The following is a 55,789-nucleotide window of genomic DNA, read 5'->3' as shown; positions in this document are numbered from 1 at the left end:
TGATGCCATTATTTCTTGTGGTCAATTAGGTCGTCGAGTATTCACTCGAACCCTACCTGATAATCCAAAACGTGATTACTATTACATGCATCGAGATACAGGATCTGTAGATACGACTATTGTTGAATATGGATTTATCGATAATGCTGAAGATGTTGTACAGGTACAAAAGAATTGGCAAGTTTATGCTGAATCAGTCGTTAAAGCATTTTGTGAATATACGGGCGTTAAATATACTCCACCGATCTCAACTGGTGAAAATGAATTACAAAATGCATTAAAAGTTATTCAAGAACAAGGTGCAATTAATACTCCTGACTACTGGATAAAAAATGCAGTAAAAAATGGTCAAGTTAATGGTGAGTACGCTGCTCTACTGATTCAAAATGTCGCTAAAGTTATCAATCAATTGCAGACTGAGATTATTACACTTAAAAACAATCAAGGGTCAAATCCCCCTCTCACGCCTAAGCCAGAACCTAAGCCTGATCCTACAACGCCTACTGAACCAAAACCAATTGAACAGCCAAAGACATGGGATCAAGTTCTTAAATTAGCAACTGACACCTCAGTTTATTTTCAAGTTGGCGGTAAAAATGGGACAGGTGTGTTGTTGAAAGATGGATACATTCTCACAGCGAAACACGTCATCCATCCTGATGTCAATATGAAAGTTCAAACCTATGATCGCACTTGGTATGATATTACCTTCATTAGCCAACATCCTGATTATGACATTGCACTATGTAAAATCACTGATTATAAACCAACTACGCCATTTGTTGAATTGTCTAACAGAGGTATTAAAACCAATCAGAAATTGATTGGTGTTGGTCATGGATTGAATGTGAAATGGAGAAGTAAAGAAGGTGTAGTTTGTAATGACTCATTACCAACTGAAAAGTGGAAGTTTGATTGCTCTCTCCCCTTCGACAGTGATGATAGTGGCACTGCAACTTTAGACGAATACGGACAAGTTACAGGAATTGCAGTTCAACGTGTATCTGTAGGAATTAAAGTTGGTAGCGTCTCTCAAGTAACTCAGGATTCAGCCATTATTAATATCAAAGATCAGAAAGTTCAAAGTTGGCTCAAAGAAAATAAAATTATCAAGTAAACCTAATAAAATATTCCTTTTATCGGAAATTAGAGTGTCAAAAACCCTTATGTATCAAGGGTTCTGTGATTTACGAAAATCATAAATTGGAGGTATTTATACATGGAATTGATTTTGAAAGATATCTTGGAGAATCTGCTACTATCCATAAGTATTTTACTTGCTTCTGGTGTATCGTATTGGATTAAACAAAAAGTGGGCAAAAGTAAAATTGATAAATTTATGGCGACATTAGATCAGAAGAAAGAACTTGTATCAATTGCTATAAAATTTGTTGAGGTAGCTTACAAAGACCTTGACGGTGAAGTTAAATACAGTAAAGCTGTTGAGTGGGTCAAAATGGAGTTGGATAAATTAGGTTTGAAATATACAAATGATGAGTTAAAAGCTCTGATTGAATCAACTTTGAAGTCCTTTAAAGACGAAGCATCAAAACAGCGGTAATGCATAACATGCACCCCCTAGAGATTATTCTAGGGGGTATTTTTTTCTCTTCGTCAAACCCTGAAAATTTGTTGCTCAGCTAGTTGCACTAATCGTTTAGTCATCTCACCGCCTACAGAGCCATTCTGACGTGCTGAAGTGTCTGCATGAAGGTTGACACCAAATTCTGCCGCAATCTCGTATTTAAGCTGATCTAGGGCCGCACGAGCCTGTCCATTAAGCAATCGATTAGAACGTGCCATATTTACCACCTCTGGATATGATTTAACTTAAAGGTAGTATGTGCACTATTTAATCCCAAATACCAAATTAGAACCATATTTTTGACATAATTTCTTCTGCATCTGCTCTCCTTTGTTCTTTGGCAGATTGTTTTCTACAAGCATTGCAAAATGGGTCTTTGCAAAAATGTCTTAAACGCTGAAAAGTGTTACTCAACGGTTCTCCACATTTGCAATTGTATTCAAGGAGTTGTCTTTGGTTTCTATAGTCCTCTGTAATCAATGTGCAGTTCCATTCCTTAAACCAACGTTGAACTTCTTCAAGCGTGAATTTTTGATTCTTACCTGTGCATACGTTACACCGATCTCCCCTCTTAAAATTGTTAAAGGTAATATTGTATTTATGCCCATTAGGGCATTCTGTTTCTAATTTTTGTTTTTGATTTCTATAGTTCTCAGTTAGCAATTTGTACCCATTTTCACCCAAAAATTGTCGTATATATTCTATTTCTGTTCGCTTATACAACTTTTACACCTTCTTGCCATAGTTTGACCACACGTATCATTTTATTATAATGTGATGTGGGGTATAAAACGAGCATCGAAAGGATGAAGAACAATGAAACGCATTTTATTGACTGTAAGTTCGGTTCTACTTTCAATAAGCCTACTTGTGGGATGTAGCAATACAGCCGCACCTGAATCTCCTGAAGCACAACCAACTCAACCACAAAAACCTAAAGACACAACACCAGCACATCCAGCGCCCCCTGGAAAATATTCTGCATACCCTGCTATGACAATTGATCAAAGCAAGAAATACGAAGCTACAATCAGCACTAACATGGGCGATATAAAAGTTGAATTGTTTGCTAAAGATGCCCCTAAAGCAGTAAACAATTTTGTATTTCTTGCAAAGGACAAGTTCTATGACGACATTAAATTCCACAGGATTATCAAGGATTTCATGATCCAAACTGGTGATCCATCTAGTAAGGGCAGTGACACAACCATGGCTTCTGGGATTGGTGGCCCTGGCTATACCTTTGAAGATGAGCTGAATAACGGTCATAAGTATGAAACCGGAGTCGTTGCGATGGCCAATGCAGGTAAAAACACCAACGGCAGCCAGTTCTTCATCGGATCTGGTAAGGATGTAGAAGGGTTGGAAAACTCTCCGAACTATACGATCTTCGGAAAAGTAACGGGAGGCTTGGACATCGTACAAAAAATTGCGGGTACGAAAGTGAAAGCTAATCCGCAAACAGGTGAGCAAAGCGTTCCAGAGCAAACGATTAAAATCAACACGGTAACCATTACAGAGAAGTAAACAAGTGTTTGCTTTCTCAAAAGAACGCCACGGGATTCTCTTTTTCCGTGGTGTTTTTTCTGTTCTCATTCTCCGCCTTACTCTGCCTTTACTCCTTGTAAATAGTTCGATGGAACCAATTCCCTATTGAACCATTCCGATAATCCCGATAGACTTGTCGATGACCCGATTCGCTTCCGCAAATAAACATGCAAAAAGCGAAAAGGAGTGGTTCCCGTCGTGATGACACGTGAAGCGCGATTGCGCTTTTTCTTCTTTATGAACAGTTTTGGTTTGCTGCTATTATGCCTCTTAGTGACTCCAACAAGCGCCACAGCACCTCACTTCAGCCAAGCGTTACCAACTGCCCTCGGCCCCACCATGCCTAAGGATCAAGCAGCAAAGAAAAAAGCAAAACCAGCAACCCCTGTCTCTACCGAAAAACGCGATTCTATCTCCGTAAGTCGTGACAACCGACCAAAAGTGATTCGCAATGGAAAAGTGAAGGTTTCAGAGAGGGATATGGAACTGCTCGCCCGGCTTGTGTACGCGGAAGGCCGGGGAGAACCGTACGAAGGACAAGTAGCGATTGCTGCTGTTGTATTGAATCGGGTAGCTTCATCAGGGTTTCCTAATACGGTACGGGAGGTTATCTACGCTCCCAATGCATTCTCGCCTCTAAATGATGGCCATCTCTCGCGCGAATCTAACGACAGTACGCGAAAAGCTGTTCAGGAGGCTGTAGATGGCAAGGACCCAACGAAAGGTTCCTTGTACTTTTTCAATCCAAATACAGCAACCTCCCGTTGGATTTGGTCGAGGGAACAAACTGTCGTCATTGGCAATCACAGATTTGCTCGTTAACGCAAAAATTTAACAATACTTTATTTTTATTTTATCCGCAATTTACTTTTAGGTGGTAATTTAATAGCGTAAGCACTTTTTTTCAACGCATTGAGAAAACGATCGATATTCAACATGAATGAATTCTTAAACGTATTCATCGATTGATGTATGCGTTGCTAGTTTTTTGGCTCGCGTTATTGTTTTGGGTGAGAGCAAAACAACAATGCAATTGGCCGATCGATATTTTTCTCAATCGCCCCCAAATAATTAGGCATCCCTTTATGGGATGCCCTTTTTTTGTCACCGATTAAAATCCGTAAACAGACATGCCTCCATCGACTGCAATCGTTTGACCTGATATGTAGGCTGCAGCATCAGATGCCAAGAAGATAGCTGGCCCAACCAAGTCCTCCACATCACCAATCCGCCCGCTAGGCGTGCGCGAGAGAACCTCTTGCAAAAAAGCTTCGTTTGACAGGAGCTCTTCTGTCAAGGGAGTGCGGAAATACCATGGAGCAATCGCGTTTACGTTGACCCCAAATTTGCTCCACTCCAAAGCAAGTACACGAGTCATTTGGATAACGCCCGCCTTGCTGGAGCCATAAGCCACACCCGTACGCAAAGCCACCAGTCCAGCTACGGAAGCCACATTGACAATCCGTCCGTAGCGCTGCTCGCACATGACCCGTCCGGCAGCTTGGCTGAGAAAGAACGTGGCTTTCAGGTTCAGGTCAACGACACGATCCCACTCCTCTTCGCTCACCTCATGTGCTTTTTTACGTATATTCATGCCTGCGTTGTTCACAAGGATATGTAGACCACCCAAAGCCTCTACCGTTTGCGCGACGACCTCGTCAGCTGCTCCAGCTGCCGTCAGATCAGCCTGGATGGGATGCGCAGTGCCACCCTTATCTTGTATTTCTTGTACGACCTCGTGCAAATCTGCCTCCGTACGAGCAACGACTGCGATTTCCGCACCGGCTTCTGCGAGTCCGATCGCCAAAGCTTTACCGATGCCCCTTCCTGCTCCTGTTACCATTGCTTTTTTTCCTGTCAAATCAAAACGACTCATTTATGCCTTCTCCCCTTTCACTACTCTCTAAAGATTCTATATCCATCGCGTTTTCCCTTGTCTTTTGCTACAATGGACCTGTATGGAAAGGAGGCATTCCCGTGCGCTTGTACAGTCAGATGACGTTAGCTGAGCTGCAGGAAGAAATGGAACGTTTACGGCAGGAAGCCGAAGACAAAAAGAAGCTTAGCGACCATTCGCAGTTTGGCATTATTCAGCAAAAATACTTTATGGCTAAATCATATTACCTTGGAACAGATGAGTTCCGTATTGGTGGAAAGTACAGTGTCCCTGATTATGATCAGCCATTTACCATCGATTATTTCAATGGCGTTTTTGCCTGGGGCCGTTTTCCCGATTCGGATGAACAAACCGGTTTTCCAGTAGGGATGCTAGAACTCTGGTTGTAGGGAAAAAAGAGACAGAGCTTATAGAGCCCAGTCTCTTTTTTCGATTCTCTTACCCCCAACGCTCTTTTAACACCAAGCCATACGCTACAATTTGCTGAGGAGACACGAGTCGAAATCCCTGTTGTGGTCGAAAATCGACGGTCAGTCTATCCGCTCCGATATATTCAATCGTCGCTTTGTCCATTAAAAATGTGAGGTCCTCTACATGGTGCTCGAGATCATCAACACCTCTCTCATCCCACCACAAAGCATACTCCACGGTCATTCCACACCCGCCAACCAACTCACCATTGATTCGTATAAACCTATTCTTATCTTTTGCTTGATTCATAGCCTGCAATTGCCCCAATGCTTCCTTAGTTACTGTAATTTCCACGCTATTCCATCCTTTCTACGCGAGATTTTCCGCGAATGGTATGCATCATCTTGATCATGATAGCATACAATGCTTGAAAGGCATCAGAAAGGACGATCTTCTATGAACATATACGAACAGGATGGTATTTTCATCGCAGAAACAGAGTTTCAATCCGAGCATGTGGTCATTTTTGCAAATACGTGGGAAGAGGCCAAAGAAAAATTGATGGTCCGTCTACTTGTTTTAGAAATGATTGGATGAATCAAGAGCGGGTCATCCTAAGGGCCTGCTTTTTTGGCGCAATCCATTAGCTTTTGTATCGAAATCCAAGGAGCGACAGCATGACTAATGAGCCATTGACCCTTCATAAACAAGATTTACTTGCACATATTCGTCATCAGACAGCCCTCGCCAACCGTAATAATATTTCACGTACCCAGGCATATCTGGAATTTTATCAGCAGCATAAGGAAATCCACTGGGCTTTGCTCGCGCATCTTGTCTCACGCAATGGTGGCTGGAATATGACAGACTTGAAAGGGGAATGGCTCCCGCTGCTGATGGACGAGCATGCGATCCAGCCATTTTTTTGGTTTTTGGAGCGGAGCAACTGGCTCATTTTTCATGATGCCTACCCACAGCTGCTTCTGTACAAAGAAATGAAACGGACAGGTGCCGATCTGACTTCATTACTTGGTTCACTAGGAGTATCGATTTTCATGCACAACTACTGGAAGGAATTTTTGATGAATCCAGACAGTGCCCGTTTGACTCGCGCACTAATCGTAAATGAACAGCAATATATTGAACAACGGGTGGTCCAAAAGCCCTTTACCTTAAATCGTATTTTCTCTACCTATGCTTTTATGACCCAATCTGTCCTGTCTCTGTCCCAAGTCCTCTTCCCCTACAAGGCACACCCGACAGACCGGCGAATCAGTGTAACCGGCCTAGGTGTTGAGCATTTTCCTAAAGTCACTGAGCGGATCATGCTTGGTAAAACACTCTACAAGCTGCTGTTTGAAGATCGTTTTCGCCTGGAAAAAATTCATGCTTTTACCACGCGAATTCCACACACGGGCTCGCGAGCGGATTACTGGCCACATCTCTTCAGTCCGCGAAAAAGCATGCAGTCCGCCGATCAGTCCTACCACATGAGGGTGGATGGGCAAAATCTGCACGAAGGCATGTCCAAGCTTTACAGTCCCGCCTTGCTTGCTGTATGGGAGAATATCGATCACGCTCCTGCAGATGGCGTCGACTGGTATCGCGATGAAAAATGGCATACGATGGTGAATGAAGAGGTTACTGATCTTTCCCCGATCGACAATGAGTCGTACGCCCGTACCCTCCACTGGATGGAATACGGAGTCAAGTGGGTAACAACCTTAACGTAAGGAAGGTTGTGATGCAGGATGACGGATGAGAAATTGGCATTGGTAGAGCAGGAAAAAGGATATCTTCTTTCGTGCTGGCTTCCAAGCGGCACGTTTCGTTTGGCACCTTTACGTAACCAAATCAACCCTTACTTCACCAATTTGGCTTTACTTGCTCTCATCCCGTTAAAAGAGTGGGAACCGATACATAGCCATGTCGAGTGGTATTTTCAGCATATCAATTCGCACGGTTATGTGAATGACTATCGCTTGGAGGGCCAGACCGAAATCGACACAGGCTCTGCCGATAGTGAAGATAGCTATCATGCGACTTTATTCAGCCTGGTCGCAGAATGGATACGGGCTACAGGAAATACGAACTGGCTGGCTACCAGGCATGCGGAATTTGTTTTGCTTCTGCAAGGAATCGCAAGTCTCCAGCAAAAAGATGGCTTGACCTGGGCGAAGCATTCCTATCGCGTCAAATATTTGATGGATAATTGTGAGGTCATGCGCGGCTTGGAGGACGCTGCGTATTTATTTGCCTGTCTGGGAGATGAGAAAAATGCAGTAGAAGCCCGGATTCGTGCCAATGCCTGCAAGCTGGGGATCATGAAAATGTACAGCAGAATTCGCAAATCATACGCAATGTATGATTCCACGCATCCAGGCTGGCGAAAATGGTACCCAGATGTAACCTCACAAGCATTCCCGATCCTCTACGAGATTACAGAGCCCATGGTAGCAAAGATGCTCTATCAACGAATAACAAGCGCATTTCCTCATTTCGACTCCTTCCAAACCGGTGATATGTACCCGTGGATGGCCATAGGCGAATGTGCTCGCTTGATGGGAGATCAAGAACGAGTAACGAATATGATTTCGACGGCAACAGAAGTATACATACACGGCCCTCGTTTGCCGTACTGGCTCATTCATGAGGCGGGCAGATTTTTGCAGTTGCTACTCCACCCTACGACACACGTACAGGAAGCTCCCCCGAGGTTCTAGCACAGGCGACTTATGTCCCCGTCATCGTTCCACCATTTACATGGAGTACTTGGCCTGTCACATAACTGGAATCATCTGATGCTAAATAAACATACGTTGGGGCCAGTTCAAACGGTTGACCCGCACGCTTCATCGGCGTATCCGTCCCAAGAGTAGTGATGTACTCAGCCGTATAGCTGGAGACTTGCAACGGAGTCCAGATCGGTCCTGGCGCAACAGCGTTGACACGAATTCCGCTATCTACTAACTGCAGAGACAAAGAGCGTGTAAATGAAACAATAGCGCCTTTCGTTGCTGAATAATCAACGAGAAGAGGATGTCCAGCGTAAGCGGTTACCGAAGCTGTACTGATGATCGTGCTACCTGACTGCAAGTGAGGTAATGCCTCCTGGGTCAATAAGAAATGCGGAAAGATATTCGTTCGAAAAGTGTCCTCCAGCTGCTGACGACTAATCTGCCGAATGCTCGTTTGTGGAAACTGAACCCCTTGATTGATTACCAGTATATTCAGCTTTCCATAATAGGCAATGGTTCTTTGGATGACCTCTCGACACCACTGATCATCCCGTAAATCACCTGGAAGAAGCAAACAGCGACGACCATAGCTCTCGATTACTTGCTTCGTTTCTTCTGCGTCGATATGCTCATCAAGATACGGGATTGCCATATCTGCCCCTTCCTTGGCAAATGCAACGGCTACAGCACGCCCGATGCCACTGTCCCCTCCTGTAATAATGGCTACCTTATCCCGCAGCTTTCCGCTACCAATATACTGTGGGTTATCAAAAATCGGACGAGGTACCATCAAATATTCCATTCCAGGCTGTCGATCCTGATGCTGTGCTGGAAATGATATGGGCTTTTCCTCACACACCATTTTATAACCATAATAAGGGTATCTCGGGTACAAAATTATCCCTCCATCAATCAGTCGATATCGACATGGTATTCGCCCAGCCCAGATGTGGTTCCCCAAAACGAACATCCCTCATCCTTACTTCGATGAGGGGGTATTCGCATTGCTGTATGAATCAATCAGCTTTCTTTCACGACCACTTTCTTATTCGCTGCAAATTGGTTTACCGGGATGGGGATGCCGAGATTTCCACGTAGTGTATCTGCTTCGTACTCCTCTCGGAAAAGCCCGCGCTTCTGCAGGATAGGAACCACCTCATCGATGAACGCCTCCAACCCTCGAGGAACTGCCGATCCAACGATGAAGCCGTCTGCTGCTCCTGCCTCAAACCACTCCTGAAGTGTATCCGCGATTTTCTCCGGCGTTCCGAGCAGTGTAGGCTTCGGGGTCGCGACGCGCAAAGCCACTTGCCGCAGTGTAAGTCCTTCGTCCTTTGCCCATGCCTTCATCCTGTCCGTTGAGCTTTGGAAGCTGTTCCGCCCGAGATTTCCCAAGTCCGGGAAAGGCTCATCAAGCGGATATTGCGTGAAATCATGATGCTCATAAAAGCGACCTAAAAAGTCCAGAGCACGATCAATCGACACCAGGCCTGCTATTTCTGTGTATTTACGCTCAGCCTCTTCTTGTGTGCTGCCAATGATCGGACCGATCCCTGGCAAAATACTGATTTCATCAGGGGTGCGACCTAATGCCTTCGCACGTCCTTTGACATCATCATAATAGGCTTTCGCTTCTTCAAGGGTCTCTTGCCCCGTAAAAATCGCATTCGCTACCTTCGCAGCAAAGCTTTTCCCATCCTCAGACGCCCCCGCTTGAAACACAACCGGCTGACCTTGCTTGGACCTCGCGATATTTAGTGGCCCCTTCACAGAAAAATACGTTCCTTTATGATTGAGTGTATGCATTTTTGCTGGATCAAAAAAGACACCCGTCTCCTTATCACGAACAAAAGCATCATCCTCCCAGGAATCCCAAAGACCGCCAGTCACTTCCAGATACTCATTTGCGATTTTGTAGCGTTCAGGATGGGACGGATGCTCCTGTTCTGTTTTCCCATAATTCAAGGCCGAACCTTCAAGCGGTGAGGTTACTACATTCCATCCGGCTCTACCTCCACTGATCATATCCAGGGAAGCAAATTGTCGGGCAATCGTAAACGGTTCACTGTAGGAGGTGGACACTGTACCTACCAAACCAATTTTAGAGCTAATCGCTGCCAGTGCACTCAAAATCGTAAGTGGTTCAAAACGATTTAAAAAGTGTGGAATTGACTTTTCCGTAATATACAAGCCATCTGCGATGAAAACAAAATCAAATTTTCCCTCTTCTGCTTTTTGCGTCCATTTTTTATACAGCTCAAAATTCACACTTGCATCTGCAAACGCATCGGGATGTCTCCAGCCGGAAATATTGCCTCCAACCCCATGCAGCATGGCACCTAGCTTGAGTTGTTTTTTTGTACCCAAGGTTTCTCCTCCTCATGATCTATTTTTCACAATCGTATTTGCCTGGTCACGTTTGGTGTCCATGAGCCCTTTTTCTATATTCGGATGCCATCAAACCGTGAAATCGAAAACTCGTCCAGGTCCGCATCCGGCCTTCTCTTTTCAATCAAGTCGGCCAGTATCACACCAACTGCACTGGAAAACTTAAAGCCGTGTCCTGAAAAACCAGCTGCGACCAGAACATTCGGATGATTCGGATGCCGGTCGATGATGAAATCTTCGTCAGGAGTCAGCTCGTATTTGCAGACTCCACCTCGTAATAGCCCCCCGGCTGCACGCGGCATATAACTCTCAAGTGCACGGCGAAGATCAGCTTCGTCGTCAGCAAACGCACCAAATGGTTCGAGCTTCTCTCCTGGTCTCCATATTTTTCCGCCATCATGTCTACCAATTTTCAGTCCGGAGCCATGAATATCCGGGACCTCCATACTCCGTTTCAAGTGTAAAGCCCAGGAAAACATCCTGATGAAACGAATGTGGTGCTGTTTGAAACCAGCCTACCGTTTTACGAACGAAGCGCACAGGCAAAGCTAGAAACCGTTCAAGTGTTTGAAGCCAGGCTCCCACACTGATAATCAATTGACTAGCATAATGAAAGCCGTAATGGGTTTGTACACGAACTCCATCCTCCTCCACTAAAATCCTCTCAACTGGCGTATGAACCAATAATTCTGCCCCTTCAGCAAGAGCCAGTGAACGGTACGCTGCGATGCATCTTTCACTAAACAGGAACCCAGCCTCTGGCTCGTACATGCCCTCAGAGGTTTCCGGCAGTCGGAATCCTGGCCAGCGTCTGCTGATTTCTTCCGCCTGGAGATGCTCAACCTTTACTCCAAGTCGTGTAGCATCCGCGATTCGCTCGGCAAACGAGATCCGTTTCGTATCTGTCACATTCATTACACCTGATCGTACAAGCAGCTGTGTCTGGGTCAACTCCTCCAGTTCCTGCCATAACTGGTCTGCTTGCAGAGCGAGCTTTATATACGCGGAACCACCGCTGTATGCATGGCGTATCAAGCGCGTATCCCCATGATGATTACCCTGCTGATGAGGGGGATCAAATAAATCAATCAACAGGATGCGCAGTCCCCTCTTGGCTAGTTGATATCCCGCACTGATTCCTATGGAACCAGCCCCTACTACAATGACGTCATAGATTTGGCTCATGTACGATTCATCAGCCCCTGTCTTTCCTCTTTTTCCACTGCAAACCGCTCCAGCTCAGAAACGGCCAACTCGGCGAAAAAAGATGCGCTGATCGGCAACGCACGTTCGTCGATATCAAAACCGGGATGATGCCACTCTCTTGCGCCTGCCGTTCCGATGAAGGCGAAGAAACCAGGGATTTGTTTCTGATAAAAAGCGAAATCCTCTCCTGCGGGTGACGGTTGTGGTTCAACAACCACGAGTCCTAGATTTTCGGCGGTCTTTCCAGCTGCTCTGGCCAGATTAGCATCGTTATTGACTGGTGGTGGTCCTTGTATCCAGCTCAATGTTGCTTTTGTTCCGAAAGCAGCGGCAACACCATTCACGATCTCTGTAAAGCGACCGATAACCTTGCTCCGAATCCCTTCATCAAAGGTCCGCAACGTTCCATCCAGTACAGCTTTTTCGGGTATGACATTCCAAGAGGTCCCACTTTGAATTTTCGTCACACTAATCACTGCACTCTCCAAAGAACTAATGTTGCGGCTGACGATGGATTGCAGTGCTGTTACCAGATGCGATGCGGCTACAATCGGATCGATGCTTGCCTCGGGTACAGCAGCATGGGAAGCGATCCCTTCCAGCTCAATGACGAAGCCATCTGCTGCAGCCATGAGTGCCCCAGCCTTGATCCCGATTGTGCCAACGGGTAGCTCTGGCTTGTTATGAAATCCATAAATGGCGCGAACTCTATCTAGAGCACCGGTTTGAAGCACCTGTGCTGCGCCAATGGCCTTTTCCTCGGCAGGCTGGAAAACCAATCGCACCGTTCCTGTTAGCTCCTGCTCCCGCTCTTTTAGCAAAAAGGCGGCTCCAAGTATGGCGGCGGTATGAAAGTCATGACCGCAAGCATGCATTTTGCCTGGAATGGTAGAGGCATATGACAGTCCGGTCTGTTCCTGGATCGGCAAAGCATCGATGTCAGCTCGCAGCGCAATGATTGGACTCGTGGCGTCTTTGGGTTCGCCGATCTCGGCAATTAATCCGGTTTGCAAGGGAAAATCCGTAGCAATTCGAATTCCTGCTTGCTCTAGCTGCTCACGAATGAAAGCAGTTGTTTGGTATTCCTCATTTGATAGCTCTGGATATTGATGCAAGTATCGGCGAATGTCTATCAGCCGCTGTTTGATATCTGCGCTTTGACCGATCACCCCGTGACTGTTTGCTCCCATTCAAGCTCACTCCCTTCCTGCTCTGAAAAAGCATCCTTCAAAAATACGTAGGATCGCTTACGCTGTTCGAAGTTTTGCACATTTGTCGATACGACAATCAATTCGTCGACCGCAAACTTTTGTTGGAGCTCTAGCAATTTGGTTCTCACGAATTCTTTCGTACCACGCGTTATTTGGGCTTGCTGAGTTTCAATCGTATAGGCTGCATTCGATTGACGGCCGAATTCTTCCGCCAGCTCTTTTGTTCCCACTGTCAATGTTTTCCCGCTGGCTAGCTTGATTTTCACCAGCTCATAACCACCCGCCAGCTCCTCTGCCTCGTCCGTTGAATCAGCAACGATCACTGACAAGGCGAGAATTGGTTGTGGCACCCGTCCGTTTTTCGATTGAAAATTTCGTTTATATGCTTCGAACGCATCAAGCGCTATCTGCTCGTCGCTATTAATAAACAGGGCGAACACATAAGGCAAGCCGGACTCTGCTGCAATTTCTGCACTTGCAACACTCGTTCCCAGAACATAAAGCTCCGCAGGGATATCCACTACAGGTGCTGCAATAATTCCCGCGTGCGGATGCGCGTCATCTAGCCGATTGTGCAGGTATTGCTCCAGCTCCAAAAGCTTTTCAGCCAAGGTAGCTGGCTCTACAATTCCTTGCTGCAACGCACGTGTAGATCGTGGCAAGCCGCCTGGTGCACGACCGATCCCAAGATCGATACGGCCTGGAGCGAGTGCCGCTAGTACATTAAAGTTTTCTGCTACCTTATACGGACTGTAGTGCTGGAGCATGACCCCGCCTGACCCGATCCGAATCTTGTTCGTATTTGCAAGCAGGTAGGAAATCAATACTTCTGGTGAACTGCCCGCTACCCGATCCGAATCGTGGTGCTCAGACACCCAAAAACGGTGATAGCCGAGTCGCTCAGCCAATTGTGCCAGCTCGATCGTATGGTGGAATGCCTCTGTCGGCGATTCTCCTGCGAAAATGGGGGTTTGATCTAAAATGCTCAGTCTGATTCCCATCTTGATCACACTCCTGATCGTTGTAGATTAATTAAATCGTATAGCTCCACTCGGGGGTAATTCGCTTCAAAAACTGCTTGGTTCGCTCTTCCTTTGGGGAGCCGAAGATTTCTTGCGGGGTCCCTTCTTCGACGATAACTCCGCCATCCATAAAAACGACATGATTGGATACGTCACGGGCAAAGCTCATTTCATGCGTCACGACAATCATCGTAATTCCTTCCCTAGCAATTTTGCGAATGACCTCCAAAACCTCGCCAACCAGCTCAGGATCCAATGCGGAGGTCGGTTCATCAAACAAAATCACCTCTGGCTCTAACGCCAATGCCCTGGCAATTCCCACCCGCTGCTGTTGACCACCGGACAATTCACTCGGGTACGCATCGAGCTTGCTTCCAAGCCCTACCTTCTCCAGCACGCGTACACTCCGTTCCCTTGACTCATCTTTGGGACGTTTTTGGACAATTACAAGTCCTTCCATCACGTTTTCCAGAGCGGTTTTATGCTTGAACAGATTGTATTGCTGAAAAACCATCGCGCTTTTCCGCCGCAATTGTAAAATGTCTTGCTTACTCGCACGATTGCAATCTACGATGCTGTCGCCAATCACAATCTGGCCTTCACCTGGTTTCTCCAAGTAGTTGATGCAGCGCAAAAGCGTCGTCTTGCCAGAGCCACTCGGTCCAAGAATGACTACGACCTCGCCTTTGTTCACTTGCAAGTCGATTCCTTTTAAGACCTGATTGCGCCCAAAGCTTTTTGTGATACCGGTTAGTTTAATCATGCGACTCCACCTCTGTTGTACAGGTTGATCCGTTTCTCTATGAGTGCTGTCGCTCGTTCTATGGCAATCGTCATGCCCCAGAAAATGATGGCTGCTGCCATATACGCTTCGAAAAACTTCCAATTGGTGGAGGCGACAATCTGTGCTTTTGCATTGATATCAACGACAGACACGGTAAAAGCAAGCGTCGAGCCGTGCAGCATCCCGATTACGGAGTTAGATAGGTTCGGCAGACTTGTCGCAAAGGCTTGCGGAAAAATAATCCGTCTCAATGCCTGCCAGGTTGTCATCCCAATGGTATAGGCTGCTTCTGTCTGCCCCCGATTGACTGCTAAAAGTCCTGAGCGAATGACCTCTGACATGTACGCTCCTGCCGTAATCGAGAATGAAATGAATGCAAACCAGATGAGCGGAATGGCAGCTGCGCGAAAACTGGAGTCAACATAGGCAGCGAAGCCGTCAAGCAATAGCGGGAGACCAAAATAGATTAAGAACAAATGCGTTAGCATCGGTGTTCCGCGAATAAACGTCACATAAGAGACAGCCATCGGATACAAAATGGGCACGCGATATATGCGAATCGAAGCAACCACGATACCGATCGCAAATCCCACACTAACGGAAACAGCGGTGATCAGGAGTGTCGTAGGGAGCGCTGACAGTAGTAAAGGAAACACTTCCAGTAAAAAAGATCCATCCAGCTTCATACCCCACTCCCTCCTTTTCCTAGCTTCAGACGCGTAACAAATCCTTTGTAGGACGTGATTAATTTACTGCTTCCTCTCTCCATACTTTCTGGGGTCACACGTTTTTCATGGGAGAGCAGTCTGCGCTCCATTTTGTTGAACACTTTTTCCAGCCCGACACTAATCAGCAAATAGATGCCGGCAAGCGCGATATAGGTTTCGATAAAATGCTGGGTCGCTGTTACCAAGGTTTGAGCTTTTCCTGTCAATTCAATAACACCTAAAGAAAATGCGAGAGAAGTATCTTTGAGATTGGCGATGACGATATTTGCCAAAACCGGAATCGAAATCGCCAATGCTTGTGGTAATACTATCCGTGTAAAAGCCTGGTAGCCGTTCATGCCAATCGCGTAAGCTGCCTCGACTTGACCACGATCTACGGCCGTAACTGCTGACCGAATCGCTTCCGAGATAAATGCCCCGCTATGAAGCGCGTAGGTGAAGATGACAAACAGTAATACGGGTGCTTTCGATACATCCAGAGAAAACAGCTTTAATACTTCTGGAAGTCCGTAGTAAATGAGAAAGAGCTGGATGAGGACAGGGGTTCCTCGAAAAAAAGACACAAACACTTGCGAAAAATGGCGCAGCACCGGGATTTGGTACAGTCTGGGCAGTGCAATGAAAAAACCGACGACGATCCCCAAGAGGATCGAAGCCACGACGATAAACATAGTTGTACCCAGCGCAGATAAAAGCTTTTGAAATAACGTAAATACATAGGTGATCTCGAATTCCTTGCCCATTTTATTGATCTCACCTTTCGCTAACGCCTTTATTTCGTATAATCACCGCCAAGCCACTGGTTGCTCAGCTTGGTAAGGGTTCCGTCTGCCTTCAGCTGTTTAATCGCCTCATCAATTTGATCTGCCAAAGCTTGTGCCTCTGGTTCGTCTTTTCGAAACATAAACAATACATTGGAAGATACCAGCGGTTCACCCACAGTCTTCAATTTTCCTTGTGGATCAATAAGTGGTCGCGAAAAATCGGAGCCAAGCGTAGCGTCAGCACGACCGGCAGTCAATTGGTTCACTGCATCGTTGGCGCTGCCATTAGAGTAGACGATGTTGATTGCATTGTTATTTGCTTTGTTGTAATTTTCCAGGATTTGTGCTGCTGCTGAGGTAGCGGTGGTATAGGCTTTCTTTCCTTTTAAATCGTCGAGTGACTGAATCGTATTGTTGACTTTGGTAACTATGAGCTTCGTCTTCCAAACGACATACGGCTCTTTGTTAAACAAATACTTTTGCTCACGCTCCGGATTTTTCTCCATCTCATGTGCGATAAAATCAATCTTCTTCGTCTCCAGACTCAAAAGTAAGTTTGCAAACTCCATCGTTTGGAATTCAAACTCATAGCCTGGGAGTCGCTGATCCAATTCTCTGACCAGCTCTACGTCATAACCGGTCAATTTCCCATTCTCATCAATAAAGCAAACATTCGGAAACTTGGTCCCCGTTCCCACGATGATTTTCTTTACATTCGCAGATCCACCGTCTGTCGGCTTCGCTACACTTGCCTGGTTCGTGCTCTCAGTTGATCCGCACCCTACCGCAAAGATGACAAGAGCCATCAGGAGTGTAGAAAATTTGTATCGGTTTTTCATAATCTTTGACCCCCTATTTTTATCAAACTATTCACATCGATTTAATAAGTTTTCAATGTGCAGTCATCCTTGCTGTTTACACAGTCATCTAGAGATTAAAAAAAGACCTTCAATTTGCCTCAATCAATCCTTGCCTTCGATTAAGAAACTTGAACGTCTCCGGTCTTCCGGTCGACTGCTATAGAGTGAAACGATTATGGAGATCAGATGCATTTTTATTCTTCGGTTCAAAGTACGGTTCATTTGCAGATTCCAGCAGACTCGTTGAATGCAGGTTGATTCGGAAGCTTTTGACCAGTGTATGGCCGTTCATCATGTCCTTGTCCTCTGCCCTTTCGAAGCCGAGATGCTCGTAAAGCCTTACTGCGGCTGCCATCATATCGGAGGTGTGCAGATGAAGGAATTCAGCACGCATCTTTTGTGCACGCCGCACGCATTCTTTGATCAGGGCAGTGGCGATTCCCTTCCCCCTTGCATATGGGGAAACGGACAACAGACGGATGATCGGGCCCTTAATTTCCAGTTCAGGACGATCGTATGCTTTTTCTGAAGTTATGAATAAGAGCACACTCCCGACTATTTCTTGATCCCATTCTGCCACGATACGGGCGACTGGCCCATCTCCATAAACCGAGGTACGAATCGCCTCCCGGTACGCTTCCCACCTCTCCTTAGGAAGAATTTCGGCATATTGCTCATAAGCTCCTAAGACAACCGCTTGTATCGCTTCGCGGTCAGAATCAACGGCATCCCGAATACGCAGAGCCTGTGTTTGTGCCATGTGCAGTCACCTCCATCTGTGTTAGTTAGCAAAAACAAATAATTCATATAGATTAACTAGGAATTGTTCCTTACTGTATCATCCGCTAACGTCTCCGTCAACAAAGACGAGCACAAATCATTTCTATCCATCAATAGAGAATTTCTATTGATCTTCGTATAGCTAGCACAAAAAAGCCCAAAAACCACGGGATTACCGGGTCATTGGGCTGTCTTTACGATTTGATTTACCCATTCATAGCACCGCTGCAATTGCTCGTCACTCACCAGTTCAGAGCGGTGCTCAAACATGATCTTGACTCGCGGATTTTCTTGAACAATCCATCTCACGTACGCTTCAATGGGTGCCCAGCCATCTTCGACTCTGCACTCAGGCAATACCGGATAGTGATTATATTCGACCCGATCGGTATACTTCATGTTCCATAAATGGACGCTATAGGCATATGCTGCGAATTTCTTTATCACCTTTTCCGCTTGAAAAAAGGGATCGAGCTGTTCTTGGAAAAATAATCGTCCCGTATCCAAACAAAGCTTGATGCGTTGATATTTCTTGAATAGGCCCTCCAGGTAGTTCGTGTCGTATACGTACGAATTCAGTGCATCAAATTCCAGTACCGGGATAAAATCAAATTCCTCGGCCTTTTCCGATAGCCATACAAACAGCCTCTCGCTTTTTTCGGTAAATTCCCCAAACGAATACTGGCTCTCGAATACATGCTCAGATGCATCGCAAAAACGCCATTTTTCCCAATCTACCCGATCGTCAATAATGACAGGCTTCGGATAATGAAATAAGATGTACGCCGGCTTGATGGATCGCAAATAATCCAATTCCCGCTGGATGTAGTCGAATGCTTGTTGTCTAACAAGATGATCCTGAGCTAAAAACAGGGCATCCCTCAGCTTCGAACCTCCTGTGCGAAGCGGGAAGTGAATTCCGATCTGAAAGTCATTCTGCTCCGATTCGTTTTTCAATTTCAAAATATCTGACTCTTCAGCGAAGAGGCATGCCTCAATCCCGTAAAAAGGCGGTTGATAGTCACGCTCGTACTTTTGAACATCAAACTTCCCGTACTGTCCAATCATAAAGTTCTTCATTTTGTCCCATCTCCTGCAATCAATACTGGATCGCCTTTACCAAGAACAAGCATACCATAAAATGGAGCCTAGCAAAAAAGACTGCCAAAAGAGAATTCAGCAGTCTTTACGAGCATGGATTTTTTTGCGAACGGACAATTATGCAGTTGGCGGTTTTCTTTGTACCGCCGTCTCTGATCCATGAGACACTACGATAAATGGAGTGAGCTCGCCATCCTCCCAATAAAAAGGCAGTACAGAGATTGGAACCTGCCCTTTGGAAGCGAAATCATAGGTGAGGCGAGCCAATAGATTTGCCCCTGCGTCTCCGACCATATCGGCAATCACCAATACATCCTGATGAGGGATCGCAACACCAAGGGCATCCCCCTGTTTTTGCTCATCAAACGTGCGAATGACGGAGTCGAGCAAAATACGGCTTGCTGCGTAGCCATCTTGCGGACTAATAAAGTGAATGGAGTTACCTGCTACCTCTTGTGTCTTAACTGAGAACGGGAGATTTTGCAGGTTTTCCATGGCATGCTGATGCAGCTTGTCTTCTGTCCATGCCGCAGTTGTTAGTAGGCTCTGTTCGATTAACGTATAGCCCTCGCCCAAATCCAAAGCGTACAAAAGCACCGTATCAGCCGTATGAGCCTTCGTCACCCAACGATCCGGATATTTTTTCAACAAGGAGGCATGGCGCAAGACTGGAAAAACCTTTTGTTCCTGTCCACTGAGGGATAATGCTTGCCGATCTGGTTTGTTTGCCTGATTTGCTTCCTTTTCACTCATTTATGGAAATCCCTCCTACCTTACTCCCAAGGCGGCCGGTCCTCATCTTCTGTATGAGAGGGAGCCATCACGGGTTGTGTCGTATGACTGCGTGCCTCGATCTCTTTTACAATATCAGCCAGTGCCTTTGGCTTAACAAACTCGACAGGAGACACCCCTCGTTCAAACTGAAGCTGCTCCCCTTCCAAAAGGACTAAATAACGTCCGTTTACTTTGGCAATGTGAAGACTTGTCCCATAATCGGCGAGCATGGTCCGAATTTGCATGTGATCAAGCTTGAACTTGAGCTCTACCTCCGGCTGACGGTCCGTAATAATATGCATCGCTTCCATGACCGTTTCATGCTCCCACTTTTCTGCCAGTTCACGCTTGGGACTCGCCGCCATTATCTCAATGGCTTCTTCTTCTCTCAGTCTTTCCTCTGTTTCCTCTGGATAGTTGTATTCAATATGCTGTCTGGCCAACGATATGACTTCATCCGAGACAATCTGTGTCACGGTTTGCGGATATTCAATAAAGCGTAAAAACTCTTCGAAATACTTCGCATGTGAAAATTGATGGATTTTTACATGATACGGATCATTCATTCCCGACTCGATCATATACGGATACATGAGCGATTTCATGTTTTTTGCATTGATTGCCATTTGCACATTGGAGATCAGACTTTTTTCGTCCGTAATGACAGCAGTCTTTTGTTCGAAATCACATTTTAATATAAACACATACCGTTCATCCAAAAGCTCCAGCCTTGTCCGCACCACAATCATGACGCCTCCACGCACCTGTGATGTACGAAGATACGATTGGATGAGCTCCTGGCAAGGCTCTTTGCTCTCTCCAGCAGTTTCAGCCGTCAAAAGACGGTTCAACAGGGCGTAGTTCGGATTGGAATCCAACGGGTGACCCGGCTCCAGAACAAATTGCCCCAGCTTTGTCGGCGTACCTTCTGTTTTCGGATTCATCTCGACCTTGCGCTTGGCGATACGAGCGAATTCCCCGTCAAGAAAATCCCGCAGTTCACTTCTCTGATATTCATCATGGCTTAAATTTCGAGCCATTCGTACTTTTTTGATCCCATCCTCTTCCTCAGGCTGTTCGATCAAGTAAAAGGATAGCCAGTCAATGGTAAAATTCATCTTCACTTCCGCTCCCGTCTACATGTAACGAACTGATTATAGCAAATTCAAATAAAACGGTCAGTCATTTTTGCGTTTCATGGTAAGATGAAACGAGGAGGGAAGCGAAAATGTGGGATCAATTCATAACGTGGTGGAACGATACGATTCGCGATAGGCCCTATCGTCCTAATACGAAAATAGGCGACTATCGGATTTTGAATGTTCTTGGAATTGGGAGTTACGGGATCGCCTACCTCGCTATCCACACACAAACGGAAAATCACGTTGTGCTAAAGCAAGTAAAACCAAGTCTGCGCGGCACCCCAAAGGGCGAAGTGATGCAGGCTTATGAACAGAAGGTGCTTTCTTCCCTTTCCCATCCTCAAATTCCCAAATGGCTGTCTTCATTCCGCTATCGCAAAGATTCTTTTTTGGTCATGAGCTACTTGGAAGGGCCTACCTTGGAGGAGCTGCTTTTTGACCACCAGATTGTAGTCGATGAGCAAATCAGCGCTCGATTAATGCGACAAATCGGTGAATTGGTTGCTTACCTCCACAATCAGGGGCTCATTCACCGTGATGTACGCATTCCCAATGTAATCTGGCAAAATAACACACCATTCCTCATTGATTTTGGACTCGCACGTTTTGTAGGAGATAATCCGACGTACTCAGCTGATGATCTGAGCGTTTATTCCTCTGAAAAACAATTAAAGCGTGAAGTCGCTCCCTCGAGTGATTTATACGCATTGGGCCATTTCTTTTTATTCATGCTCTATTCTGGTTATACCGCAAATGAACATGAGCCTGAGCGCAGCTGGGAGGAGGAGCTTTCCCTGACGCCCGCTCTCCACCAAATGATACGACGCTTACTGCAACTGGATCCACGGTATGATGATGTGCAGGAATGGCTTATTGATCTCGATTCGTATTTAGTTCGGTTCGACCAATTGAAGCAAGAAGAAAGAGCAGAGCATGCGCAATGAGTCGTCATTACGTTAGCACTGCTCTTTTTCGATGTCGATGACACTTACTCAGCAATTGGTTCTTGCTTCGCCTCTTCAATCTTTTCCTGCAGCTCTCCTGCTTCCCTGCGAAGCACCTGCCGCTCATGCTTGGTTAATACTTCACCACCGACCGTGCCATTCACCAGTAAATCCTCTTCGTACAAGCGATCTTTGCGCATGGAAACCTCCTGCAGACAAAAGTTGTGTACCTCTTGTCCTACTTTGTTCCAAAGCCGCCTTTCTTATGTACGCGTTTTGGTTGGGAGGAAGACTTCGCTTTTGATGCAGCAGCCTTCGGACCACTCGCTTTCCCATTCGGCTTTTCAGAAGCCGCTTTTGGCGCTGGCTTTCCGGGATTTCTCACAGGCTTCGGATCTTCCAGTGCACCATGTGTCATGAATTTTTCTGTAATCGGAACGCCTGTTTGTTTGGAAAACTTTTGAATAATAAACCGCTCTTGTGCACTAATGATGGAGAAAACGAGACCCGCTCTGCCCATTCTCCCCGTACGTCCGCTTCGATGTACATAGGTATCCCCATCAGAGGCTGGATCGAAGTGTACGATACATTCCACCCCTGGAATATCAATCCCGCGCGCAGAAACATCAGTCGTAATCAACACGGGAAATACTCCATCTCTGAATTGTTGCAGAGTTCTTGCTCGCTCCTCCTTGGTTGCGTCACGATGCAAGAATCTGCATGGCAAATGATGATAATTGAGCTTGGAAACGATCTCGTCCACCTTTTCGATCTGATTGACAAAAACGATGGAGGAACGTACATTCACGAGTCGGAGCAAGCGACGAAGCGTATCTACTTTCTTGCGAGGGTCGGATACTAAATACATATGGGCGACACCGGCTGCTCCTTCTGGTGCCGCAGAGCGTACGACCGCAGCTTCCTTCGTGAAAACATCTGCTGCTTTAATGACATCTCCCGGAATCGTCGCAGAGAATAGCAAGCGCTGAGTATCGCGCAGCGTTTTTTTCATAACCTCTTGTACAGGCTTGCCAAAACCGGCATCCAGCATCCGGTCTGCTTCATCTACGACAACGGTTTTGACCTCATGTACCTTTAATTTTCGCTGCTCGATCAATTCAAGCAGTCTCCCTGGAGTCGCAACAACAAGCACAGGCTTCTTTTTCAGTCTTTCCACCTGGCGCTTCACATCTGCTCCACCAATAAGGGGAACAACAGCGGTATCGTAACCAGGCAGCAAGCCTTCCGCTTCTCTGGCGATTTGAACAACCAATTCATGAGTAGGCGCAAGTACAATGGCCTGTACATCTTTCTTTTCCATATTGATTTTAGTAAGTATCGGCAGCAAATAGGCAAATGTCTTCCCTGTTCCTGTCGGAGATTCAATCAGTGCGTCCCGCCCTTCCAAAATCAAGGGAATGGCATCCGCTTGAACAGGTGTCGGGTTGTTCATTTTTCGTTCACGCAAAATATCGAGAAGAGATGCGCTAATGTGTAATTCCTCAAACGTGGTGCTCACAAGAACCCTCCTGGCTTGAAAATCGTGCATCTGGTAAGCTTACCACATTTTTTATACAGAAAATAGACAAAGCTCTCCGTATCCTCGATCCTAGAATGAAAAAGGCGAAATCCCTTCGGACTTCGCCACTTTTTTTACCCGTTATTGGAGTCCATACGGGTCTCCTGTTTCTCACCCTGGTCTTGTCGATCACGGCTTGTGGTCTGATTACGTGTGCCTTTAGGACTTTCCATGTACTCCTCTACCTCTTTTTGAAACGCAGCATCATATTCGCGCATTCTGCTCACCTCCTGTAACTATTTTTACCGTGGGTCTGATTTATTATTTTCCTGAAACTTTTTACCCCGTTCTTCGTCCTTTCATATAGGAACATAACCAATGACCTATTTCTTAGATGGATGTGAAATTTTTCATGCAAACCTTGTCACGCACTCAAGCTCAAAAACGCTCAAAAAGAAAGCGTCCTATGCGGTGGATCAAACGTTTCATGCTCGGTTCTGCTCTAACCTTTACAACCATTGCACTTGTGGGAATCATTTTCTTTTTCGGTACAAAAACAGGAGAAGACTTGCGAGAGTGGGGGGCGGGTACCTTGTTAACCACCCAGCACGACTACTGGGCGCCATACATGTTTTTACCCGAGGAAAAATTAAACGCACTCAAGGAACAAATCCGTAATCCAGAAGTCATCAACTCAGAAACACAGAATGTGACAGATGAGCCTGAAAAACAGCCCGTCACCGTCACTTTGCCAGAAAAACCAAAAGAGCTGGTCGAATTGGAAGACATTGATGTCTCCAAGGGCAGCTACTACTTTAAAGGGAAAATTATGTACATCAGTGATCCCAAACGAGTCCAACTACTGCTCACCAATCGAAAAGACCGCGGAGATCTTCTCGATGAGTTCGTAAAGAAATCAAACGCGATCGGAATTGTCAACGCTAGTGGTTTTGCTGATCCAGACGGCTATGGAAAAGGAGCCCAGGCGTACGGTGTTGTCATACATGACGGCAAAATTCTTCAGGGCTACAATCCAAAAAGTGGAGAAACGGCTTTGGGAATTACCTATGAAGGCAAGCTGATTACAGGCAGCTACACCGCTGAACAGCTGGTAAAAATGGGAGTCCGAGATGCCATGAGCTTTCGCCCTCAATTAATTGTTAACGGTAAGAATCTGTTTGTAGATAAACCTGCCAAAAGCTGGGGAATCCAACCCCGAACAGCGATTGGACAGAAAGCAGATGGTACGATTGTGTTTGTTGTCATCGATGGTCGCCAGCCAGGTCACTCCATTGGAGCCAGCATGAACGATTTAGCTGAGCTCTTGGAAGAACGAGGTGTCGTTACCGCCATGGCGATGGATGGTGGGTCCAGCTCGATGATGCTGCACAATGGAGAAGCCATAACTAAAACCTCTTGTCCGTACTATCGCGGTCGTTACCTGCCAAACGCCTGGGCCGTCATTTAATATTTCAATAATAGATGGGATGTGTTTACCATAGAAGACCTCTTTCACTACAGTGAAGATCCAACGATTACAAGGTTTGTACCACGCGAACATCCGTCCCATCCTGGGCTTGCCCCTGCTGTTTGGGCCATTGCTCATATGCAAGCACCCATGTATTACTTGCCTAGGGATTGTCCACGTATCGCTTTTTACCAAAAACCCGATTCAACTGAGGAAGATATTCAGCGCTTTCTAGGCTTGAGCAGTGCTAGTATGGTCATCGCAATTGAGAATAGATGGTACCCTCGCCTGCTGGATACGAGGCTGTATCAGTATACTTTTTCGTCGGACACGTTCTACTGCTTGGACAAGCCTGCTGGCTATTACCTCTCGCATGAAGCTGTAGAGCCCATTGATGTAATGCCTATGGGTGATTTGCTGGCGAAGCTTAGTCAGGAGGATGTTGAACTACGGATGACTCCCTCACTGCTTCCGCTTCGTGATGCCCTGCTCACAAGCAGCTTGCATTTCTCCATGATTCGTATGCGAAACGCGCAGGTAGAAGACGTTCGTTGAAGAAAAAAACAGGCAGTTCCACTATCACGTGGGCTGCCTGTTCGTTTTTTACAATTTAATTGGCGTTCTTGCTTGCTCCAGACTCCATTGTTCTACGTCCCATGTCTGCGTTACCCAGTCTTCGTAGAATTCTGGTTCGTGGCATACCAAGAGGACAGTGCCTTTGAATTCCTTCAAAGCGCGTTTCAGCTCTTCCTTGGCTACCACATCCAAGTGATTCGTCGGCTCGTCAAAAACTAGCCAGTTACTTTCTCTTTGCAGCAATTTGCAAAGGCGAACTTTTGCTTGTTCTCCCCCGGAAAGTGCATTCATGTTGCGGTTGATATGCTCATTCTTTAAACCACAGCGTGCCAGTGCTCCGCGAACCTCATGATTGTTCATTGCGGGGAATTCGTTCCAAACCTCATCTAACGCTGTGAGTGGTTTCGCTTTTACTTCCTGCTCAAAGTAAGCAGGATGTAGGAAATCTCCGCGATCCAGCTTTCCTCCAAGTGGTGGAATAACTCCGAGCAAGGTTTTGAGCAACGTCGATTTTCCTACCCCGTTCATTCCAACAATCGCTACCTTTTCGCCGCGCTCCAGCTTTACGCTTAGTTTCGGCAGAAGGGCATGAGAATATCCGATCTCCAGGTCATCCGCTTCTACGACAAAACGGCTGCTTGCCCGAGACTCTTTAAAGATAAAGGTCGGTTTTGCTGCTGTTTCCGGCTTATCGATCCGCTCGATTTTCTCCAGCTGCTTTTGGCGGCTCTTGGCACGTCCTGTTGTCGATGCGCGTGCCTTATTTCGGGCAATAAAGTCTTCCATACGGGCGATCTCTTCCTGCTGCTTTTCAAATGCATCAAAATGCTGACTACGCTTCGTCTCGGACTGTGCAAGGAATGACTCATAGTTCCCTGTATAACGGTTCAGCTTTGTGAATTCCAGGTGATAGATCACGTTTACGACCTCGTTCATGAAGGTCGTATCATGTGAAATCAACATAAAGGAGTACGGATAATCCTTGAGATAATTTTTCAACCAAACAATATGCTCTTCGTCCAGGTAGTTTGTCGGCTCATCCAGCAAAAGAACGGTTGGCTGCTCCAAAAGGAGCTTGGCAAGCAAAACCTTTGTCCGCTGCCCACCAGAAAGAGAAGCAACATCGCGCTCCAAACCGATCGCACTCAGTCCAAGTGCATTTGCGATTTCATCTACCTTGGCATCAATCAAGTAAAATCCACTTGTCTCCAGCTTATCCTGAATCTCTCCCATACGCTCCAGAAGCTCTTCAAGCTCCTCAGGCGACGCCTCAGCCATTTTTTCTCCGATGACCATAAGCTCCTGTTCTTGTTCCAAAAGCGGCAGAAAAGCGTCCTTGAGCACGTCACGAATGGTCTTTCCTGCTTGCAGCTTTGTATGCTGATCGAGATATCCGTACTGGATTTTTGGCATCCACTCTACTTTTCCGTGATCAGCCATATTTTGTCCTGTCAAAATCCCCATCATGGTGGATTTTCCTGTACCATTTGCTCCGACAAGACCAACTCGATCTCCCGGTTGCAGGCGGAATGATACATCCTTAAACAAAATACGGTCCCCAAATCCATGGGACAAATTTTCCACGATCAAAACACTCATGTTCTTCCTCCTGATCTGTTTCCTCTATGAGGCTTACAAAATGATTCTTTCAAAGAATGATGGAGAAAAATGATCACTGTAGTTCTCTCCAGTCATTATTAACTGGTCCAATCGTACGCGCATATCCTGGAGGCTAATCCCTTCCATCGCCGCGTTCAAAATAGTTGCACGGGCCATAAGCCTGAGTACATTCACTTCATTTTCAAGTGAATCTCCAAATACTTTACCACTATGCACAATCTCCGAGCGATGATTGTACGATTTTTTAATAAACTGTGCAATCTTTTCTCTTTGCTCAAAGGATTCGCCAAAATAATAAGCCATGCGTACCCGCAATTTGTATGTGATTTCTCCTTTTGTTCCATCAGGAACAAACAGTGATTCCATTGCGATCCATAAATCAAGCAGTTGGTCCTCGTAGCTTTTCTTTTCCAACGAAAGAGAATAGCGTCGAAACGCCAGACCCGGAAGCTTACGTCCAATCAGAGAAAAAAACACATTTTTTGCAGAATCATCAAACATATATTTGGTGCCATCCAGGGAGCGCTTTAGATACGTGATTCCAAACTGATTGCCACTCGCAGTGATGACATAAGGTATGGAACAGGTACCTTGAATGGTTGATATATTAAGCTTGTTCTCAATTTCCTCAATCCAGACTCGATCATCGGTCACTTTCATTTCTGCATGATCTGCTACGAGAAACAAGCTTGTCGGATCTACACGTTGATCAAACAATCGCTTGTTTTCATCCATTTCGTGTCGCAAAAATTTGGAAGCAATCTCATAAGGCTTTTTCACACCGGAAACCAAATGATAAGAGTTTGGAAGTTCAATCTGAACGGGATGAGGTGTAGTAGAATTGAACACAGGTGCAATCAACAGTGGCATAGTATCGCTCCTTTCAGATGGATCCTTCACGAGAGCTTGTTTGGTTTACATAATAACTATTATGTTATATAAACAGTATCGTGCCATTCTGGTCTTTTGACAACACGTCAATTCCTTCTAATCGTGGACATGCTTCCTTATAGAATACCAGCATTTCCTATGGTTCGTCATCATCCGTTTGCAACAAACTACAAGGGAAGGAGCTGATTCTGATGGAAAGAGATCAAATTTTGGACGAAAATCCTCATCAAACTTATAATAATGAGGCACAACCCCTTGAACAAACTGGCGAGCCTCAGCCTGGCTCCAAAAAAGTAAAGCAAAAAAATCATTCTCGCTCCATAGAAACAAGAGAAGGCTAGTGGAAGGAAGCAATGGATTACCCGGCTCAACCAAGGGTCGGGTTTGTTATTTCCTTTTTTTTACAACGAAAATGATTGAATTGTCCCACAAGGATGAACTATGATAAATTTAGTATCCTTGATGGAGGTTAAGTGAAGATGATCAGCATTCCACTGACTAGTAATAGTCCTCTCTCCCATACGATTAGCTACAGTGTCTCCCCTTTATTTGAACTGGCGGCAAGTCTACATACGCTCGCGCAGCTGTCACCTCCTGCGCGTTTCAACAATTGGTCACAAGACCTCCTTGCCCAGTTTAAAGAGGCAAGGCTGAGCAATGATTGGGAATACTTTCTCCCGCTCTTCCGCTACGGAATTCCTGATTCCTTTGATCCCGTCATTACAAGAGGAGTTATGTCTGTAGACGATCAGTACGAATATTTCGTTACGCTTCCCTCGGACGATTTTGTCCGCAGATTGCAGCCTTTATTAAAGAAATGGAACCAGCATCATGACATTCCAAGCGTGGCTTTTGATATAGAAGAGGACGCGGATTATGTGAAGGGCCGTTTCAGCCTGTTTGTTTCTTCCTATTGGCAGCTGTTTTTTGAAGCAAATTGGGAGGCGATTGCCCCCTCCTTTGTGCGTGAAGCCGAACAAATTCATCACGTGCTAAACGATCTTCCTGCGTGTCTTGACTATTTGAACAAAATCTCATTTGGAATCACGTATGACTCTGAAGAAAATCGGCTGCTCTGTCCATATGAAGGGCCTGACTATGAGGTCCAGCAGCTAGTCCTCTATCCAAGTCATTTCTATGCGGCTGAACCACTACTAAGCAAAGGTGGTGCAGGAGCCCATCTGTTATACAGCTTTTTATAAACCAGCGAGGTAGCAGCGCCTAGAACATCTCTCTCCTCGCTCATAGCAAGCTCCAATATAAAACGCCCTATGAAGGGCGTTTTTCAAGCATCATATGTGCAACGATTAACTTATCTAACTGTTGACTGATTCGAACAATTTCTGGGTCAAGAAAATTGTAACCAGCATCTTTAGCTGCTCGCTCTAGCTTTTGGCGCAAGTCATCAATCATCTTACTCGTATTCTCCATGCTGCCAGGCCCCCACCCAACTGTTGTCTCCCACTATTTTACATTATATAAGAACAGGTGGAAAGGGTAAGATGTGGAAGAAAAAAACCTTGCACCCAAACAGGTACAAGGTTTTTCCCCATGCAACGAGAAGCCATTACTTCATAACGTGAATCGGACGACCCAACGCAAGCTCAGCTGCTTCCATCGTTACTTCACCCAATGTAGGATGAGCGTGGATGGTCAGCTCGATGTCTTCGAGTGTTGCACCCATTTCGATAGCCAAACCAATTTCTGCGATGATATTGGAAGCTTCTGGACCAACGATTTGTGCGCCCAATACGAGATTGGATTCTTTTTCAGCGATCAGCTTTACATAGCCTTCGCCAGCATTGACGGACAATGCGCGGCCATTTGCAGCAAATGGGAAACGGCCTACTACATAGTCAATGCCCTTTTCTTTTGCTTCTTTTTCGTTGATACCTACACTTGCAATTTCCGGATCGCAGAAGACAACTGCTGGAATTGCTTTGTAGTCAACTTCTGCAGGGTGACCAGCAATTGCTTCCGCTGCTACCTTACCTTCGTAGGAAGCTTTGTGAGCTAGTGCTGGACCCGCCACGATATCACCAATCGCATACACGTTCGGGATGTTCGTACGGCCTTGCTTATCGACCACAATCAGACCACGATCAGTCAGGTTCATGCCGATATCGCGCACGCCGAGCTCATCCGTATTTGGACGGCGACCAACAGTTACGAGTACATATTCTGCCTCGATTTGCTGCTGCTCTCCCTTTACTTCAGCTTTTACGATTACGCCATTTTCGGTTTCTTCCATTCCTTGAGCAAGTGCCTTCGTATTGATAGTTACGCCGAGCTTTTTCAGCTTGCGCTCAACCAGACGAGGCATGTCAGGCTCAAAGCCTGGCAGGATTTGATCGGAGCCTTCCAAAATGGTTACCTTGGTTCCAAACTTGGCGAAAACTGTACCCAGCTCGATACCAATATAACCGCCGCCGATTACAACGAGGCTTTTTGGCAGCTCAGTCAGAGACAGAGCTTCTGTCGAGGACAGCACGCGCTTGCCAAACGGGAATGCAGGCAATTCAATTGGACGGGAGCCTGTCGCGATGATGCAATGTTCAAAGCGGTAACGGTTAACGTCGTAGCCGTGGAAAACACGTACTTCGTTTTCGCTAACGAACAGTGCTTCACCAGGGATGACCTGGATTTTGTGCCCTTTGAACAGAGAGCCCACGCCACCGGTCAATTGCTTTACGATACTGCTTTTCCACTCTTGTACTTTGGCAAAATCCACTTTTACATTTTCCATTGTGATACCCATGGACTCTGTATGCTGCGTGTGCTCATACGTGTGAGCAGCGTGGATCATCGCTTTGGACGGGATGCAGCCTACGTTCAAGCATACGCCGCCGATATCCGCTTTTTCTACAACAGCAACGGTTTTTCCCATCTGGGCCGCACGAATAGCCGCCACATAGCCACCAGGACCCGCACCGATTACAAGAACATCTACTTCTGTAGTAAATTCACCTACTACCATAGCTGATTACCCCTCCATGACGAGCAGCGTTGGGTTTTCCAGAAGCTGCTTCACGTAGTTGACGAAACGCTGTGCTGGTTCGCCATCAACCAAACGGTGGTCAAAGCTCAAAGAGAGATGCAGCATTTGGCCAACCACGATTTCTCCATTTTTCACAACTGGTTTCTCGCTGATACGACCAACACCCAAAATCGCTACCTCTGGATAGTTAATGATTGGAGTGAAGAACATACCGCCAGCAGAACCGATGTTTGTGATGCTGAAGGTAGAGCCTTTCAGCTCGTCTGCTCCTGCTTTGCGGTCACGCGCTTTTTTCGCCAGTTCACCGATTTCGCCAGCGATTTGGAAAATCGACTTGCTGTCAGCCGCTTTTACGACTGGTACAAGCAATCCATCCTCTGTGGATGTTGCGATACCGATGTTGTAGTACTTTTTATAGATGATTTCTTGTTTCTCATCATCGATGGAAGCGTTCAGCTCAGGGAACTTCTTCAGACCTGCCACAACTGCTTTCACTATCATTGGCAAGTAAGTCAGCTTCACACCGCGTTCTTCAGCAAGAGGTTTTGCGTCTTTACGCATGGCAACCAGAGCTGTAACATCCACTTCGTCAAAGATGGTAACGTGTGGAGCTGTATAAGCGGATTTGACCATTGCTTTCGCGATCGCTTTACGCATGCCTTTCAACGGTACGCGCTCTTCCAGTTCGCCCGTTTGTGTCGTGTAGTGAACGGTTGGAGCTGCTGCCGCTTGTGCTACACCAGTTGCTGCAGATGCTTCAGCTACTACTGGAGCCGCTGCTTCTGCTGGTACTCCTGCTGCTGCAGGAGCCGATACGGCTACTGCGCCACCAGATACAAAACGATCCACGTCATCACGTGTGATGCGACCCAATTTTCCTGTACCTGGTACAGATGCCAATTGGACTCCTTTTTCACGTGCGTATTTACGAACAGAAGGCGTAGCCAATACATGCTTGCGATCAATTGGAGCCGCTACAGCTGTTGCAGTCGCTTGTGCCATTGGAGTCTCCAATGTTTGGTTAGCGTTTGCACTCACTTGTGAACCAATATCGCAGCCTGGTTCCATATTGTCAGCTGCTGCAGGTGCAGAAGCCGCTTCTGCTGCGTGGGAATCGCCATGTCCATGATCTGGCAGGTTAGGAATTTCGCCTTCCACATCAAAGTCGATCAAAGGATCGCCTACTACGGAAACCGTTCCTTCGGTAACTTTCAGTTCAAGTACTTTCCCTTTTACTGGCGATGGAACCTCTACTACCGCTTTGTCATTTTGTACTTCCATAATGACTTGGTCTTCTTCTACGGAATCCCCTGGCGCTACGTGCCATTTGACGATTTCGCCTTCATGGATACCCTCACCGAGCTCCGGGAGTCTGAATGTAAAACGACTCACAGTATCTCCTCCTTATACACACTTCGCCGTATTTTCAACCTGATTCTTCCTAATTTCCAAAAGAAGGCGGAAAGCTCTCAACTTTTCCGCCATTATGTCCAATTCTGATTAGAAATCGAGCACCCTAGTCAAGCCATCTACTACGCGTTTCACGTCGGGCAGCCATACATCTTCTGCTTGAGCAAAAGGATATACGGTATCCGGTGCTGTAATACGCAGTACTGGAGCTTCCAGGTGGAGAATCGCGCGTTCGTTGATTTGAGCAATGATTTCTGCAGCGACACCAGATGTTTTTTGCGCTTCTTGTACTACGATTGCGCGGTTTGTTTTCTTCACAGAAGCAACGATCGTGTCGATATCGAGTGGGCTAATGGTGCGCAGGTCGATTACTTCTACCTTTGCTCCACGTGCCTTCTCGATTTCTTCTGCAGCTTTCAAGCTGGTATGCACCATGGCACCATAGGTGATGATGGTAGCATCCGTACCCTCTTTCACTACGTTTGCTTTACCCAGCTCAATCGTGTACTCGCCTTCTGGAACCTCTTGACGGAAAGAGCGGTACAGCTTCATGTGCTCCAGGAAAACAACTGGATCGTTATCGCGGATCGCAGCGATCAGAAGTCCTTTTGCATCGTACGGGTTGGAAGGAATAACCACTTTCAGACCTGGCGTTTGCATCATCAAGCCTTCCAAGGAGTCAGCATGCAGCTCAGGCGTTTTCACACCTCCACCGAATGGGGAGCGGAATGTGATCGGGCTCGAAAAACGACCGCCAGAACGGTAGCGCATACGAGACGATTGAGAAGCTACTGCGTCAAAGGTTTCGAAAACGAAACCAAAGAACTGAATTTCTGCGACTGGACGGAATCCATTAATGGACAGACCGACAGCCAAACCGCCGATTCCAGACTCAGCGAGTGGTGTGTCAAATACACGTTGCTCACCGAACTCAGCTTGCAGACCTTCTGTTGCACGGAATACACCGCCGTTATTTCCTACGTCTTCACCGAAGACAAGTACGGTTTCATCGCGTTTGAGTTCAACGCGCATTGCATCCGTAATGGCTTGAACCATTGTCATTTGTGCCATGGCTTATTTCGACTCCTTCGCCAGGAATTCTGCCTTTTGCTCTTCGAGTGCAGGCGGCAGTGTCTCAAACATTACATCAATCAGCTCGGATACTTTCATTTTCGGCGTTTCATCCGCTTTTTTGATCGCATCTGCTACAGCTGCTTTTGCTTCTTCAATAACTGCTTCTTCGTCTTTTTCGTTCCAGAGCCCTTTGGATTCGAGGTACTTGCGGAAGCGGATCAATGGATCGCGCAGCTCCCACTCGCTTTGCTCTTCACCAGTACGGTAACGGGTTGGATCGTCACCAGCCATTGTGTGCGGACCATAACGGTAAGTCAGTGCTTCGATCAGGGTTGCGCCTTCACCGTTCACACCACGATCTTTCGCTTTTTGAACAGCGTAGTAAACAGCCATAATATCCATACCATCAATGCGCTCGCTAGCAATACCTGCTGCTGTTGCTTTGATCGCGATGTTTTCGGAAGCAGTTTGCTTTTCGAAAGGCAAGGAAATCGCATAACCGTTGTTTTGAGAGAAGAAGATAACCGGGAGCTTGTAAACTCCTGCGAAGTTCATACCCTCGTAGAAATCACCTTGGGAGGTCGCACCGTCACCAAAGTAGTTGATCGCAACGCGCTTTTCACCACGCAGTTTGTAACCCATTGCAACACCAGTTGCTTGTGTACATTGAGCCGCGATGATGATTTGTGGCATCAAAACGTTCACACCTTCAGGGATTTTTCCACCCTCAATGTGACCACGGGAGTACAAAAATGCTTTATGCATTGGGAATCCATGCCATACCATTTGTGGAATATCGCGGTAGCTTGGCAGGATGAAATCTTCTTTGGACAATGCTGCTTCAGAACCGATCATGCTTGCTTCTTGACCAGCAACTGGCGCATAGAAGCCCAAACGGCCTTGGCGGTTCAAGCTGATCGCGCGTTGGTCCCAAACACGGGTAAATACCATTTTACGCATCAAATCACGCAATTCATCATCGGAGAGCTTAGGCATCAAGTCAGGACGAACAACCGTTCCATCCGGTGCAAGAATTTGCAGCGGGGTGTTGTTCTCTGTTTGTTCAACAGCAGTGGTTACGCTCATCACATTCACCTCGTCACTGGAATAAGGGGCTTCCATACCCATCCCTCGCAGGTCATTTCATCTGAGCAGTTGCTCGCTTGAATAACGACTGCGAATGATGTCGGAAGTGGCCCGGATAGAAGAAGGAAAATTATATCGTGCAAGTAAGGGCTTACAGCGCCGTTTGCACCACCCTGTTATACTGCAGACATGCGTCTGTTTAATGTGTTATAGTATTGATATTACAGGGTTTATTTCCTCTCTGTTATCATTTACTATAAAAGCTGTATCAGTTTTTTTCAAGGGTTAGTTTTGTTTTTTAATAAATCAGGAGGCGGGAAACCATGTCTGATTATGTAAAAAGAACGATTATGAAAGAAGAAGTTCCCAGTATTCATCTGGACTCTCCTCGCTCCGTCAAAGTATATCTGCCACCCGGTTATAATGAGCTTCTTTCCTATCCTGTTGTTTACTGTCAGGATGGAAATGACTTCTTCACGATGGGGCGAATTGCTACGATTGCAAACCAGCTCATTTTGGATGAAGGCATTGAACCATTTATCGTCGTTGGTGTATCGGTTGACAGAAGCAAACGAACCAGTGAGTATTCGCCTGTTGGCTCAAGAAACGCAGCCTATAAACGTTTTTTCATAGAAGAGCTCGTACCTTATATCGAGGAGCGTTACCCCATTCGACGTGAAGCAGCGTCACGTGTTGTAGCTGGAGATTCCTTGGGTGGAACTGTAGCTCTCCACCTCGCTTTGGACAATCCAGAGTATTTTTCGCAAGTATTGGCTTTATCAGGAGCTTTCTTTCAAACCACGCTCGATGAAATTGACCACCAATCTACGTTGAGCTGGCTACGTATTTGGATGGTTGTCGGTCTCGATGAAACAGCAGTTGAAACACATATGGGCACCTTTGATTTCGTCGAGTGGAATCAACTGGCGAAAAAAGCAATGCACGCAAAACAGGCAGATTTATCGTACAGAGAAAAGCCCGGAAATCATGTCTGGGGGTTGTGGCAAAAGGAATTACCGGATGCACTGCGACACTTTTTCCCTGCCCCTCGCTTATAGAAGCACAGTAAGCCTCGCGTTTTAATACAAGCCGTTGATTTCTTTTATGTCTTCGTACCCATAGTAACGGCCATCCACCATGAAAATGCCTTGGTGGGTGGCTTTATCAATTTCACCTGCCACTTGCTGGGTATCATTCAAAACGATATTGACGATTCTGCTTTCGTCGCGCTTCATCTGGCTTTGAATTCGCTCACGGTCTTTTGCCGAAATCATCTTGTCCCTCTTTTCTCATAGGTTGGATAGCTATAGTATTTCTTTGGAGCTTGGTAATTACACGCGCCTGCGCTAGATCAAGAAAAATCCCTGTCTCATCTTCACTGACGAGGAAACAGGGACTCAGGTATTTCATTTGTTTCGTTTTGTTAATGCGAGGCTGTAGCAGCACCAAGCAATTCTTCTACGATCTCAAGTACGCGAGCAATATCGGATTCGCTAATATGTCGATGCGTTGTAAAGCGAATGACATAGTCGTCAAAATCAACTGCTAAAACTCCTCTTTCCGCCAAACGCTCCAAGAAGTCGACTGCTGTTTGATGAATCGATTCTGTGTGGAGCAGGACGATGTTTGTTTCAACTGTATCCACTTTCAAAGACAACTTGCGCAAACCATCTGACAGCTGTTTTGCCCTCTCATGATCCTCTACGAGGCGTTCTGTCATTTGCGTCAAAGCAAGAATACCCGGCGCAGCTAGATAGCCTGCTTGTCGCAGCCCGCCACCGAGCTTTTTTCTCCACCATCTTGCTTCTTCTATAAAGTCCCGATCTCCAGCAATGATGGAACCAACCGGAGCACTCAATCCTTTTGACAGACAAATCTGAACGGTATCGGTATATTTACATAGCTCTCCCACATCTACACCCAAAGCGATTGCTGCGTTAAAAAGCCTCGCTCCGTCCAAATGAACGGGCACACTGTTTTTTTGGGCAACCTCATAAATGCTCTTCATTTGCTCGACAGTGCCAACAGCACCACCTGCACGGTTGTGCGTATTTTCCAGACAAATCAGCTTCGTTCGTGGAAAGTGAATATTATTGCCACGAATCGCTTTCTCTACATCTTTTGCCCGCATCGATCCACGCTCTCCATGAATGGTGCGTGTCTGGACACCAGCAAGCGCCGACATCGCTCCTCCCTCGTAGTAGAAGAGGTGAGATTCAGCTTCCAAAATCACTTCATCTCCATTCACACAATGCGTGAGAACGGCTATCTGGTTTCCTTGCGTTCCACTCGTCACAAACAGGGCCGCCTCTTTGCCGAGACGTTCTGCCGCTATTTCCTCTAAGCGATTTACGGTCGGGTCTTCTCGATAAACATCATCCCCTACCTCTGCTTCTGCCATTGCCCGAAGCATCGCTTCCGTAGGCTTGGTTACTGTATCGCTGCGCAAATCGATGTTCATCTCCGTATCCCTCCTCTTTTTTCTATCCATCGCACACTTTCAACATTGCATCTGTATTTCCCTCTTTGCTAATATGATAGAGAAAGACTTACATACGTTAGGAGACTTGCCCCATGAAAGTGAAAATTACGCGCAATGCTGCGAAACAATTGACTACCATTATGGAACAGGAAGAAGAAAAAGATCTGAAATTGCGCGTATACATTACACACGCACATGGTGACCACGCGCACTACGGCTTGGCTTTGGACAATCCAACAGAAGAGGACGAAGTAGTCTCCACTGACAAGGAAATTGATGTCATTGTGAAAAAAGATGAGCCTCTGCTCGATGGAATTATCATCGACTACCTGTTTCTGCCACAAGAAGGCTTTGTAATCACCAACCCTTCCAAAGGAAACACTGGCGACCACTAAGAAGAAAAACAGAACACCACCTGCGACACATCATGCAGGGAGTGTTCTGTTTTTTTAATTTGCTTCTGATTGATATAGTTCAGGAGGTAATTCTCGCAATAACGGCATCTCGCTTCCTTGCAAGTGAGTCAGGACCAATCGATGAACAGGACGAGTCATGGCCACATAAAGCAGCTTGGCATCCCATTCATTATCTTGATACAGGTCTACATCAACGATGAAAACAACGTCGAACTGCAGCCCTTTGGTCAAATACGCAGGCATCACTGTCACACCGCCTGGAAACTGATTGTCCTTACTGCTGAGCAGAGTCATCTCCGGGATCGATTCCTGCAGGCTCTTGAATACTTTTTTACTCGCGCCAATCGTTTTCGTGACAATGGCAATCGTTTTGAATCCCTCGGCAGTAAACTCCTCTACTCTACGTGCTATACCTTTATACAGCTCGCTACGAGATGCAGGTGTAACCAGTACGGGGATCTCGCCTTGCCGCAAAACAGGCTTCGCCAAAACCGTTTCCGGCAATTGAATCAGACGCAATACCTCGTTGGCGCATTTCATGATCTCAATTGTTGAACGATAGCTTTGCGAAAGCGTGTAATACGATGGACGATGCTCAGTAAATATTCCTTGTGTCAATTCTTCCCAGGCATGGATTCCGCGATAGCTGTGAATACCTTGTGCGATGTCCCCTACGATGGTTAATGAATGTCGTTTTGTCGCCAGAGCGATGACGGCAACTTCGAGTGCACTCAAATCTTGCGCCTCGTCTACTACCGTATGGTCAAAATGCTCTGCTTTGTTCATACCCTCGATCAGGTGATGCAAATAGAGCAGCGGTGCAATATCTTCTGCCTCAATTCGTTCTTCGGCTAGTAAAGTTGTTGAAGATTCAACGATATCACGAATGGTCGCGTCACTAACCTCTTCTGGCACCAGCTTTCGCAGTAGTTCTTCGCTGCTGATCATCTCCCGGTACGCTGCGAAGGTTTCCAGACGTGGAAAAGAAGTCAAATACGTATCCAAAATTTGTTCCAGCATCTTCTCGAATTTTGCCAAGCCGGTTTTATCCAGGTCTATTTTCTTCTCACGCAGATGAGAGAATAGCTGCTTGTTCATCTCTTGCTTAAGATGCTTTCGCAGCGCATCTAAACGCCGATGATAGGGCATATTCGAAAAATGCTCCATAAAACTTTGTCGAATAAAATCACCGGAGATCGAGAATACCTGTTTCGTTTTGTTGTACTGAAAGCTTAGTTTCTTAAATGGAATTTTTTTCTCGATAACGTAATCGATATATCCTTCCAAAGCGATACGACAGTCAAGAGAACCTTTGAAGCGCAAACGGTTTCGCGCAATTTCTTGCTGCCTTTCGTCTTGACTTTCTTCAAAAAACAGCTGCAACGGTTTGTCCGGACTAACAATTCTCCATCCTTTTGGCAGTAACGGCTTGACTAAACGCGCTGCCCAATCGACAAACGTGGCTTGCTGTACATCGTCCACACCAAGCTCAGGCAAAACCTCAGATATGTACGCCAAAAACATTCTGTTGGGAGCGAACACCATAAACTTTTTGGACATCATCGTATCCTGATAGTTGTAGATCAAGTAGGATAAGCGATGAAGCGCAATCGTTGTCTTTCCGCTTCCTGCTACCCCTTGTACAACCAGTGGTTTATCTTTTTCCGCTCGAATAATGTCATTTTGCTCGGATTGAATAGTTGCCACAATGTCCTTCAGACGACTGTCGTTTGCCTGGTTCAGGTTGGCCGCTAAAAATTCATCAATGAAGCCTTCCTGCAAAAAATCATCAGGATCTCCCATCTCGCGGTTTATCGTTTCTTTTACCGCTCCATCATAAATCCCAGTTATTTTTCCGTTCTCAATAGCGAAGTTCCGTTTCAAGGTGACTTCTCCACGGACGATTTCTCTTCCCATCCGGTAAAACGCATCTTTACTTTCGCCAGAGTAATACAGACTGGCAATCGGTGCACGCCAATCGACTACGACTGAATCAAACGTATCGCTACGAACGATTCCTCTTTTTCCAATATAGACCTTGTCTAGCTCATAAACTTCATCCTTCATGAAGTCGACCCGGCCAAAATACGGCTTCTCACGTCCATGATCCTCTAGATAACGCAAGTCTTTTGCTTTGTTATAATTCACAACTTGTTTTACGTAATCATCCGTCGCTTCTCGAATATCTTCTCGTAACTGTGTAATTTCAGCGTCGATCATCGCTACCGTTTCATCCAATTTATGTTGTTCCTGTTCATACTCCCGGTGCTGGGTACTCATACCCATCCCCCCTCTCACGTTTTGAATGAGCTACTACCTTTTAATGAAGTTGCCTTCCCAGCCAAATTCCTGCTGCACAAGATAATAAGCCGATAACCACACTAAGTGTGACATATAAAATCCCTCTGGTGATTTGTCCATCTCCAAAAAATGAGACGACCTCCAGTGAAAACGTAGAAAACGTCGTGAAGCCACCCATCACTCCAGTAGCAAATAATAAGTACAGCTCTGGAGACAGGATTCCTTTTTCCTTCCCCCACACCGAAAGAATACCGATGAGAAAAGAGCCGATCACGTTTGCTAACCACGTTCCTAACGGCAGGCCTGGTTGATTAGCCAATAAAGAAAGCCCGTAACGAAAAAGCGAACCCAACGCTCCACCTACCGCTACTGCCACCCACGCCATGTCATCCCCTCCTCGATTCAAACACGTGGAACAAAAACGGTCATGACCGTTTTGTTTGACCGCAAGCGATCACATCCACTTTTATGACAGAGTGCCTCAGCGTAACATCTAGCATCAGCTTCGGTAAAAACGCCGAGACGTTTTTCACAGAAAAAAACACCCTGGCGTAATGCAAGGATGTCTGTTGTATTCATACCTGTTATCTTACTGTTTTGGGTTATTTTCTTCAAGGTCTTCTACATAACGAATCGAATCTAAATTCGCCTTCAACGAGAGCTTTACGGCGTCAATATACTTTTGGCGTAGAGCTTTTTGTTCCAGCTTTTCTTCGTCGGACAAACCAACCTCGCGCGATTTTTTAACCAATTCGTTAATGCGTTTAATTTCTGCGTCAGATACCAATGCTGGTTCCTCCCACTCTGTAATAATGCTGCTCCATTATACCATATCACAGCCATCCCGCAAGCTACACAAGTGTTACTCTGATACAGGAATGATGAGTGTTTGTCCAGGATAAATTAGTGCTCCTTGCAGATCGTTCGCCTTTTTTATGGCAAGTATGAGTTCATGTACGCCCATGTTGGCTTCTTCCTGATAGCGAACAGCGATGCTCCACAGACTATCACCGGATCGAACAGTCACTTCCTTGATATGAATCTCAGCAGCTTGGCCAGAGGCAAACACCAGTTCGGTTAATAAGTAAAAAAAGAGTGCAAAAGTTGCAAGAAATAGAAGAGCCTGTCCTCTGGTTATGCCAAATCGCACGCGGCGAGCTTCCTGTTCCTCAAAACGATTATGTACGGTCATTACGTTCATCAAAATCCCCTCCTGCAAACATACGTTCCTCGTTCTTGTTTTCATGATAAATGAGAACATACGTTCATGTCAACAAAATAATCGAACTTATGTTTGTCGAACGCAAGCTCCCATGGTATAATATAGGAAAACATGTTCGAGAAAATAGAGGTGTCTTATATGTCGAAATTATCCAGCAGGCAGCAAGCCATAATTGATTTCATTCGTAAAGAAGTTCGCGACAAAGGATATCCGCCTTCCGTCCGGGAGATCGGAGAAGCAGTAGGACTAGCTTCCAGCTCAACTGTGCATGGGCACTTGGCTCGCCTGGAAAAGAAGGGACTTATCCGCAGAGACCCAACCAAGCCTCGTGCAATTGAGCTGCTCTCCGAAGAAGATCGTTTTCAAGACAATTTTGAAGACTCCGTTGTTCGCGTGCCTGTAATCGGTAAAGTTACCGCTGGCCTGCCAATTACAGCAATCGAGGATGTCGAGGAGTACTTCCCTTTACCGGAAAACATCGTGACATCGGACAAGGTGTACATGCTTCGTATTTCCGGGAACAGCATGATTGATGCAGGCATCTTGGACGGGGATTACGTCATCGTTCGTCAACAGCATGTAGCAAATAACGGCGATATCGTTGTTGCTATGACGGAAGAAGATGAAGCAACTGTCAAGCGTTTCTTCAAAGAAAAAAACCACTTCCGACTACAGCCTGAAAATGCAACCATGGAGCCGATCATTTTAGATAACGTTTCCATTCTGGGGAAAGTCATTGGCGTATACAGACTCATTCACTAAAAAACCGTTTCATCCGGGACACGCCCAGTTTAACTAGTTGCTGGACCTGGAGAAGTCAGGACTCTGATCCAATATAAAAAGGGCAGCCAAGGCTGTCCTTTTTGCATGCTCATTTATAGCGCAATGAAAAACCAGATGATCATAGCTACTTGCAACACAACCTTGACAACCGCACTACCCAAAAAGCCGATAAGCGAGCCAAATCCCGCCTTGACTGCTTTCTCGAGTGTTTGCTTTTGAACAAGTACTTCCACCAATACGACCAGCAAAAATGGTAGAATCAGCATACCGAATGGCGGAAACAAGAATATCCCCAAAATAATCCCTACAACAGCAGCCATAGACGACCATTTCGAGCCACCGTATTTTTTTACGAAGTACATATTCGTTAGCAAATCTGCCCCATACAGAAGTATACTGAGCACTGCCATTCCCCACCAGAACGAAGCCGGCAAGCCTGCTCCCGGATCAGCAATGAAAAAGTGGTAGAGCAAAAAGCCTCCCCAAAGCAGCAGCGTATCTGGCAGGACAGGCATAAAAATACCCACAATACTTAATGCGAACAAAGCAATGACAATAATCCAAAGAATAATCTCCATTCTCTGCACTCCCCTCAATTACATATACGAGTGATTCCCAATTACGTTGCACTCTATCACGCGTATCGCTACAATATATTGTTGGAGATTCACTCCCCCTTTTCCATTAGAAACGGAGGTTCTTTTGTTGAGAAACTGGCACGATATCACATATTTACGTAAAGGGACTCTTCGCCAACAGCAAGCGTGGCAGGCGATTTCAGAAACAAGGATTATGGAAATTTTGTGCGCATATACCCCTGTACTGGCAGGTACGATTCCTTTACATATCGATGTAGCAGACAGTGATCTCGATATTATTTGTGAATGCCATGATTTCGATCACTTTGAGTCAATCGTACGCCCTATCTTCGGAAAGCATCAGGAATACACAGAGCTACGTCTCACGGTTAATCAAGTATCAACAAGTGTCATTTCTTTTTTTGCTAAAGGCTTTTTCTTCGAATTATTCGCACAACCCGTTCCCGTCATACGGCAAAATGCATATCGGCATATGGACATGGAAGCGCGGTTGTTATCATTGGGTGGTGAGGATGCTTATCGCGAAATCCGACGCTTAAAAGAGAAAGGGACGAAAACCGAACCAGCTTTTGCCCGCTATTTTCAAATCCCTGGTGACGACCCGTATCAAGCGCTTCTGGACTTGGAAGAACTCTCCGATTTGGAGCTGATTGCACGCTTTTCAAAAGAAAAAACCTCGTAGCCTATCACGTAGGTCACAAGGTTTATTGAAGTGTTCCTCCTATTTTTCCACGTGGTAATGCGCGTGATTTCTTAGTAATTCTCGAATGTTCCCCAAGTATGGCATCAAGACTTCCGCTTCATCCAAACCAAGCCACCTGATATCCTGGATTTCTGAATCGGTCGTCCCGATGGTTCCACCTCCTATTTCACCATAAAAGGTAATGAATGTCGCATGCTCGTCATTTATTACCTTTTCACTTACGTGTACAATATCAAAGACACGTACGTCTAATCCCGTTTCTTCCTTTGCCTCCCGGACAGCTGCCTCACTTAGCATTTCGCCGTGCTCCCTCTTCCCACCTGGAAGACTCCAAAACTGCTCATTATGGACAGCAAGAATCTTGTCTGTCTCCTGATCATAAAGAAGCACGTACACTACATCTACATGAATTAACATCCTGCTCAGTTCCCTTCGTATCGATAATCTGTAAAGCTGCTGAATAGCTCTTCTATATATACAAGCAGATTGTAAGTTCGAGTAAACGAAAATGTCTCTGCCATTCGCATCCATAGTATAGTCTCCATTTTCTGAGATCGCAGGGGCTTTCATGCTTGTTCCACTAGAATATATAACATATTTTAACAAATCAAGATTTAATAATCATTCATTTCCTTTTTAACCCAAAAAGAGCTACTCTTCGCAGCTCTCCTTCGTTTTTATAATAATTCTATCTTTCTTTCCATCCCATTTTCTCTTTTCATTACGATGACACCATAGGCTCATTTTCTGTATCAAGCATTGCGTCCTCCATCTGTTGCTTGCGATAAATAATCTTTGAGAGCCAAATGCTCAGCTCATATAACAGCAAAAGAGGGATCGTCGTAAGAATCTCCGTTACAAGCTCAGGTGGCGTCAAAATGAAGGTCACTACGACAATTCCAAAGTAAGCGAAACGTCGCATTTTTGAAAGGAACTTCGGATTAATAATACGTAATCGAGTAAGGAACATGACGACAATCGGGAGCTCAAATAATACCCCAATTGGAACGACTAACTGAAACATAAAATCAAAATACGAGCCGATCCCGTATTTCGTAGTAATCCCCATATTATGCGATAGATCAGCCAAAAACTGCATCATCATAGAAAAAATAATATAATACCCAAACAAAATTCCGATTACAAAAAGAAAAAATGCTGCCGGAATAAAGAAAAACGCGGCTCGACGTTCTTTTTCGCTTAACCCCTTCGAAACAAACTTCCACATATGATAGAGAGCTACAGGCAAAGTGCCTAAACCGCCAACCAATGCGGCAAATTGCATATATACGCGTAATGCATCGGACGGATGAAGGGAAATAACCGGGACTCCATCAGCCATCGGTTTTACTTTCAAATACTCGATAATCGGACCTGCAAAATACAGACCGACCATAAACATCAAAACAAATACAAGAATTACCCAAACGATTCGCTTTCGTAGCTCAACAAGATGATTGAAAACCGCTATCTTTTTCTTTCGCTTCATATAGTACTCCCTTTTCAATTACTCTACACAGTTGCTATCTTTTCATCGCTTTCCTAATTCGCTTTACTCCTGTTCATACTACACTGTTGCATACAAACTGTAGAGAGGCATGGGAAAAAAAACCTATATTCGTCACAAAATTGTTATGAATAGGGTGATTCTGTACATTCTCATTTGAAGTATAGCCTACTCACTTGCTAGAATCATAGTAAGGAGGGAATAAATGGATATGTTTCTTGAATTATTTCTTTACTTTATTTGGCTGATCTTTACTGGTTTTAGCGCCCTCTACCCCCGAGCTATTTGGAACAAATTCGGCACCGCGTTTTATCATCATGGAGAGCCTACAGACTTTTACTTTTTTATGCTTCGGACCGTATCCGCTATCTTGTTTTTCATTGCGATCTTCGGAATTCTTCAAGTTTTTCAACGTTATTCTTCCTAGTTAAGCCCAGTAGCCTGCACCTATCAAATACAGTAAGGATCGGAACATCCCTCTTCTCAAGGTGAAATGTACAAAACTTGTTTTTATTTTTTGACTTGTCATGCATAATAGAACAGATAACTCTACAATGTACAGTATGCTCAAACATATAAATATGGGGTGAAAAAATGGAAACGTCCAACCCGATTTATGCGGAAACAAATCGTCTTGTTTTGAGGCATTTTTGCCTTGAAGACGTTGATTCCTTCTATAAGTATCGTTCTAACCCGCTCGTTTCTCAGTTTCAATCTTGGGAAAACTACACGCAAAAAGATGCAGAGTCATTCGTAAACAGACAAATTGTGCATAAACCCAATGAACCTGGAAGCTGGTTTCAGTTCGCCATTGCTTTAGCGAATTCAAATGAACTAATTGGAGATTGCGCTCTCCATACACCGCTAGCTGAACCTAGAATTGTGGAAATCGGATTTACCCTCGCTCCCGAGCATCAAGGGAAAGGATATGCAAACGAGGCGGTTGGTGCGCTTTTGGATTATATCTTTCATACACAGAAGAAGCATAAAGTGATCGCTTTTACAGATGTCCGAAATGAAAAGTCCATCCGTGTTCTGGAGCGTATCGGCATGAGAAGAGAAGGTCATTTATTGCAAAACTACATGTCAAAAGGACATTGGGTTGATGAATACCTGTATGCTATTCTCCAGACTGAGTGGGTGGACAGGTAGTCATTGTCAGTTGTTTGGTTGCATACTCTCAACTCTGCCAGGTCTGCGATAATCAACGTAAGAATTAGAAAGAGGAACTGCCATTGCAGCTCCTCTTTTTCTAATCGTGTAAAGCCGATCTAACACTTTCGACTAAGGATGATAAATAAACGTTACAATATTTGATTCCCCTTCTCTGTTTCCCCCTTCAACCACAAGTTGAAGTTTCCAATCGAAAGTGTTTCCTAAATTAATGCCGAATGAGTATGAAGTAGAGTTCTCGTCTAATTGTGCTGGGTAATCCGCCCAAGTCAATCCGGCATCCTGGGAAAATTTCAATTTCACACGAGTTGCTCCTACCGGTTTGCTAAAGGTGAGTTTTACAAGTCCACCAGTTCTCTCATAAGCAAGATCATCAATTGGACCATTAGGAGGTGTGAATTCTACAGTGTTTGAACCGCCTGACTTACTCCCTCCCATAACAAGCAACTTATACTTCATTGGTGTATCAGGAGCTCCTATTGTCGCACTGCTAGAATCTTTATCTAAAAGCACTCCGAGTTTACTCCAGTTTTGTCCATCCTGAGATGCCCACAATGTCACACTCGTTGCACCATCAGGTTTACTAAACGTAAAATTCAGATTTCCTCCGCTTTGTACAAAAGTCAAATCATTAATGGGAATTGGGCTATTCTCGTCTTATACCTTCCGGCTTTATAACGAGCCTACACCGTACAGGCGCCTTTCAACGCATACGGCGTTCTATCAACCAACGAGAAGGACTACTTTCTTTAAGCATCTTACAATGGGCATTTTCATCCTATCAAACTCATCTCACAAAATTCTCACAAGAACGGACTACTCAACCTGAATCCTTTTAATGTGTTTTCTTGGTGTCTCCGAAGCGACTGCTGCTGAATACAAACAAGGGCTGATCAAAATGGATCAAATCAAACTAGTTGCTGCAATTGATATGACTCAAAAAATTTTATCCAGTAATGCCTTTTATAACAAACAATGATTTGTGAAATTACTCATTTCCATTCGTTTTCAATTGATTGCCATTGTTAATTCATATATGATAAATATCCGAGAGTCCACCTATCTTATACGGATTCCCGGTGCATAAAAGTAAGCTTTGTAAGGATGGGTTTCTGATGAAAGTGAGACCGTCTGTAAAGCCAATGTGTGAAAAATGTAAAACCATTAGAAGAAATAGAACCGTCATGATTATTTGTGATAACACCAAACACAAGCAAAGACAAGGTTAATCATAGAACGTCAAGGAAAAGCAACGGGAGCCCATAATCGGCTCCTCTTTCTATATACACTGCTGTTAGTTAAATGAATGCATTTGGAATGACATCAACACCGACTGGAGGCGATCGTCTAACCTGCAGCAGTCGCAAGGTTCACATTTGTGTTTGGCATTCTTCATCTTCGCCCTGCTTGAGGAGATTTGATGAAGAGCAGATTGAATATTTGCGAAAAACGGGTATAATAATGATAATGATTTTCGTTATTATATCGACAGCTAAGGAGTAATGAAGATGGACCTTCTGCTTCCAATCACAACGATAGCACTGATTGCTCTAGGGGCCTTCTGTCTGTTTATCTCGATGGACAATCATTCCAGGGCAATTTCGAGAAAAGCAGCTCCGTGTGAAAATGAAAGGCCTTTGGTTTCTGTAATGACTCACCGAAAAGCTGTCAGGGACAGAAAATATTAATTGCAAGCATACGTGCCGTAAAAACAAAGTTCATTATTGATATTGAAGATGCAGGCTACACCTGTTAGTGAGTCTGCATCCTCTCCCCTATTGCAACACTACCTCAACAACCGCAATCCGTTTAAAATGACCAGGATCGTACTTCCTTCATGCCCAACCACTCCAAATGGAAGGGCAATCCCTTGAAAGAAGTTGGCCGAAATAAGCAGGACGATAACCGTCATGGCAAAAATGATATTTTGCTTGATGATCGTTTTGGTTCGTTTGCCAAGCACAATTGCTTCAGCAATTTTTCGTATGTCGTCGTTCATCAGTACGAGATCAGCTGTCTCAAGTGCCGCATCACTTCCGGCTACCCCCATCGCGATCCCTACTGTGGCAGTGGCTAGCGCTGGCGCATCATTGATGCCATCTCCAACCATCGCAACTGTACCGTAGGTCGCTTTTAGTTCCTTGATTCGATTTACCTTATCCTCTGGTAATAGATCGGCATATACCCTGTCAATTCCCAACTCCCTGGCGATTGCCTGTGCCGTACGCTTCTGATCACCAGTTAGCATCGCGACTTGAACACCTTGCTCTTTTAGCATGGCGACCGCAAGTTTTGCTTCGGAGCGAATATTGTCACGCAACGCGATTACACCAACAACTCCCTGTGAATGATGCATCACCGTAACAGTTTTCCCTTCCCCTTCGAGTCTGTCAATTTCTGCTGATACCTCATCTGTCATGAACTTTTTTTCCAACAATGAAGGTTTTCCGATTTTCCACAAATCGCCCCCCCATTGCGCTTGAATTCCCCAACCTGTAAGTGTAAGAAAATCAGATGGACGACCAAATTCTACTCCTTTTGACTGCGCTTCAAGTACAATTGCTTTAGCTAACGGGTGAGCAGATAAACTCTCCAGTGTTGCAGCAACTCGAAGTACTTCAGATTTCTCGTATCCCTGAAAGGAAATGATGTCGGTGACAGCAGGCTTACCGGCAGTCAACGTTCCTGTCTTATCAAATGCAATCACCTTGATCATAGCCAAATTCTCCAGATGTGCACCACCTTTGAACAGTATTCCTCTTCGCGCACTATTGGATATGGCGGAAAGCATGGCCGGCATGATAGAAGCGACCAGTGCACAAGGGGATGCGACGACGAGAAACACCATGGCTTTGTAAAAAGCTTCACTCCATGACATGTGCAGCATAATTGGCGGAATCACGATCAGCAACAAACAAACCAGGATGATGCCTTTCGCATAAATACTCTCAAACCGTTCCATAAACTGTTGAGAAGCTGGTTTCTCGCTTTGCGCTTCCTGTACGAGACGAATAATTTTGGCAAATAGCGTCGACTCGCTCATTTTACTTACTTCGATGAATAAGACCCCTTGACCATTCAATGTTCCGGCAAAAACCTCATCGCCTCTTCCTTTATCCACAGGAACCGATTCGCCAGTGATGGAGGATTGATTGACGGCCGATGACCCCTGTGTCACGAAACCATCAGCCGGAATGCGTTCCCCCGGTTTGACCAACACAATGTCCCTGACCCGCAATTGTTCAATGGCAACCGTCATTTCCGCGCCCTCCTTGAACAGGACGGCCGTTTCCGGCTTACTATCCATCAAGGAGGATATATCCCTGCTGCTACGATCCATAGTGTACGTTTCCATAGCTCCGCTGAGTGAGAAAATAAAGATGAGGATGGCTCCTTCCGCCCAATACCCTATACTTGCTGCGCCGATCGCGGCAACGAACATCAGCAGGTTAACGTCAATATCCCGCTCTTTGATAAGAGTCGTTAGTCCTTCCTTTGCTTTGACAAATCCTCCTACTGTGAATGCAAGTAAATAGAAGATAACCGACCACAGCTGAGAAGTGCTGCCAATGATCCATGCCACCCCAATCAAAATCCCGCAAGCTAACGCTGCTATCGCTTCGCCATAGCGATGCAACCAAACGCTTTTTTCAGCTCCCGTTGATCTGGGATGCTCCATTTCTTGTTGTTTGACACAACCTTCAGCCGTTTCATAATTCGGATTCATACGACACTTCCCCTCTCATTGATAATGAATACCAATACTAACCCCCATAAAATGCTACATGCTGCTCCATTTAAGGAGCAGCATGTACAACAGGAGTCATTCCTGCATGTTTGATATTCATTTTTTATTTTTTCTAACTTAATGAAACTAATCATAATCCATTTTTTGATAAAAATAAAGATCATTTTTTCGTTAGGGAAACTTTTTGTTGTATATGAAATTATTTTTCCTTAGGATAATAATATGAGATAAAGACAAAAAAATTGGTTACATACTTTTTTCAAAATATATCTAATCAAGCATTTTTCTGTAAACAGAAGATAGTATCTTCAAAGGAGGTTCTCTCAGTTATGTTCTTAATCGCCAGTCTCGTTGTTTACATAGCCATTTCGCTTACGGTTGTATTCGTTGCAATCTTAAGTTATCAGCGTTCGGATAAAGACCAAGGCCATGATGCAGTTGTAACCGCTCATAAGTTTAGACGGCTCTATTACAGGGTATTTCGATAGAAGCCTAGATTCCGTGCTTTACGCTAATTCCAAAAGCTATTTGAAGATGAAGGAATCGCCCACCTCTTGTCTCACAATAAAAAGTAACGTATTCCATGATATGAAAAGTTTAGAGCAAAGAGTACTGATGCATTTGTTCTTGTCAAGACATGCAAACGCTGTCACCAATCAAGTTGTAGACATAAAATATAATCAGAAACGCTTAGGTCGCGTAAGCATTCAAATTACATTCGAAGTACTCATACAAAGTATTTCCGAGTAAAAAATTACCTCCTCAAAGAAAAGACCCTCAGAAAATTTCCTGAGGGTTAATTGATTTAGTTCCTAACGTTAAAACGATGGGGTTACAGATGTTTTAGTCACTGACTTGTTTCCAGCAGCATCGACAGAGTACAGTGCGAAAGATACTCTCCTCCCTGGAGTAAAGTAAAAGTCTGCACTATTGTTTCCTTGATGGCTATAGTTGGAATGATGAGTACTTGTATCATCTGCATCGGCTACTGGATCAACTAAATAATACAATTCATAGTGATCCCAGTCCGAATCAGATGTCCCTACCCAGCTAAGAGTAACTGCCCCCATGATTCTCGGAGTTGCCACTAGGCTTGGTACCGCATCTGGAGGTGTTGTATCACTTGGTCCGCTATTCTCGTTTTATACCAGTCTATTTCTATGGCTTTATAACGAGCCTACACCGTGCGGGCGACTTTCATCGCACACGGCGTTCCGTCAACAGATAAAAGGCTCCTTCCGCGAGAGATTTACAATGGGCGTGTTCATTCTATCAAACTACAATCAACAAAGAATAAACAAGGAAGCTTCTGATAGAGTCCCGTCTGTAACTCCCACTAAAAAGCGACATTTCTGCTTCAAACCGTTACGGTACCATTTCTGGAAATCATAGCACCTAAGTTGCTTCTTCACTTCATTTCGAAGTTTTTCCTGGTTTAGTAGTTTTTGCGGGCAAGGGTAAGACCTACGTGAATAAATGAAGGTCTGCCCACAAAAAGAAAAACCCCTCGCACCAAGTGGCACAAGGGGTAAACGCTTATTAGTAAGTGCTCATGTACTGCTCGCGCTCCCAATCATGGATGCGTGTGCGGAACATGCCTTTCGATTTCAAGCTGTTTTTTCTCTTCATGAAAACCTTGCAAAATCACCACTTTTAATGCTGCACCTTTCACTACGTTGTATATCTTTTCATCTTTTTGTGGACAAATTGTGGGCAAAAATAATTCAAAATGTAAATCCGAGTCAATCATTAAAGCCCTCGATTATCAAGGGTTTTTCTTGTTCTCACCCGTTCGTATCTGAGCGAATATTTGGGATTCCAAGTGAAGCTCGTCCCCAATCCTCAGTTACTTGTGTTAGAGAAAAATGCCCGCACTAACTGTGGAGGCTAGACGTGATATGAGGCACTTGTTGTAGTTTCATTATGTTCTAATGATGATAATTCTATCCATTGCAACAGCTAACGATTGAATTGTTAATGGAGGAAATTTTATCATCAAAAAAAATTGATTTAGTCATTGCACTTTCCTAGAAACCATGCATATAATAAGATCATCAAAAAAAATTGATGAATGAGGTATTTTCGATGAACGATATAAAACAAAACCTGGAGCTATATGAGAAGAAGTTCAAAGCTCTCGCCGATCAGAAACGATTAGAAATTATGTATGAGCTTTGCCAAAGAGGTAAGACGTGTGTATGTGACCTACAAGAAGTTTTTGATATGCCACAATCTAAGCTATCCTATCACCTCAAGATTTTATTGGAAGCCAACCTGATAATGAAAGAGACAAAAGGTACATGGAGTTATTACGATTTGAATGATGACGAAGTAAATCATCTGTTATCGGAAGAGCTTTGTTGCATTTTCAGGAAAACAGGAAAAGGAAGCTGCTGCTAATTTTTTTTTAAACCTTACATCGATTTTTTTTGATTAATACATTCTTAATACTGGGAGGAAGAAGAAATGAAGTATGTTCATGTTGGGATTAATGTAACGAACCTGGAGAAATCTATTGAGTTCTATCAAAAAGTATTCGGAGTGGATCCTGTAAAGGTAAAGACAGATTATGCGAAGTTCTTATTGGAAAACCCTGGGCTTAACTTTACATTGAATGTTCAGGACGCCGTTAGCGGAAATCAAGTGAATCATTTCGGATTCCAAGTTGAAAGCGCAGAAGAAATCGTAACTCACAAGGAAAGGCTAGAAAAAGAAGGGTTTTTTGCACGTGAAGAGATGGCTACCACGTGCTGTTATGCGATCCAAGATAAATTTTGGGTCACTGATCCAGAAGGAAATGAATGGGAGTTTTTTTACACAAAGGCTGATAGTGAATTTCATAAAATCGAATCCACATCCTGCTGTATAGATTCAAATTCAGAAGTAAACAAAGCTTCCTGCTGTTAATCCAAAAGGAGTATTTCATGAGACAATTATCATTTTTAGATCGTTTCTTAACCCTTTGGATATTCCTTGCTATGGCTGTCGGGATTAGCATAGGAACTTTCTTTCCTGCCTTCACAAGCGGATTGAACAACTTACAAATTGGCACAACCTCCCTCCCGCTTGCTATAGGGTTAATTCTTATGATATATCCCCCTCTCTCAAAAGTTCGTTATGAAGAGATGGGGCGAGTATTTAAAGATCGAAAGGTTCTTTTACTGTCCCTGATACAAAATTGGGTCATTGGCCCAGTCTTGATGTTTTTATTAGCGATCATATTCTTGCCAGATAAGCCAGAGTATATGGTGGGTCTGATTATGATTGGCTTGGCTCGATGCATCGCTATGGTGATTGTTTGGAATGATCTCGCTAAAGGTGATACAGAGTATGCAGCTGGTCTTGTCGCATTCAATTCCGTATTTCAGATGCTTTTCTTTTCGGTCTATGCGTATATCTTTGTCACTGTTATTCCAGAATGGCTTGGTATTCAGGGCGCAATCGTTAACATTACGATGGCAGAAGTAGCAAATTCAGTGTTCATATACTTGGGTATTCCTTTTCTTGCAGGAATGTTGACACGTTTCGTTTTAGTAAAAACAAAAGGTAGCCATTGGTACGAAAAAGTCTTTATCCCCAAAATAAGCCCTATTACATTGATTGCTTTGCTCTTTACCATTATTGTCATGTTCTCACTAAAGGGAGAAAGCATCATCAGTGTACCTGTAGACGTAGTTCGCATCGCAACTCCACTACTGATTTACTTCATCATTATGTTCTTTATTTCTTTCTTCATGGGGAAGCAAATCGGCGCAAACTATCCAGTCACAACTACCCTTGCGTTTACAGCAGGTAGCAATAACTTTGAGTTGGCTATCGCTGTTGCAGTCGGTGTGTTTGGGATTCACTCGGGTGCAGCATTTGCAGCTGTTATCGGACCTCTTGTTGAAGTTCCTGTGATGATCGCACTGGTCAACGTAGCATTATGGTTTAAACGGAAGTATTTTGCCAACACATACCCTTATTGACGCGGAAAGGTGAATACATCATGGAAAACAAAAAAACAATTTACTTCTTATGCACAGGGAATTCTTGCCGTAGCCAAATGGCTGAAGCGTGGGGAAAGAAATATTTAAGTGATACGTGGAATGTCCTTTCTGCTGGAATTGAAGCCCACGGAGTGAACCCGAATGCCGTAAAAGCGATGCAAGAAGTGGGAATAGACATTTCTGATCAAACATCAGATGTAATTGATCCAGTCATTCTAATCAAAGCTGATCTGGTCGTAACACTATGTAGTCATGCAGATTCAATTTGCCCAACGACACCGCCGCATGTAAAACGTGTCCATTGGGGATTCGACGATCCTGCTGGGAAAGAGTGGTCTGAGTTTCAACGAGTTCGTGATGAGATCGAAACACGTATGAAAGAATTCTTGGTAACAGGTAAGTAATTTCAGGATATGAAAAGTCGTCAGTATTTTTGACCTTGCTGACGGCTTTTCTTTGGTGTTCACGCTCTAACATCGATTATCAGATCCAAAAGTATCCACTGGACAGCCTCATCACAAACCAGTTTAATTCTCCTGCCATACTGATCGATCCATTTTACCACACCCCACATTTCACAGGTGCGTCTTATTGTCTTGTTCCGATCACTGCCACTCAATGTATTCCTCACGCGCCAAGACCTCCAAAACGGTCATCCCAACTCGTTAGGTTATAATCACGACAAAGGCGTTGGTTACATGGATAAGTCGTTTTACTATTTAGTGCCTTGGTCAGATGTCAGCTACCTCAAGGACGCCCTGTTAGCAATGGAGATTCTATTTGTCATTGAGCAAAAAAATGAGCGCCTATCACTTGAAGAAGGTAGCGTTGCTAACGTGTTTCCAGATATGCATGTCAGAGTTTATGGCAGCGTCAGCGAGTTGTTTGGAGTCACGGACGCCTTTATCCTAATGAAACAGGTAAATTGCTACGGTTTGATAGTGACAAATTACTCTGCCCCAGGCTTTTGCTTATTCACGAGGAGCAGTCGATATCTCGATGCTTCCGCTCCTTACCTACCTCTACGAAGCACACCGATTTCAACTGACCAAACCAGTTTTCTCTTCTTCCTCCATTGCCAGTTCATCCACATGACCTGCTAAGCAGCCCAAGCAGCAATATGACTAAACAGATACCTTCTTAGTCACCAAGATCCATTCAGACTTGTCCGCCTTGATCTTCTCATCACAAAATGCGCAACTCACAATAACCTACTCCTTTCACGAAAACGACATTTGCCTATTGCTGTCTTCAATTTCCCGTAAGAGCTTACCTTGTGGTCTCCAACTGCTGATGTACTCTTTTGCTTTGTCCGAATGTTCTTGAATGATTCGACATTGTAATATCCCTTGAAATCAGACCACAATGACGTGACGAGAACACTTTCCCGCGCAGGGCTCTGTCCCGATAGGTTCGTCTTGTCCTGCCAAAAGAGTATAGTGTTTTCCTTCTGAAAAGAGTGCACGATTTTCATTAAACTTGTTCTGTATTCTCTTGGATTCCGTCCCATCTGCTTCGGCTAACTGGGAAGTGGTCAGAACGCGTTCTCCTTTGTACGAGATGACTTTCAAATCGCCCACAATTCATTCACTCCTCGCTCTAGATTCTAATACTGGGTCTGCTCAAAGTTAAGCACCCCCACCTGTCATGTTTGCCTCAATTAAAACGAGGTTGCCTGCCGGATCTCACGCCCAGGATAATTTTTGGAGTAAATTTCGCTGTTTTTAACAAAACGTGTGGTTTGTAAATATCTAGATTCCCAATTCAGTCTCAATTTTGTCTCAACTTTTACTCTGAAATATTTTTGGGAATCATTCGCTGTATAATTGAATTGCCCATTGTAAGTTTTCTTTCTTATCCGTTGATGGAACGCCGTGTGCGATGAAAGTCGCCCGCACGGTGTAGGCTCGAATGAAAACCCTCGCAAAGAGAAGGGAATAAGTCGAGAATAGCAATCATGCACCTGTAGTAGTAAGTCCCATTCCGGATCAAACGATGCTCCCTGGGGTACCTATAATCACTGTTGACGTGGCAGGGAATTTTTCCGACCCAGATGGAGATCCTTTGACCTTCTTGATCTTCTCAATGGTTGGAAGTCCCGCTACAGCCACTTTAGATGCATCGGGAACCTTAAAAATTTCTAGAAATCCCATTCAAACTGGTACCGTTACAGTGACAATTAAAGCCACTGATACCAAAGGGGCATATGTTTCGAGTAGCGTCCAAGTCACATTGCAATAGTCATTTCTTGGAGCTTCAGGACCATGTAAAAGAAGAAATGTGACTGCTAAACTAAAGTGGACAGTATCCACTAGATAAAATTGGACACTTAATTCCCAAT

At 45.0% G+C, this 55,789-nt stretch carries 67 protein-coding genes and 1 pseudogene (1 of these 68 running past the window's edge); 26 read left to right on the top strand and 42 right to left on the bottom strand.

Annotated elements, in window-relative coordinates; all coding sequences use genetic code 11:
• Positions 1-1,117 carry the 3' portion of a phosphodiester glycosidase family protein gene (locus tag ADS79_RS34370; protein WP_084765845.1) on the top strand. 965 nt of this gene lie to the left of the window's left edge, so 1,117 of the gene's 2,082 nt are visible here — the last part of the coding sequence; the start codon falls outside the window, past its left edge; the stop codon is at positions 1,115-1,117.
• Positions 1,118-1,219: 102 nt separating this feature from the next.
• A complete protein-coding gene (locus tag ADS79_RS13850) occupies positions 1,220-1,561 on the top strand; it encodes a phage holin, LLH family (protein WP_049738964.1) in 342 nt (113 codons plus the stop codon).
• Between the two features lie 53 nt (positions 1,562-1,614).
• Here the strand turns inward: ADS79_RS13850 and ADS79_RS13845 are convergent, their stop codons facing one another.
• Both ADS79_RS13845 and ADS79_RS13840 read right to left on the bottom strand, forming a co-directional pair.
• Positions 1,615-1,803 carry an alpha/beta-type small acid-soluble spore protein gene (locus tag ADS79_RS13845; RefSeq protein ID WP_049738963.1) on the bottom strand — a complete coding sequence of 63 codons (189 nt, stop codon included), beginning with the start codon at positions 1,801-1,803 and terminating at the stop codon, positions 1,615-1,617.
• Between the two features lie 67 nt (positions 1,804-1,870).
• Positions 1,871-2,308, bottom strand: a complete 438-nt coding sequence (locus tag ADS79_RS13840) for a hypothetical protein (RefSeq protein WP_049738962.1) — start codon at positions 2,306-2,308, stop codon at positions 1,871-1,873.
• Between the two features lie 93 nt (positions 2,309-2,401).
• On the opposite strand from ADS79_RS13840, the gene ADS79_RS13835 reads away from it, so the two are divergent.
• Positions 2,402-3,112 carry a peptidylprolyl isomerase gene (locus ADS79_RS13835; RefSeq protein WP_049738961.1) on the top strand — a complete coding sequence of 237 codons (711 nt, stop codon included), beginning with the start codon at positions 2,402-2,404 and terminating at the stop codon, positions 3,110-3,112.
• A 219-nt stretch (positions 3,113-3,331) separates the two neighbouring features.
• Complete coding sequence (locus tag ADS79_RS13830) at positions 3,332-3,955, top strand: cell wall hydrolase (RefSeq protein ID WP_049738960.1); 624 nt, start codon at positions 3,332-3,334, stop codon at positions 3,953-3,955.
• Between the two features lie 289 nt (positions 3,956-4,244).
• Here ADS79_RS13830 and ADS79_RS13825 read toward each other — a convergent pair whose 3' ends face one another.
• Positions 4,245-5,009, bottom strand: a complete 765-nt coding sequence (locus ADS79_RS13825) for an SDR family NAD(P)-dependent oxidoreductase (protein ID WP_049738959.1) — start codon at positions 5,007-5,009, stop codon at positions 4,245-4,247.
• A gap of 101 nt (positions 5,010-5,110) precedes the next feature.
• Here ADS79_RS13825 and ADS79_RS13820 point away from each other — a divergent pair, with 101 nt between their 5' ends.
• Positions 5,111-5,419, top strand: coding sequence for a YfhH family protein (locus ADS79_RS13820; RefSeq protein ID WP_049738958.1), 309 nt, complete (start codon positions 5,111-5,113; stop codon positions 5,417-5,419).
• Between the two features lie 49 nt (positions 5,420-5,468).
• Here the strand turns inward: ADS79_RS13820 and ADS79_RS13815 are convergent, their stop codons facing one another.
• Positions 5,469-5,795, bottom strand: a complete 327-nt coding sequence (locus tag ADS79_RS13815) for an iron-sulfur cluster biosynthesis family protein (protein ID WP_049738957.1) — start codon at positions 5,793-5,795, stop codon at positions 5,469-5,471.
• 102 nt (positions 5,796-5,897) lie between these two features.
• On the opposite strand from ADS79_RS13815, the gene ADS79_RS35685 reads away from it, so the two are divergent.
• The 3 genes from ADS79_RS35685 (at position 5,898) to ADS79_RS13805 (ending at position 8,164) form a co-directional block, all read left to right on the top strand.
• Positions 5,898-6,038, top strand: a complete 141-nt coding sequence (locus ADS79_RS35685) for a hypothetical protein (protein WP_162839535.1) — start codon at positions 5,898-5,900, stop codon at positions 6,036-6,038.
• A gap of 80 nt (positions 6,039-6,118) precedes the next feature.
• Entirely contained in the window at positions 6,119-7,174 is a 1,056-nt protein-coding gene (locus ADS79_RS13810) for a DUF2515 family protein (RefSeq protein ID WP_049738956.1), read from the top strand.
• Positions 7,175-7,192: 18 nt separating this feature from the next.
• Positions 7,193-8,164, top strand: a complete 972-nt coding sequence (locus ADS79_RS13805) for a hypothetical protein (protein ID WP_049738955.1) — start codon at positions 7,193-7,195, stop codon at positions 8,162-8,164.
• 10 nt (positions 8,165-8,174) lie between these two features.
• Here ADS79_RS13805 and ADS79_RS13800 read toward each other — a convergent pair whose 3' ends face one another.
• The 14 genes from ADS79_RS13800 to ADS79_RS13740 all read right to left on the bottom strand — a co-directional run bounded on the left by ADS79_RS13800 (position 8,175) and on the right by ADS79_RS13740 (position 20,915).
• On the bottom strand, positions 8,175-9,074 hold the full coding sequence (locus ADS79_RS13800) for an SDR family oxidoreductase (protein WP_049738954.1): 900 nt from the start codon (positions 9,072-9,074) through the stop codon (positions 8,175-8,177).
• Positions 9,075-9,199: 125 nt separating this feature from the next.
• On the bottom strand, positions 9,200-10,546 hold the full coding sequence (locus ADS79_RS13795) for an LLM class flavin-dependent oxidoreductase (protein ID WP_141261166.1): 1,347 nt from the start codon (positions 10,544-10,546) through the stop codon (positions 9,200-9,202).
• Positions 10,547-10,620: 74 nt separating this feature from the next.
• Entirely contained in the window at positions 10,621-11,013 is a 393-nt protein-coding gene (locus ADS79_RS36540) for an FAD-dependent oxidoreductase (RefSeq protein WP_307725645.1), read from the bottom strand.
• Positions 10,970-11,752 (bottom strand): N-methyl-L-tryptophan oxidase, encoded by a 783-nt coding sequence (gene solA / locus ADS79_RS13790; RefSeq protein WP_307725646.1) that lies wholly within the window; start codon positions 11,750-11,752, stop codon positions 10,970-10,972. Before solA ends, ADS79_RS36540 begins: the two co-directional genes overlap by 44 nt.
• Positions 11,749-12,963, bottom strand: a complete 1,215-nt coding sequence (locus ADS79_RS13785) for an amidohydrolase (RefSeq protein WP_049738953.1) — start codon at positions 12,961-12,963, stop codon at positions 11,749-11,751. Before ADS79_RS13785 ends, solA begins: the two co-directional genes overlap by 4 nt.
• A complete protein-coding gene (locus ADS79_RS13780; RefSeq protein ID WP_049738952.1) occupies positions 12,939-13,985 on the bottom strand; it encodes an LLM class flavin-dependent oxidoreductase in 1,047 nt (348 codons plus the stop codon). Before ADS79_RS13780 ends, ADS79_RS13785 begins: the two co-directional genes overlap by 25 nt.
• A gap of 31 nt (positions 13,986-14,016) precedes the next feature.
• Positions 14,017-14,769, bottom strand: a complete 753-nt coding sequence (locus ADS79_RS13775; RefSeq protein ID WP_049738951.1) for an amino acid ABC transporter ATP-binding protein — start codon at positions 14,767-14,769, stop codon at positions 14,017-14,019.
• Complete coding sequence (locus ADS79_RS13770; protein ID WP_049738950.1) at positions 14,766-15,476, bottom strand: amino acid ABC transporter permease; 711 nt, start codon at positions 15,474-15,476, stop codon at positions 14,766-14,768. The genes ADS79_RS13775 and ADS79_RS13770 overlap by 4 nt, the downstream gene beginning before the upstream one ends.
• Entirely contained in the window at positions 15,473-16,261 is a 789-nt protein-coding gene (locus ADS79_RS13765) for an amino acid ABC transporter permease (protein WP_049738949.1), read from the bottom strand. The genes ADS79_RS13770 and ADS79_RS13765 overlap by 4 nt, the downstream gene beginning before the upstream one ends.
• A gap of 29 nt (positions 16,262-16,290) precedes the next feature.
• Entirely contained in the window at positions 16,291-17,121 is an 831-nt protein-coding gene (locus ADS79_RS13760; protein WP_049738948.1) for a transporter substrate-binding domain-containing protein, read from the bottom strand.
• Between the two features lie 178 nt (positions 17,122-17,299).
• Entirely contained in the window at positions 17,300-17,902 is a 603-nt protein-coding gene (locus tag ADS79_RS13755; protein WP_084765843.1) for a GNAT family N-acetyltransferase, read from the bottom strand.
• 200 nt (positions 17,903-18,102) lie between these two features.
• Positions 18,103-19,002 carry a hypothetical protein gene (locus ADS79_RS13750; protein WP_049738947.1) on the bottom strand — a complete coding sequence of 300 codons (900 nt, stop codon included), beginning with the start codon at positions 19,000-19,002 and terminating at the stop codon, positions 18,103-18,105.
• Positions 19,003-19,140: 138 nt separating this feature from the next.
• Positions 19,141-19,776 carry a DUF1444 family protein gene (locus ADS79_RS13745; protein WP_049738946.1) on the bottom strand — a complete coding sequence of 212 codons (636 nt, stop codon included), beginning with the start codon at positions 19,774-19,776 and terminating at the stop codon, positions 19,141-19,143.
• Between the two features lie 20 nt (positions 19,777-19,796).
• Entirely contained in the window at positions 19,797-20,915 is a 1,119-nt protein-coding gene (locus ADS79_RS13740) for a DUF3900 domain-containing protein (protein ID WP_049738945.1), read from the bottom strand.
• Between the two features lie 110 nt (positions 20,916-21,025).
• Between ADS79_RS13740 and ADS79_RS13735 the strand changes: the two genes are divergently transcribed.
• On the top strand, positions 21,026-21,883 hold the full coding sequence (locus tag ADS79_RS13735) for a serine/threonine protein kinase (protein WP_049738944.1): 858 nt from the start codon (positions 21,026-21,028) through the stop codon (positions 21,881-21,883).
• Positions 21,884-21,927: 44 nt separating this feature from the next.
• Here ADS79_RS13735 and ADS79_RS35680 read toward each other — a convergent pair whose 3' ends face one another.
• From ADS79_RS35680 to ADS79_RS35675, 3 genes are all read right to left on the bottom strand, one after another.
• A complete protein-coding gene (locus ADS79_RS35680) occupies positions 21,928-22,083 on the bottom strand; it encodes a hypothetical protein (protein ID WP_162839534.1) in 156 nt (51 codons plus the stop codon).
• 38 nt (positions 22,084-22,121) lie between these two features.
• Positions 22,122-23,402 (bottom strand): DEAD/DEAH box helicase, encoded by a 1,281-nt coding sequence (locus ADS79_RS13730; RefSeq protein ID WP_049738943.1) that lies wholly within the window; start codon positions 23,400-23,402, stop codon positions 22,122-22,124.
• Between the two features lie 134 nt (positions 23,403-23,536).
• A complete protein-coding gene (locus tag ADS79_RS35675; protein WP_162839533.1) occupies positions 23,537-23,680 on the bottom strand; it encodes a hypothetical protein in 144 nt (47 codons plus the stop codon).
• A 134-nt stretch (positions 23,681-23,814) separates the two neighbouring features.
• On the opposite strand from ADS79_RS35675, the gene ADS79_RS13725 reads away from it, so the two are divergent.
• Together ADS79_RS13725 and ADS79_RS13720 are read left to right on the top strand one after the other, a co-directional pair.
• A complete protein-coding gene (locus tag ADS79_RS13725) occupies positions 23,815-24,870 on the top strand; it encodes a phosphodiester glycosidase family protein (protein ID WP_049738942.1) in 1,056 nt (351 codons plus the stop codon).
• Between the two features lie 21 nt (positions 24,871-24,891).
• On the top strand, positions 24,892-25,425 hold the full coding sequence (locus ADS79_RS13720) for a DUF6886 family protein (RefSeq protein ID WP_236699974.1): 534 nt from the start codon (positions 24,892-24,894) through the stop codon (positions 25,423-25,425).
• A 48-nt stretch (positions 25,426-25,473) separates the two neighbouring features.
• Here ADS79_RS13720 and ADS79_RS13715 read toward each other — a convergent pair whose 3' ends face one another.
• Positions 25,474-27,045: an ABC-F family ATP-binding cassette domain-containing protein gene (locus ADS79_RS13715; protein ID WP_049738941.1), complete on the bottom strand. Its 1,572-nt coding sequence runs from the start codon at positions 27,043-27,045 to the stop codon at positions 25,474-25,476.
• 33 nt (positions 27,046-27,078) lie between these two features.
• Positions 27,079-27,936: a HEPN domain-containing protein gene (locus tag ADS79_RS13710; RefSeq protein ID WP_049738940.1), complete on the bottom strand. Its 858-nt coding sequence runs from the start codon at positions 27,934-27,936 to the stop codon at positions 27,079-27,081.
• A gap of 212 nt (positions 27,937-28,148) precedes the next feature.
• Here ADS79_RS13710 and ADS79_RS13705 point away from each other — a divergent pair, with 212 nt between their 5' ends.
• Together ADS79_RS13705 and ADS79_RS13700 are read left to right on the top strand one after the other, a co-directional pair.
• A complete protein-coding gene (locus ADS79_RS13705) occupies positions 28,149-28,298 on the top strand; it encodes a hypothetical protein (RefSeq protein ID WP_049738939.1) in 150 nt (49 codons plus the stop codon).
• 138 nt (positions 28,299-28,436) lie between these two features.
• The gene (locus ADS79_RS13700; protein ID WP_049738938.1) at positions 28,437-29,159 is read left to right on the top strand and encodes a hypothetical protein; all 723 of its coding nucleotides are present in this window, start codon (positions 28,437-28,439) and stop codon (positions 29,157-29,159) included.
• A 67-nt stretch (positions 29,160-29,226) separates the two neighbouring features.
• Here ADS79_RS13700 and ADS79_RS13695 read toward each other — a convergent pair whose 3' ends face one another.
• The 5 genes from ADS79_RS13695 to pdhA form a co-directional block, all read right to left on the bottom strand.
• Positions 29,227-29,388, bottom strand: coding sequence for an aspartyl-phosphate phosphatase Spo0E family protein (locus ADS79_RS13695; protein ID WP_049738937.1), 162 nt, complete (start codon positions 29,386-29,388; stop codon positions 29,227-29,229).
• A 136-nt stretch (positions 29,389-29,524) separates the two neighbouring features.
• Positions 29,525-30,934, bottom strand: coding sequence for a dihydrolipoyl dehydrogenase (gene lpdA / locus ADS79_RS13690; protein ID WP_049738936.1), 1,410 nt, complete (start codon positions 30,932-30,934; stop codon positions 29,525-29,527).
• Between the two features lie 6 nt (positions 30,935-30,940).
• Positions 30,941-32,347: a dihydrolipoamide acetyltransferase family protein gene (locus tag ADS79_RS13685; RefSeq protein WP_049738935.1), complete on the bottom strand. Its 1,407-nt coding sequence runs from the start codon at positions 32,345-32,347 to the stop codon at positions 30,941-30,943.
• A gap of 108 nt (positions 32,348-32,455) precedes the next feature.
• Complete coding sequence (locus ADS79_RS13680) at positions 32,456-33,436, bottom strand: alpha-ketoacid dehydrogenase subunit beta (protein WP_049738934.1); 981 nt, start codon at positions 33,434-33,436, stop codon at positions 32,456-32,458.
• A gap of 3 nt (positions 33,437-33,439) precedes the next feature.
• A complete protein-coding gene (gene pdhA / locus ADS79_RS13675) occupies positions 33,440-34,525 on the bottom strand; it encodes a pyruvate dehydrogenase (acetyl-transferring) E1 component subunit alpha (RefSeq protein WP_049739093.1) in 1,086 nt (361 codons plus the stop codon).
• Between the two features lie 323 nt (positions 34,526-34,848).
• Between pdhA and ADS79_RS13670 the strand changes: the two genes are divergently transcribed.
• Positions 34,849-35,583, top strand: a complete 735-nt coding sequence (locus tag ADS79_RS13670; protein WP_049738933.1) for an alpha/beta hydrolase — start codon at positions 34,849-34,851, stop codon at positions 35,581-35,583.
• A gap of 21 nt (positions 35,584-35,604) precedes the next feature.
• On the opposite strand, the gene ADS79_RS13665 is transcribed toward ADS79_RS13670, so the two are convergent.
• Both ADS79_RS13665 and ltaE read right to left on the bottom strand, forming a co-directional pair.
• The gene (locus ADS79_RS13665) at positions 35,605-35,799 is read right to left on the bottom strand and encodes a hypothetical protein (RefSeq protein ID WP_049738932.1); all 195 of its coding nucleotides are present in this window, start codon (positions 35,797-35,799) and stop codon (positions 35,605-35,607) included.
• 149 nt (positions 35,800-35,948) lie between these two features.
• Positions 35,949-36,986: a low-specificity L-threonine aldolase gene (ltaE, locus tag ADS79_RS13655; RefSeq protein WP_049738930.1), complete on the bottom strand. Its 1,038-nt coding sequence runs from the start codon at positions 36,984-36,986 to the stop codon at positions 35,949-35,951.
• 113 nt (positions 36,987-37,099) lie between these two features.
• Between ltaE and ADS79_RS13650 the strand changes: the two genes are divergently transcribed.
• A complete protein-coding gene (locus ADS79_RS13650; protein WP_049738929.1) occupies positions 37,100-37,402 on the top strand; it encodes a HesB/IscA family protein in 303 nt (100 codons plus the stop codon).
• Positions 37,403-37,456: 54 nt separating this feature from the next.
• On the opposite strand, the gene ADS79_RS13645 is transcribed toward ADS79_RS13650, so the two are convergent.
• The 4 genes from ADS79_RS13645 to yneA form a co-directional block, all read right to left on the bottom strand.
• Positions 37,457-39,703, bottom strand: a complete 2,247-nt coding sequence (locus ADS79_RS13645) for a HelD family protein (protein ID WP_049738928.1) — start codon at positions 39,701-39,703, stop codon at positions 37,457-37,459.
• 40 nt (positions 39,704-39,743) lie between these two features.
• Positions 39,744-40,109, bottom strand: coding sequence for a fluoride efflux transporter CrcB (crcB, locus tag ADS79_RS13640; RefSeq protein WP_049738927.1), 366 nt, complete (start codon positions 40,107-40,109; stop codon positions 39,744-39,746).
• A 204-nt stretch (positions 40,110-40,313) separates the two neighbouring features.
• The gene (locus ADS79_RS13635; RefSeq protein WP_049738926.1) at positions 40,314-40,511 is read right to left on the bottom strand and encodes a DUF896 domain-containing protein; all 198 of its coding nucleotides are present in this window, start codon (positions 40,509-40,511) and stop codon (positions 40,314-40,316) included.
• 75 nt (positions 40,512-40,586) lie between these two features.
• The gene (gene yneA, locus ADS79_RS13630; protein ID WP_049738925.1) at positions 40,587-40,925 is read right to left on the bottom strand and encodes a cell division suppressor protein YneA; all 339 of its coding nucleotides are present in this window, start codon (positions 40,923-40,925) and stop codon (positions 40,587-40,589) included.
• Between the two features lie 159 nt (positions 40,926-41,084).
• Here yneA and lexA point away from each other — a divergent pair, with 159 nt between their 5' ends.
• Positions 41,085-41,708 carry a transcriptional repressor LexA gene (lexA, locus tag ADS79_RS13625; RefSeq protein WP_049738924.1) on the top strand — a complete coding sequence of 208 codons (624 nt, stop codon included), beginning with the start codon at positions 41,085-41,087 and terminating at the stop codon, positions 41,706-41,708.
• Between the two features lie 113 nt (positions 41,709-41,821).
• On the opposite strand, the gene ADS79_RS13620 is transcribed toward lexA, so the two are convergent.
• Positions 41,822-42,307: a DUF456 domain-containing protein gene (locus ADS79_RS13620; protein ID WP_049738923.1), complete on the bottom strand. Its 486-nt coding sequence runs from the start codon at positions 42,305-42,307 to the stop codon at positions 41,822-41,824.
• A gap of 127 nt (positions 42,308-42,434) precedes the next feature.
• On the opposite strand from ADS79_RS13620, the gene ADS79_RS13615 reads away from it, so the two are divergent.
• A complete protein-coding gene (locus ADS79_RS13615) occupies positions 42,435-43,010 on the top strand; it encodes a DUF4269 domain-containing protein (RefSeq protein WP_049738922.1) in 576 nt (191 codons plus the stop codon).
• A gap of 39 nt (positions 43,011-43,049) precedes the next feature.
• Here ADS79_RS13615 and ADS79_RS13610 read toward each other — a convergent pair whose 3' ends face one another.
• Both ADS79_RS13610 and tatC read right to left on the bottom strand, forming a co-directional pair.
• Complete coding sequence (locus tag ADS79_RS13610; protein WP_049739092.1) at positions 43,050-43,448, bottom strand: NUDIX hydrolase; 399 nt, start codon at positions 43,446-43,448, stop codon at positions 43,050-43,052.
• Between the two features lie 304 nt (positions 43,449-43,752).
• A complete protein-coding gene (gene tatC, locus ADS79_RS13605) occupies positions 43,753-44,520 on the bottom strand; it encodes a twin-arginine translocase subunit TatC (RefSeq protein ID WP_049738921.1) in 768 nt (255 codons plus the stop codon).
• Between the two features lie 223 nt (positions 44,521-44,743).
• On the opposite strand from tatC, the gene ADS79_RS36845 reads away from it, so the two are divergent.
• The gene (locus ADS79_RS36845; protein ID WP_049738920.1) at positions 44,744-44,965 is read left to right on the top strand and encodes a DUF6199 family natural product biosynthesis protein; all 222 of its coding nucleotides are present in this window, start codon (positions 44,744-44,746) and stop codon (positions 44,963-44,965) included.
• 167 nt (positions 44,966-45,132) lie between these two features.
• Positions 45,133-45,690 (top strand): GNAT family N-acetyltransferase, encoded by a 558-nt coding sequence (locus ADS79_RS13595; RefSeq protein WP_049738919.1) that lies wholly within the window; start codon positions 45,133-45,135, stop codon positions 45,688-45,690.
• 132 nt (positions 45,691-45,822) lie between these two features.
• On the opposite strand, the gene ADS79_RS13590 is transcribed toward ADS79_RS13595, so the two are convergent.
• Positions 45,823-46,224 (bottom strand): hypothetical protein, encoded by a 402-nt coding sequence (locus ADS79_RS13590; RefSeq protein ID WP_049738918.1) that lies wholly within the window; start codon positions 46,222-46,224, stop codon positions 45,823-45,825.
• Between the two features lie 602 nt (positions 46,225-46,826).
• On the opposite strand from ADS79_RS13590, the gene rpmJ reads away from it, so the two are divergent.
• Positions 46,827-46,940: a 50S ribosomal protein L36 gene (gene rpmJ / locus ADS79_RS34365; RefSeq protein WP_084765841.1), complete on the top strand. Its 114-nt coding sequence runs from the start codon at positions 46,827-46,829 to the stop codon at positions 46,938-46,940.
• 557 nt (positions 46,941-47,497) lie between these two features.
• On the opposite strand, the gene ADS79_RS13580 is transcribed toward rpmJ, so the two are convergent.
• Complete coding sequence (locus ADS79_RS13580) at positions 47,498-49,438, bottom strand: heavy metal translocating P-type ATPase (protein ID WP_049738916.1); 1,941 nt, start codon at positions 49,436-49,438, stop codon at positions 47,498-47,500.
• 1,594 nt (positions 49,439-51,032) lie between these two features.
• On the bottom strand, positions 51,033-51,209 hold the full coding sequence (locus ADS79_RS35285; protein ID WP_161807281.1) for a hypothetical protein: 177 nt from the start codon (positions 51,207-51,209) through the stop codon (positions 51,033-51,035).
• A 344-nt stretch (positions 51,210-51,553) separates the two neighbouring features.
• On the opposite strand from ADS79_RS35285, the gene arsR reads away from it, so the two are divergent.
• The 5 genes from arsR (at position 51,554) to ADS79_RS36105 (ending at position 54,551) form a co-directional block, all read left to right on the top strand.
• Positions 51,554-51,859 (top strand): arsenical resistance operon transcriptional regulator ArsR, encoded by a 306-nt coding sequence (gene arsR / locus ADS79_RS13575; RefSeq protein WP_174769653.1) that lies wholly within the window; start codon positions 51,554-51,556, stop codon positions 51,857-51,859.
• 66 nt (positions 51,860-51,925) lie between these two features.
• Positions 51,926-52,366, top strand: coding sequence for an ArsI/CadI family heavy metal resistance metalloenzyme (locus ADS79_RS13570; RefSeq protein ID WP_049738914.1), 441 nt, complete (start codon positions 51,926-51,928; stop codon positions 52,364-52,366).
• A gap of 17 nt (positions 52,367-52,383) precedes the next feature.
• Positions 52,384-53,427: an ACR3 family arsenite efflux transporter gene (arsB, locus tag ADS79_RS13565; RefSeq protein ID WP_049738913.1), complete on the top strand. Its 1,044-nt coding sequence runs from the start codon at positions 52,384-52,386 to the stop codon at positions 53,425-53,427.
• 20 nt (positions 53,428-53,447) lie between these two features.
• Positions 53,448-53,852 carry an arsenate reductase (thioredoxin) gene (gene arsC, locus ADS79_RS13560; protein WP_049738912.1) on the top strand — a complete coding sequence of 135 codons (405 nt, stop codon included), beginning with the start codon at positions 53,448-53,450 and terminating at the stop codon, positions 53,850-53,852.
• A 294-nt stretch (positions 53,853-54,146) separates the two neighbouring features.
• Entirely contained in the window at positions 54,147-54,551 is a 405-nt protein-coding gene (locus ADS79_RS36105; protein WP_236699973.1) for a hypothetical protein, read from the top strand.
• Between the two features lie 252 nt (positions 54,552-54,803).
• Here ADS79_RS36105 and ADS79_RS13550 read toward each other — a convergent pair whose 3' ends face one another.
• The gene (locus ADS79_RS13550) at positions 54,804-55,028 is read right to left on the bottom strand and encodes an ORF6N domain-containing protein (protein ID WP_161807280.1); all 225 of its coding nucleotides are present in this window, start codon (positions 55,026-55,028) and stop codon (positions 54,804-54,806) included.
• 373 nt (positions 55,029-55,401) lie between these two features.
• On the opposite strand from ADS79_RS13550, the pseudogene ADS79_RS36655 reads away from it, so the two are divergent.
• Positions 55,402-55,689 (top strand): annotated as a pseudogene (locus ADS79_RS36655) (Ig-like domain-containing protein); the annotation flags it as partial.
• Here the strand turns inward: ADS79_RS36655 and ADS79_RS36100 are convergent.
• The coding region (locus ADS79_RS36100; protein WP_236699972.1) for a hypothetical protein at positions 55,602-55,789 on the bottom strand (188 nt) is incomplete at its 5' end. The pseudogene ADS79_RS36655 and the gene ADS79_RS36100 overlap by 88 nt on opposite strands.

This window comes from Brevibacillus reuszeri (assembly GCF_001187725.1).
GTDB classification, from domain to species: domain Bacteria; phylum Bacillota; class Bacilli; order Brevibacillales; family Brevibacillaceae; genus Brevibacillus; species Brevibacillus reuszeri.
This window is presented reverse-complemented; position numbering and strand designations above follow the sequence as displayed.

Coding starts and splice junctions, on each gene's coding strand:
- ADS79_RS13850 (WP_049738964.1), top strand. CDS start 1,220: ATGGAATTGATTTTGAAAGATATCTTGGAGAATCTGCTACTATCCATA.
- ADS79_RS13845 (WP_049738963.1), bottom strand. CDS start 1,803: ATGGCACGTTCTAATCGATTGCTTAATGGACAGGCTCGTGCGGCCCTA.
- ADS79_RS13835 (WP_049738961.1), top strand. CDS start 2,402: ATGAAACGCATTTTATTGACTGTAAGTTCGGTTCTACTTTCAATAAGC.
- ADS79_RS13825 (WP_049738959.1), bottom strand. CDS start 5,009: ATGAGTCGTTTTGATTTGACAGGAAAAAAAGCAATGGTAACAGGAGCA.
- ADS79_RS35685 (WP_162839535.1), top strand. CDS start 5,898: ATGAACATATACGAACAGGATGGTATTTTCATCGCAGAAACAGAGTTT.
- ADS79_RS13810 (WP_049738956.1), top strand. CDS start 6,119: ATGACTAATGAGCCATTGACCCTTCATAAACAAGATTTACTTGCACAT.
- ADS79_RS13805 (WP_049738955.1), top strand. CDS start 7,193: ATGACGGATGAGAAATTGGCATTGGTAGAGCAGGAAAAAGGATATCTT.
- ADS79_RS36540 (WP_307725645.1), bottom strand. CDS start 11,013: ATGGAGGTCCCGGATATTCATGGCTCCGGACTGAAAATTGGTAGACAT.
- solA (WP_307725646.1), bottom strand. CDS start 11,752: ATGAGCCAAATCTATGACGTCATTGTAGTAGGGGCTGGTTCCATAGGA.
- ADS79_RS13785 (WP_049738953.1), bottom strand. CDS start 12,963: ATGGGAGCAAACAGTCACGGGGTGATCGGTCAAAGCGCAGATATCAAA.
- ADS79_RS13780 (WP_049738952.1), bottom strand. CDS start 13,985: ATGGGAATCAGACTGAGCATTTTAGATCAAACCCCCATTTTCGCAGGA.
- ADS79_RS13775 (WP_049738951.1), bottom strand. CDS start 14,769: ATGATTAAACTAACCGGTATCACAAAAAGCTTTGGGCGCAATCAGGTC.
- ADS79_RS13770 (WP_049738950.1), bottom strand. CDS start 15,476: ATGAAGCTGGATGGATCTTTTTTACTGGAAGTGTTTCCTTTACTACTG.
- ADS79_RS13765 (WP_049738949.1), bottom strand. CDS start 16,261: ATGGGCAAGGAATTCGAGATCACCTATGTATTTACGTTATTTCAAAAG.
- ADS79_RS13760 (WP_049738948.1), bottom strand. CDS start 17,121: ATGAAAAACCGATACAAATTTTCTACACTCCTGATGGCTCTTGTCATC.
- ADS79_RS13755 (WP_084765843.1), bottom strand. CDS start 17,902: ATGGCACAAACACAGGCTCTGCGTATTCGGGATGCCGTTGATTCTGAC.
- ADS79_RS13750 (WP_049738947.1), bottom strand. CDS start 19,002: ATGAAGAACTTTATGATTGGACAGTACGGGAAGTTTGATGTTCAAAAG.
- ADS79_RS13745 (WP_049738946.1), bottom strand. CDS start 19,776: ATGAGTGAAAAGGAAGCAAATCAGGCAAACAAACCAGATCGGCAAGCA.
- ADS79_RS13740 (WP_049738945.1), bottom strand. CDS start 20,915: ATGAATTTTACCATTGACTGGCTATCCTTTTACTTGATCGAACAGCCT.
- ADS79_RS13735 (WP_049738944.1), top strand. CDS start 21,026: ATGTGGGATCAATTCATAACGTGGTGGAACGATACGATTCGCGATAGG.
- ADS79_RS35680 (WP_162839534.1), bottom strand. CDS start 22,083: ATGCGCAAAGATCGCTTGTACGAAGAGGATTTACTGGTGAATGGCACG.
- ADS79_RS35675 (WP_162839533.1), bottom strand. CDS start 23,680: ATGCGCGAATATGATGCTGCGTTTCAAAAAGAGGTAGAGGAGTACATG.
- ADS79_RS13725 (WP_049738942.1), top strand. CDS start 23,815: ATGCAAACCTTGTCACGCACTCAAGCTCAAAAACGCTCAAAAAGAAAG.
- ADS79_RS13715 (WP_049738941.1), bottom strand. CDS start 27,045: ATGAGTGTTTTGATCGTGGAAAATTTGTCCCATGGATTTGGGGACCGT.
- ADS79_RS13710 (WP_049738940.1), bottom strand. CDS start 27,936: ATGCCACTGTTGATTGCACCTGTGTTCAATTCTACTACACCTCATCCC.
- ADS79_RS13705 (WP_049738939.1), top strand. CDS start 28,149: ATGGAAAGAGATCAAATTTTGGACGAAAATCCTCATCAAACTTATAAT.
- ADS79_RS13700 (WP_049738938.1), top strand. CDS start 28,437: ATGATCAGCATTCCACTGACTAGTAATAGTCCTCTCTCCCATACGATT.
- ADS79_RS13695 (WP_049738937.1), bottom strand. CDS start 29,388: ATGGAGAATACGAGTAAGATGATTGATGACTTGCGCCAAAAGCTAGAG.
- lpdA (WP_049738936.1), bottom strand. CDS start 30,934: ATGGTAGTAGGTGAATTTACTACAGAAGTAGATGTTCTTGTAATCGGT.
- ADS79_RS13680 (WP_049738934.1), bottom strand. CDS start 33,436: ATGGCACAAATGACAATGGTTCAAGCCATTACGGATGCAATGCGCGTT.
- pdhA (WP_049739093.1), bottom strand. CDS start 34,525: ATGAGCGTAACCACTGCTGTTGAACAAACAGAGAACAACACCCCGCTG.
- ADS79_RS13670 (WP_049738933.1), top strand. CDS start 34,849: ATGTCTGATTATGTAAAAAGAACGATTATGAAAGAAGAAGTTCCCAGT.
- ADS79_RS13665 (WP_049738932.1), bottom strand. CDS start 35,799: ATGATTTCGGCAAAAGACCGTGAGCGAATTCAAAGCCAGATGAAGCGC.
- ltaE (WP_049738930.1), bottom strand. CDS start 36,986: ATGAACATCGATTTGCGCAGCGATACAGTAACCAAGCCTACGGAAGCG.
- ADS79_RS13650 (WP_049738929.1), top strand. CDS start 37,100: ATGAAAGTGAAAATTACGCGCAATGCTGCGAAACAATTGACTACCATT.
- ADS79_RS13645 (WP_049738928.1), bottom strand. CDS start 39,703: ATGAGTACCCAGCACCGGGAGTATGAACAGGAACAACATAAATTGGAT.
- crcB (WP_049738927.1), bottom strand. CDS start 40,109: ATGGCGTGGGTGGCAGTAGCGGTAGGTGGAGCGTTGGGTTCGCTTTTT.
- yneA (WP_049738925.1), bottom strand. CDS start 40,925: ATGAACGTAATGACCGTACATAATCGTTTTGAGGAACAGGAAGCTCGC.
- lexA (WP_049738924.1), top strand. CDS start 41,085: ATGTCGAAATTATCCAGCAGGCAGCAAGCCATAATTGATTTCATTCGT.
- ADS79_RS13620 (WP_049738923.1), bottom strand. CDS start 42,307: ATGGAGATTATTCTTTGGATTATTGTCATTGCTTTGTTCGCATTAAGT.
- ADS79_RS13610 (WP_049739092.1), bottom strand. CDS start 43,448: ATGTTAATTCATGTAGATGTAGTGTACGTGCTTCTTTATGATCAGGAG.
- tatC (WP_049738921.1), bottom strand. CDS start 44,520: ATGAAGCGAAAGAAAAAGATAGCGGTTTTCAATCATCTTGTTGAGCTA.
- ADS79_RS36845 (WP_049738920.1), top strand. CDS start 44,744: ATGGATATGTTTCTTGAATTATTTCTTTACTTTATTTGGCTGATCTTT.
- ADS79_RS13595 (WP_049738919.1), top strand. CDS start 45,133: ATGGAAACGTCCAACCCGATTTATGCGGAAACAAATCGTCTTGTTTTG.
- rpmJ (WP_084765841.1), top strand. CDS start 46,827: ATGAAAGTGAGACCGTCTGTAAAGCCAATGTGTGAAAAATGTAAAACC.
- ADS79_RS13580 (WP_049738916.1), bottom strand. CDS start 49,438: ATGAATCCGAATTATGAAACGGCTGAAGGTTGTGTCAAACAACAAGAA.
- ADS79_RS35285 (WP_161807281.1), bottom strand. CDS start 51,209: ATGATTGACTCGGATTTACATTTTGAATTATTTTTGCCCACAATTTGT.
- ADS79_RS13570 (WP_049738914.1), top strand. CDS start 51,926: ATGAAGTATGTTCATGTTGGGATTAATGTAACGAACCTGGAGAAATCT.
- arsB (WP_049738913.1), top strand. CDS start 52,384: ATGAGACAATTATCATTTTTAGATCGTTTCTTAACCCTTTGGATATTC.
- arsC (WP_049738912.1), top strand. CDS start 53,448: ATGGAAAACAAAAAAACAATTTACTTCTTATGCACAGGGAATTCTTGC.
- ADS79_RS36105 (WP_236699973.1), top strand. CDS start 54,147: ATGGATAAGTCGTTTTACTATTTAGTGCCTTGGTCAGATGTCAGCTAC.